The organism is Nocardioides sp. Z30_9, assembly GCF_058215735.1.
In genome coordinates, this window is the sequence record NZ_JBZAJF010000001.1 from 612,109 (window position 1) to 668,563 (window position 56,455).

The following is a 56,455-nucleotide window of genomic DNA, read 5'->3' on the forward strand; positions in this document are numbered from 1 at the left end:
CGACTCACTGGTGGCCACCGGCGTGCTCTGCTTCACCGTCGCACTCACCTCGGCGCTCGCGTGGTTCCTCCTGGACCGCTCGACCGACTACCTGCCCTGGCTGAAGTGGGCGGTGCTCGTCCTCGGCTCGCTCTCCGCGCTGGCGCTCGCCGGGCTCGGCCAGCTGAGCCGTCCGGCGGCCCTGGTCGCGGCGGTCGTCGCCCTGGTGGCCACGCTCGCCGGCCCTGCGGCGTACGCCGTGACCACCGCGGCCACCCCGCACACCGGCTCCATCCCCAGTGCGGGACCCGCCTCGCAGGGGGGTCCCGGCGAAGGGCCCGGTGGAGGACCCGGCAGAGGACCCGGTGGGCGCGCCCCCGGCGGCATGCCCGGCGCGATGCCAGGCCAGCTACCGGGCGGCCAGGCACCGGGCGGCCAGGCACCGGGCGGCCAGGCACCGGGCGGCTCCATGGGCCGACCGCCCAGCAGCTCCATGGGCCAGCCACCCAGTCAGGGCGGCGGCATGGGTGGGCTGCTGCACGGAAGCACCTCCAGCGCCGCGGTGACCGAGCTGCTGCGCACCGACGCGGAGGCCTACACCTGGGCCGCGGCGGCAGTGGGGGCCAACCACGCCTCGGGCTACCAGCTGGCCAGCCAGGAGCCGGTGATGGCGATCGGCGGCTTCAACGGCAGTGACCCGAGCCCGACGCTGGAGCAGTTCCAGCGCTACGTCGCCGACGGCCGGATCCACTGGTTCATCGCCAACGGGGGTGGGCCCCGTGGTGGGCCCGGTGGTGGGCCCGGTGGTGGGCCCGGGGGTGAGGGCAACGAGATCACCGAGTGGGTGGAGGCCAACTTCACCGCCACCACCGTCGACGGAACCACGCTCTACGACGTGTCCGGAGGGATCCAGTGAGTGCCCTGATGCAGCCCATGACCCCGCTCGAGCGCCCACAAGAGTGCCCGGATGAGTGCCCGACGGCGACAGTCCTGGACGTGGTGATCCCGGTCCACGACGAGGAGCTCCAGCTCGAGGACTCGGTCGAGCGCGTGCTCGAGCACCTGCGGACGATGCCGTGGAGCTTCCGGATCACCATCGCCGACAACGCGAGCACCGACCACACCCCGGTGATCGCGCGCCGGCTGAGCCACACCCACCCCGAGGTGAGCGTGGTGCGCCTGACGCAGAAGGGGCGCGGGCGTGCCCTGAAGGCGGTGTGGGCCGCCTCGGCCAGCGAGGTTCTCGTCTACATGGACGTCGACCTCTCCACCGACCTCGCGGCGCTGCTGCCCCTGGTGGCGCCGCTGGTCAGTGGGCACTCCGACCTGTCGATCGGCTCGCGGCTCGACCGTGCGGCCCGGGTACGGCGGGGCGCCAAGCGGGAGTTCATCTCGCGCAGCTACAACCAGATCCTGCGCCGGGTGCTGCGGGCCCGGTTCAGCGACGCCCAGTGCGGGTTCAAGGCGATCCGCCGTGACGCCGCCCGTGAGCTGCTCCCGCTGGTGGAGGACAACTCCTGGTTCTTCGACACCGAGCTGCTCGTCGTCGCGGAGCGGGCCGGGCTGCGGATCCACGAGGTCCCCGTCGACTGGACCGACGACCCGGACAGCAGCGTGGACCTCGTACGCACCGCGGCCGAGGACCTCGCGGGCGTCGCCCGCCTGGGCCGCTCCCTGGTCCTGGGCAGGCTGCCGCTGCGTGACATCGGGGAACGGCTCGGGCGGACCAGCGCCGAGGCCGGCCGCGGCCGGCTCGGCATGCAGCTGGGGATCTTCTTGATGATCGGTGTGTGCTCGACGCTCGCCTACGCGCTGCTCTACCTCGGGCTGCGCCCGGTGGTGTCGCCGTGGACTGCGAACTTCACCGCCCTGCTGCTCACCGCTGTCGCCAACACGGCGGCGAACCGCCGGTTCACCTTCGGCGTGCGCGGCCCGCGCGACGTCGTACGCCACCACGTGCAGGGTCTGCTCATCTTCGGCGCCGGCCTGCTGGCCACCTCCGGCGCGCTGAGCGTGATGGCAGCCCTGGGTGCGCGCAGCGCCGGGCTCGAGGTCGTAGTGCTCACCGCGACCAACCTCGCCGTGACCGTGCTGCGGTTCGTGGCGATGCGGGTGTGGGTGTTCGCGCAGCGCCCGCGCCGGAGCGGGGCGCGGGCGGACCTCACTGCGCGCGGAACGGCGCCAGGATCCCCGGCAGTGACGCCGACAGGGTCACCAGCAGCTCCTCGCGAGTGATCCCCCGGGAGTCGCGGACCCACTCCAGGACGACGTCCTCGGTGAACGCGGCCCAGCCGTGCACCAGCAGGCGTACGCCGGGAGTGTCGGTGAGCCCGAGGGCCGCTGCCTCCTGCGCGACCGGGCCCTCGAAGAGCCGGTCGGTGAGCGCGGCGCGCGCGGTCTCGTAGATCTCCCGCAGGCCCTCGTGGCCGCCCGCCGCGCCGCGCAGCAGCGAGAGGTAGCCCTGGTAGTTCTCGGTGACGTAGTCGACGTAGCGCTCCAGGGAACCGGCGAGCTGCTCCAGCGGGGTGCCCTCCCCCGTGGGCGCCGTGACCGCGAACAGCTCGTCGGCGGCCCGCTGCACCACGGCGGTGTGGAACTCCTGCTTGTTGCCGAAGTAGTGGTAGAGCAGGCCGCGGGAGATCCCCGCCTCCACGGCCAGCGCCTCGATGGAGAGGTCCTCCAGCGACCGCGTGGCGAACAGCTGGACACCGAGGTCGAGCAGTTGCTCGCGGCGACCGTCCTTGCTCATCCGGGTGCGAGGGGAGGACATGTGTCTCATCTTACTGAACATCCTTCAATACCTCTATTGACGGACGTTCAACTTTTTGTAGAGTCCATGCATGACCCAGACAGACACGACCCCCGCCCCCCAGGGCCTCCCGGGCGCCCCGCTCCCCGGGCACGTGCGCACCCTCGTCGTGGGCGCCGGGTTCGCCGGGCTCGGTGCCGCGATCAAGCTCGACGAGGCCGGCCTGCGGGACTACGTCGTGCTCGACCGCGGCGAGTCCGTCGGCGGCACCTGGCGCGACAACACCTACCCCGGCGCGGCCTGTGACGTCCCGAGCCAGCTATACTCGTTCAGCTTCGCCCCCAACCGCGACTGGACGCGCTCGTTCTCCTTCCAGCCCGAGATCCACGCCTACCTGCAGCGCACGGCCGAGCAGGCCGGCGTACTGGACCGGTTCCACTTCGGCGTGACCGTGCAGGACCTCAGCTGGCGCGAGGAGGAGCAGCACTGGCTGGTCACCACCGACCACGGCGCCCTCACCGCCGAGGTCGTGATCACCGGCTCCGGCGGCCTCTCCGAGCCCAAGCTGCCGGAGATCTCCGGGATCGACTCCTTCGAGGGCGAGATCTTCCACTCCGCGCGGTGGAACCACGACTACGACCTCACCGGCAAGCGGGTGGCCGTGATCGGCACCGGCGCCTCCGCGATCCAGATCGTGCCCGAGGTGGCCAAGCAGGTCGCCCACCTCGACGTCTACCAGCGCACCGCCCCGTGGGTGATCCCGCGGCTGGACCGGAGGTACACCCGCGCCGAGCGGCTCGCGTTCCGCCACCTCCCGCTCTTCCAGCGGATGTACCGCACCGGGGTCTACCTCGGCCGGGAGTCGCTGGTCCCGGGATTCGTGGTCAACTCCAAGCTGGCGACGCCGGCGCTCCTGCTGGCGAAGGGCAACATCGCCCGGGGCATCTCCGACCCCGCGCTGCGCGCCAGGGTCACCCCCGACTTCAAGATCGGCTGCAAGCGGATCCTGATCTCCAACGACTACTACCCCGCGCTGAACTCGAAGCACGTGGACCTCGTCACCGACGGGATCGCGGAGATCACCGCGACCGGCATCGTCACCGCCGACGGCACCCGTCGCGAGGTCGACGCCATCATCGTGGCGACCGGGTTCCACACCACCGAGCAGCCGATCTCCGAGCACATCGAGGGTCGCGGGGGCCGAACCCTCGCCACCGCCTGGCGCGAGGAGGGCATGGCGGCGTACAAGGGCACCACGATCGCGGGCTTCCCCAACCTGTTCCAGATCGTCGGACCCAACACCGGCCTGGGCCACTCCTCGATGGTGTTCATCATCGAGAGCCAGATCGCCTACATCGTCTCCGCGCTGGGGAAGATGAGCGAGCGGGACCTCGTCACCGTGGAGCCGCGGCCCGAGGCGCAGCAGCGGTGGAACGAGGACCTGCAGAAGCGGATGCAGAGCACGGTGTGGAGCACCGGCGGGTGCGCGAGCTGGTACCTCGACCGGCACGGGCGCAACACCACGCTGTGGCCGCGCACCACCTACAAGTTCCGTGAGCTGCTCAGCGACTTCGACGTCGAGCAGTACGCCGTGACCACCCCCCAGGACCGCCCCACCACGAAGGAGAACGTCGCATGAAGACCCTCGAGAACAAGGTCGTCGTCATCACCGGGGCCGGATCCGGGATCGGGCGCGAGCTGGCCCTGCGGGCGGCTCGCGGTGGCGCGCTGCTGGCCATCTCCGACTGGAATGAGGTGGGCCTGGCCGAGACCGTCGAGCTGGTCAAGGACGCCGGCGTACGCGAGCTGCGCTGCGACCGCGTCGACGTCTCCGACCGTGCCGCCGTGGCCGAGTGGGCCACCGCCGTGGCCGGCCAGTTCGGGCGGGTCAACATGGTGGTCAACAACGCCGGGGTGAGCCTGACCGGCGACTTCGAGGAGATCTCCTACGACGACTTCGACTGGATCGTGGGCGTCAACCTGATGGGCGTGGTGCACGGGACCAAGGAGTTCCTGCCCCACCTGATCGCCTCGGGCGACGGCCACGTGGTCAACGTCTCCAGCCTGTTCGGGCTGGTGAGCATGCCCAGCCAGACCGCCTACAACGCCACGAAGTACGCCGTCCGCGGCTTCACCGAGGCGCTACGCGAGGAGATGCTGGTCAACAAGCACCCCGTCGCCGTCACCTGCATCCACCCCGGCGGGATCAAGACCGGGATCACCCGCAACGGCCGCAAGACCGCGAGCCAGGACTCCACCGGCCTGGACACCTACTTCGAGAAGAAGCTCGCCCGCACCACCGCGACCAAGGCCGCCGAGGTCATCCTCGACGGCGCCCTGTCCGGCAAGGCGCGCGTGCTCGTCGGCGCCGACGCCCACGCGCTGCACCACTTCGCCAAGCTCACCGGGTCGCGCTACCAGGACATCGTCGCGCGGGTGTGGACCAGGGTGGGGCCGAGGAAGAATCCCGGCACGCGCTGAGGCGCGCCGCGGGGCGGCCCCGGGCCCACGTATCCTCGCGGGCATGCTGCGACCCCTCCGCGTCGAGTGCCGCAAGTGGCCCGACGCCCCGCACTGGGAGTACGACGGGCTCCGGCTCGGCGTCGACGGTCACGGCACCTGGGTCGGGATCACCCAGGGCACCCTACTGTCCAGCCCCACCCGGGCGTTCCAGGCGGCAGCCGACCACGTGACCCTGGTCCCTCACGACGGCTGGTGGCTGGGCACCTTCTACGCCGACGACCCCCGGCGGCCGTTCGACACCTACGTCGACATCGCCACGCCCGCGGTGTGGCACGGCGACGAGCTGGTGCGCGCGGTCGACCTCGACCTCGACGTGATCAAGGGGACGACGGGCCGGGTCTGGGTCGACGACGAGGACGAGTTCGCCGAGCACCGCGTCTCGCTCGGCTATCCCGATGAGCTGGTCACCGAAGCCGTTGCCAGCAGCCAGGCGATCCTGCGGGCGGTGACGGACCGCGTCGCCCCCTTCGACGGGACGCACCTGGCCTGGGTCGAGCGCCTTCGCGCCCGCTGAACGGCGCCACCTGTCTAGTCCTGCCTAGTTCTTTTCGTCCTATTTGTAGGTAATGGCCAATTCCCGCGTGTGCACGGGTCCGGCCCGCCTACGCTGGTCTTCTCGCGACCGTTCTCGGATGAAGGCCCCCCTCCATGAAGCACCTCTGGGCGCTCCCCAGCACCCTGACCCTCGCCCTCGCGCTCGTCGTCACCGGCGTCGCGTCCTGGGCCGGCGAGACCTCGGTCCCCGGTCTCGGCGAGACGACCACGACCAGGTCCGCGGCACTGAGCAGCGCGACCGCCACCCCCTCGGCGCACAGCCTGTTCTGGCAGCTCGCCGCCCCGCAGCCGGTGGTCGCCGGCGTCCACCTGAGGAGCCGCGGGCAGGTGCCGGGGACCGACGGGCCGCTGGGCACCCGGAGCGACCGGCAGTTCTTCGAGATCAGCAGCACCGGCGGGAACGACGTACCGGACGCGGCCCTGCGGGCCTACCGGAACGCGGAGCAGGCGATGGCCCTGGCCGACCCGGGCTGCGGGATCTCCTGGACGTTGCTCGCCGCGATCGGCCGGGTGGAGTCCAACCACGGCCGCTTCGCCGGCGCCCAGATGGGCTCGGACGGCGTCTCCCGCCCCGAGATCCGTGGCCCGCGCCTGGACGGCGCCGGCCCCTTCGCCGCGATCGCGGACACCGACGGAGGCACCCTGGACCGCGACCCGCTGTGGGACCGAGCCGTCGGCCCGATGCAGTTCCTGCCCGAGACCTGGAGCTCGGTGGCGCGCGACGGCGACCGCGACGGCCGGTTGAACCCCGACGACATCGACGATGCGGCGCTCGGCTCAGCCGTCTACCTGTGCGGGGTCGGCGGCAGCATCGCCGATCCGGCCGGGGCCGCCCGGGCCGCGTTCCGCTACAACCCGTCGAGCTACTACGTGGACCTGGTGCTGGCGATGCAGGCCGGCTACCAGACCGGTGTCTTCGCCACGCCCACCCCGCCGCCTCCGCCCGCCAAGGTGCGCAAGCCCGCCAAGCCGCAGACCCCTGGGAAGCCGCGCCCGATGAGGCCTCGTGGGTCAGGTGGGCCGGGTGGGTCCAGCCTGGTGCCGCCGGGCAGCGTTCCTGCCCCGGCCCCGCTCCCCAAGCCCGCTCCGGCACCGGCGACTCCCCCGCCGCCCGCCCCGGGTACGACGACCCCGAAGCCGGCCCCCAAGCCGACGCCGAAGCCGACACCGGCGGCTCCGAAGCGCGGCGAGCTCAGGGGCACCTGGAACGCCTGCCCCGCCGGGTTCTGCGTGTCCGGCACTGCGCTCGACCTCGGTCCGGCGGACCGGCTGGACACCCCCGCGGCCGCCGACTTCGACGGGGACGGTGCCGTGGAGACCAACCGGGTGGAGTTCACCGGCCTGATCGGCAAGCGGGTGACCCTCTCCGTGGAGTACTCCGGCGGCGGGACCGTGGTCCTGCTGATCAACGGCAAGGGCCTGCGCAACGCGGACGGCAGCTTCGCCCGCCCGAGCGCCCTGGCCAGCGACGGACCCAGCTCGCAGCGGAGCTCCGCGCCCAGTGAAGTGCCCGGTGAACAGCCCAGTGAGCTCGCCAGTGAGGAGCCCGGCTCGCAGCCCTCCGGGAGTGCGTCCGGGCAGCCTGGTGGCCGAAACAGCGCCGGCCCCTCCGGCACGCCGGAGCCCTCTGCGCACTGAGCGTCCCCGGGCGTGGAACGATGTGTCCGTGCCGATCGAGTTCGTCGACTCCCCCGAGCCGACCCTGGGCGTCGAGTGGGAGTTCGCCCTCGTCGACAAGAACACCCGTGACCTGGTCAACGCCGCCTCCGAGCTGTTCGACCTCGTCTCGGAGCGGCACGGGCCGCAGCCGCGGATCCACAAGGAGCTGCTGCGCAACACCGTCGAGCTGACCACCGGCATCTGCCGCACCGTCGGCGAGGCGGTCGACGAGCTCTCCTCGATGATCGACCTGGTCCGCCCGCTCGCCGAGGAGCTCGGGGTCGAGCTCTACTGCGCGGGCACGCACCCGTTCGCCGAGTGGTCCCACCAGCTGCTCACGCCGGGGCACCGCTACGAGGAGCTGATCGCCCGCACCCAGTGGTGGGGCCGGCAGATGCTCATCTGGGGAGTGCATGTCCATGTCGGCGTACGCCGTGAGCACGCGATGCCGATCGTCTCCGCCCTGCTGAAGTGGTATCCCCACCTCCAGGCGCTCTCCGCCTCCTCGCCCATCTGGGCCGGCACCGACACGGGCTACGCCAGCAACCGGGCGATGATGTTCCAGCAGCTGCCGACCGCTGGGCTGCCGTTCCAGTTCGAGGCGTGGTCCGACTTCGAGCACTACGCCCAGGACCTGATCACCACCGGGGTGATCGAGGAGATCAACGAGATCCGCTGGGACGTGCGCCCGGCGCCGCACCTGGGGACCGTGGAGATGCGGATCTGCGACGGCGTCTCCACCCTGGACGAGATGCGCGGCCTGGTGGCGCTGACCCACTGCCTGGTCGTGGACCTCTCCGACCGCCTCGACCGCGGCGAGACGCTCCCGACGATGCCGCCGTGGCACGTGCAGGAGAACAAGTGGCGCGCGGCCCGCTACGGCCTCGACGCCTGGATCATCCTCGACGAGCACTCCAACGAACGCCTGCTCCAGGACGACCTCGCCGAGCTCCTCGAGCACCTCGCCCCCGTGGCCGAGCGCCTCGGCTGCTCCGCGGAGCTCGACCTCGTCGCCGAGATCCCGAGGCGCGGCGCGTCGTACCAACGCCAGCGCGAAGTCGCCCTCCGCACCCACGGCGACCTCGTCGCCGTCGTCGACTCCGTCGTCCGCGAGCTCTGACCGGGCACAAACGTCACGCCGTACGACGCCCACCGGGCACAAACGTCACGCCGTACGACGCCGACCGGGCAGTCAGGCACCCTTTGCTGCGGCCACAACTGCCCGCTCGGGGTGCCACCGCGGAACGTTTCTGCCCGCTCGGCGCGCTGGAGGGGAACGTTTCTGCCCGCTCGGGGTGCCACCGCGGAACGTTCCTGCCCGCTCGGCGTGCTGGAGGGAAAGGGGTCAGACGCTCATCGGGGGGATCATGTCGGTGGCGGTGAGGGGGTCGACGCCGGTGACGGCGAGGAGGTCGGCGATCAGGGAGCGGACCTGGGCCAGGACCACCTCGGCGGAGAGGACGTGGGAGCGCTGGGCGTCGGTGGTGGCTCGGGCCAGCTCGATCAGGCGCCCGCGTACGGCGGTGGCCGCCCGGCCTGCTGCCAGCTCGTCGGCTACGGCGTCGGTGCACGCGGCCAGCTCGTCGAGCAGCGTGGCGTACGCCGGCGGGATCGCCTGGCGCTGGTAGGAGGCCACCGCCACGCGCCGGACCAGCACCCGGGTGTTGCGCAGCGCGAAGTCCAGCGGCTCCACGAGCTCGGCCATGGCCTGCACCCGCCCACGATGGCGGCGCCGGAACGGTGAGGAGCGCACCACCGAGAGCCCCTCGTTGGCCGCGGCGCGGAGCTCGACGACGAGGTCCTCGGTGGCGCGGGCGTCCCGCAGCACCTGCAGGGCGCGCTCCACGTCGCCGTCGAGGATGCTCCGGGCGGCGGCGCGCAACAGCAGCGAGACCCGCCGGACCACGACCGCCGCCTGCTCACGCGGTCGTCTCAACGGCGCCCGGGGCACCACCGCGGCGGCGACCAGGGCGACCCCGCCGCCGATGAGGGCGTCCGTCCACCGGATGAAGGCGCCGCCCGCCGACGGCACCAGGGTGCTCACCACGATGGCCTGGACGGCCGCCTGGTTCACGAACAAGACTCCCTGCCCGAGCAGCAGGGCCATGGTCATCGCCAGGGCGACGATCAGCGCCATCTGCCACCCTCCCGAGCCGAGGAAGTGCGTCAGCGCGTCACCGACGAACACCCCGATCGCCACCCCCACGGTCACCTCGGCCACCCGCCGGAGCCGCTGGCCGTAGGAGGTGCCGAGGCTGATCACCGCGGCGATCGGGGCGAAGAACGGCGTCGGGTGCCCCAACACATCGCTGGCCAGGGTCCAGGCCACTCCCGCCGCGATGGCGCACTGCGCGATCTGGAAGGACTTGGCGCTGACCCGTTCCCACCGCGCGCGCAGGGAGGTTCGGCTGCGGCTCACCGCCAGCTCGAGGCGCGGGACGACGACCGGCCTGCGCGCGATCTCCTCTCCGGCGCTACTTCCGGAGCGTGGATCCACGGCCGTGCAGGAGGGTGAGGACCTGGGCCAGCTGGTTGTCGGCCTTGTCGGTGCGGGCGAAGCTGGTCAGCGTGAGGAGCGGCTTGAACCGCTGCCTGGCGATCGACTTGGCATAGGTGAACTCCCGGAGCCCGTCGTGCCCGTGGATCCGGCCGAAGCCCGAGTCGCCCACCCCGCCGAACGGCAGCGAGGGGATGGCCGCGTAGGTGATCATGCCGTTCACCGCGGTCATGCCCGACCGGATCCTCCGGGCGAGCTCCATCCCCCGCGCCTTGGAGAACACCGTCGAGCCCAGCCCGTAGCGGGTCCCGTTGGCCCTCTCGACCGCCTCGTCCATGTCCCTGACCCGAGTGACCGTGACCGTGGGCCCGAACGTCTCCTCCTGCACGGCCAGCGCGTCCTCGGGGACGTCGACCAGCACGGTCGGCTGCACGAAGCGCTCCCCGACGGTGCCGGGACCGCCCAGCAGCGCCCGGCCGCCCCGGTCCAGCGCGTCCTGGATGTGCGACGCGATGATGCGGCCCTGGCCCGGCATGGTCATCGGCCCGATCTTCGCCTCGGGCGCGTCCTCGGCCTTCAGGTCACGGGCCAGGTCCAGCAGCAGGGAGAGGAACTCGTCGTAGACCCGGTCGTGGACGTAGACGCGCTCCACCCCGATGCAGGTCTGGCCGGCGTTGCTGGCCGCCCCCCACAGGGTGGCCTCGGCTGCGGCGTCGAGGTCGGCGTCCTCGTCGACCAGTACGGCGTCCTTGCCGCCCGCCTCGATCACCACCGGGGTGAGCGTCTCGGCGCACGTGGCCATCACGACCTTGCCGGTCTCGGTGGACCCGGTGAACGCCACCTTGTCCACCCCGGAGCGGCACAGGGCGGCTCCGGTCTCGCCGAGGCCGGTCACGACCTGGAAGACCGAGTGCTCGGGGACGACCTCACCGAAGGCGGCGGCGAGCCAGTAGCCCACGCCGGGAGTGAGCTCGCTCGGCTTGAACACCACGGCGTTGCCCGCCGCCAGCGCGTAGGCGATGGAGCCCATCGGCGTGAACACCGGGTAGTTCCACGGGCCGATCACCCCGACCACGCCCAGTGGCAGGTACTCGACCGTGGCCGCCTGGTTGGTCATCAGCAGTCCCGAGGGCACCTTGTGCCGGCCGAGCACCTTGCGCGCGTTCTTCGCCGCCCACGCCACGTGGTCCAGCGCCAGGGCGACCTCGAGGGTGGCGTCGCTGTGCGGCTTCCCGGTCTCCTGGTGCACCACGTCGGCCAGCTGGGCGATGCGCCGCGTCATCACCCCGGCCCACGCGGTGAGCCGCTCGGCACGCTCGTCGAAGGTGAGCGATGACCACCACTCGGCGCCGTCGCGGGCTCGTCGTACGACGGCCCCGACGTCCTCGGGCGTGTGGATCGGCCAGGTGCCGACCACGTCGCCGGTGATCGGGCTCAGCGAGTCGAAGGTGTCCCGGGACGCGGGGGTCTCGGAGCCGGTCGGAACCTCTACGTCAGCGGTCATCGTGCGCTCCTGATCAGGTCGGCGGCCTTCTCGGCCACCATCACGGTGGGTGCGTTGGTGTTGCCTCGTGGCACGGCCGGCATCACCGAGGCGTCCACGACGCGCAACCCCTCCACGCCGCGGACCCGCAGCTCGGGGTCGACCACGGCGTCCTCGCCGCTGCCCATCGAGCAGGTCGCGACGGGGTGGTAGAGCGTCTGGGTGTACTGACGGATGTGCTCGACGAGCTCGTCGTCGCTCGGGTTCTCCGAGAGCTCCCACGGTGACGCGAGGTACGCCGCCACCGGACCCTGCCCGCAGATCTCCCACACCCGCTTCATCCCGGCCAGCATCGCGTCGAGGTCGGCGCCGTCGTCGTAGTAGGCGGCATCGATCTCGGGGTGCCACGCCGGGTCCGCGGACCGGAGCCGCAACGAGCCCCGGCTGCGCACCGAGACGAGCGTGGGCGCGGCGGTGAACATCCGGCGGGTCGGCTCGCGCAGGCCGTTGTCGTAGAACCCGGCCGGGGCCACGTGGTACTGCATGTCGGGGGCCGGCAGGTCCTCGCGCGTCCTGATGAACCCGCCGCCCTCGCCCACGTTGGAGGTCAGTGGACCGGTGCCGCGGACCTTCCAGCGCAACAGGTTGGGCACGGTGGAGAACTCCACGAGATCGGTGGTGTCGCGGGTGTACCAGATCATCGGGACCGCGGGGTGGTCCTGGAGCCGCTGGCCGACCCCGGCCAGGTCCGCGACCACGTCGACGCCGTGCTCACGCAGGTGCGCCGCCGGGCCGATGCCGGAGAGCATCAGCAGCTGCGGGCTGTTCACCGCGCCCCCGCACAGGAGCACCTCCCGCTCGGCCCTCGCGGTGATCTCCCTGCCGGCGATCCGGTAGGTCACCCCGGTGGCGCGCTCCCCCTCCACCTCGATGCGGGTGACGAACGCACCCGTCTCCACGTCGAGGTTCTCCCGCTTGCGGGCCGGCTTCAGGTAGGCCTCGTCGACCGACCAGCGCCGACCGTTGCGGCAGGTGACCTGGTAGAGCCCGGCGCCCTCCTGCTCGGCGCCGTTGAAGTCGTCGTTGCGCTTGAGGCCCGCGCTGACCGCGCTCTCCACCCACGAGGTGGTCAGCTCGTGGGTGTAGCGGCGGTCCTCGACGTGCAGGGGCCCGTCCTGGCCGTGGTACTCCCCGCCGAGCCGGGTGTTGCCCTCGGCCTTCTTGAAGTACGGGAGGACGTCGTCGTACCCCCAGCCGGTGGCGCCGTACTCGTCACGCCAGGCGTCGTAGTCGGCGGCGTTGCCCCGGATGTAGATCATCGCGTTCATCGAGGAACATCCCCCGAGCGCCTTCATCCGCGGCCAGTAGGCCCGCCGGTTGTGCAGCTGCTTCTGCTCGGTGGTGTCGTAGTTCCAGTCCCACTTGGTCTTGAACAGCTGCGGGAAGGCGGCCGGGACGGAGACCTCGTCCCCGACTGCCTCGGGTCCTGCCTCCAGCAGCAGCACGGTGACGCCGGGATCCTCGCTCAGTCGTGCCGCCAGCACCGCGCCGGCGCTGCCGGCTCCCACGATGACGTAGTCATGCGCACCGGATGCACTGCTGGGTCGCGACATGAGGGACCTCCACCTCGTCGACATCACTGTCGCCGAACCTATACCCGCAAAGCCGAGGCTCACCCGGGTCGAGCGCGCCGATCGCTCCCGGGACGCTGGCCGAGAAGCAGGGTGGCCAATCGCGGGCAAAGCAGCGAGGATCGGCTGGTCCCGGGACCGGGCCACAGAGAGGTGGACACGTGGTTTCTCCGATCGATCCGACGTCAGCGGCATTCCTGTTCGCGGAGAACCGGCAGATGCCGATGCACGTGGGCGGCCTCCAGCTCTTCGAGAAGCCGGCGGACGCCCCGCGCGACTACGTTCGCAAGCTCTACGAGCAGATGTCGGAGACCAGCGAGATCGCCCCGCTGTTCCGCAAGCGCCCCACGCGCGGCATCGGCACCGCGGGCCAGTGGGTGTGGACCCAGGACGAGCAGTTCGACCTCGAGTACCACTTCCGGCACAGTGCGCTGCCCAAGCCCGGACGGGTGCGCGAGCTGCTCGAGCTCTGCTCCCGGCTGCACGGCACCCGGCTGGCCCGCGAGCGGCCGCTGTGGGAGGCACACCTGATCGAGGGCCTGCGCGACGGCCGCGTGGCGCTCTACACCAAGCTCCACCACTCCCTGGTCGACGGCATCGCCGCCATGCGCCTGATGGGCAGCGTGATGAGCACGGACCCGGACGAGCGCGGGATGCCTCCGATGTGGGCCGACCGCCCCAGCTCGCGCTCGGCGAAGGTCCGCGACGAGGCCGAGAACAGCCTGGCCCAGGTCCCGCTCGAGGCGATGCGTACGGCGCTCGGCATCACCGCCGACGCCGCCGGGATGCCCGCCGCACTGATCAAGACGCTCAAGCACGGGCTGCGCAACGAGACCTCCGCGCTCTCGCTGCACGCGCCCCGCACGATGTTCAACACCACGATCACCGGCTCCCGGCGGTTCGCAGCCCAGGGCTGGCCGATCGAGCGGCTGCGCGCCGTCGGATCAGCCAGCGGGACCACGCTCAACGACGTCGTGCTGGCGATGTGCTCCGGCGCAATCCGGTCCTACCTCATCGAGCACGAGGCGCTGCCCGACCTGCCCCTGGTCTCGATGGTGCCGGTGGCCCTGGACGCCAAGCGTGCCGGCAAGGGCGAGGGCGAGGGCGGCAACGCCGTCGGCGCGGTGATGGTCCAACTCGGCACCGACCTCGACGACCCCGCGAACCGGCTGTCCTCGATCCACAAGTCGATGCAGACCGGCAAGCAGGCCCTGGGCTCGATGAGCCAGCTCCAGATCATGGCGATGAGCGCGCTGGGGATGGCCCCGTCGATCATCACCCCGATGCTGCGGATGCACGGGATAGTCCGACCGCCGTTCAACCTGATCATCAGCAACGTGCCCGGACCGAAGAAGACGATGTACCTCAACGGCGCCAAGATGACCGGCACCTACCCGCTGTCCATCCCGATCAACGGGATGGCGCTGAACATCACCTGCAACAGCTACGCCGACGACATGGACTTCGGGCTCACCGGCTGCCGGCGCAGCGTGCCGCACCTGCAGCGGCTGCTCACCCACCTCGACGACGAGCTGGGCGCGCTCGAGAAGGCCGCCGGGGTCAGCTGAGCAGGGGCTGGCCGCGAATCAGGCGGCGGAGGCCACCACGTCGCCGGGCAGGGTCGGGACCTGGACCACCTCGAGCGCGAGCTCCTGGCGCTCGATGTGCTCGCTGACCTCGCGGAGCACGCCGGACAGCGGCATGTCGAGGGCCTCGCACAGCGCGGCGAGCAGCTCGGAGGAGGCCTCCTTCTGCCCACGTTCGATCTCGGAGATGTAGCCGAGACTCACCCGGGCCGAGGAGGACAGCTCGCGCAGGGTCATCCCCTGACGCATCCGCTCGGCTCGCAGCACTTCACCGAGCGATGCGCGGAACAGCAGCGTTCCCAGACCCATGTGGTGCTCCTTATCGTCTTCTGTGCCTTCACAACGCTACCGAACCCGTCGTTCTTCCCTGCAGGTGCGTCCCGCCGCCCGCGTGTCAGCGTCGCTTCACCGGTCGTCGTCGACCTCGTCGAGACCCTGCTCGATCGCGTAGCGGACCAGCTGGACCCGGTTGTGCAGCTGCAGCTTGCGCAGCGTGTTCTGCACGTGGTTCTGCACGGTGCGGTGGGAGAGGAACAGGCGCTCGGCGATCTGCTTGTAGGACAGCCCCTTGGCCACCAGCCGCAGCACCTCGGTCTCGCGCTCGGTCAGGCGGGGCGTGTCGTCACGGTCGGTCACGGAGGAGTCGGAGAGACGACGGTACTCCCCCAGCACCAGCCCCGCGAGACCCGAGGTGAACACGGTGTCACCGACCGCGACCCGGCGTACGGCGTCGACCAGCTCGGTGCGCGAGGCCGACTTCACCAGGTAGCCGGTCGCGCCTGCCTTGACCGCCTCCAGCACGTCGTGCTGCTCGCCGCTCGCGGAGAGGATCAGGACGCGCACCGCAGGGTTCTGCCGCACCACCTCGGCGGTGACGGCTACCCCGTTCGGCTCGGGGATCTGCAGGTCGAGCACGACCACGTCGGGACGGGCCGCCGGGAACCGGCTGATCGCACCGCGGCCGTCCGCTGCCGTCGCCACCACGTCGAACCCGGCCTCGGTGAGGTCGCGGGCAACGCCCTCACGCCACATGGGGTGGTCGTCGACCACCATCACCCGCAGCTTGTCCTCCACGGCCCGCACCCTAGACGACCGGACCGACACCAGGAGGCCGACCGCGAGGATCAGTGGGGCGCCCGCGGCTCCGGAGGCTGCAGGTAGCGCCCGCGCCGGTGCTCCAGCGCGTGCTCGTCCTCGCCCACGACGACCTCGACCACCCGGGCGACGACCAGGGCGGACCACCCCACGGCCTGCAGCTCCTCCACCTCGACGGTGGCGAAGCTCGGCGCGGTGACCAGTCGCGGACCGTGGTCGGTCTGGTCCCACTCCCCCACGGTGAACTGGCCGCCGGGGGCCGGCATCTGGCCGGCGAACACCTCGGCGAGGTCGCGGTGCTCCCACCGCAGCAGGTGCACCACCCCGCGCCCGGTGCGCTCGAGGACGTCGCGCAGGTCGCTGTCGGGGTCGACCAGGGCGAGCAGCCGGCCGGGCTCACCGCCCGCCACCATCACCGAGGACACCGTCAGGCCGGCCCGCGGGACGCCCTCGTTGCCCCCGCTGGTCCACAGGGTCACCGCCCCGCCGAGGCGGCCGCGGAACCGGCGTACGGCGTCGGAGGGGTCCAGGAACGGGTGCTCGTCGTGGATCGTCATCGGCTCGACCTCGCCCGGACGCCGCGCGGGACCTCGAGCTCCCACTCGGTGCCGGTGCCCGGACCGGAGCGAACGGTGGCGGTGCCGCCCAGGTCCTCGATCCGCCCGACGATGGACTGCCGTACCCCGAGCCGGCCCTCGTCGACCGCCGCCTCCAGCCGGCCCTCGGGGATGCCGGGCCCGTCGTCGCGCACCGAGACCACCCACCGGTCCTCGAGCTCCTCGAGCAGCACCCAGGCCGGGGCGTCCGGGCCGACGTGGTGCCGCACGTTGCTCAGGCAGGACTGCACCGCGGCCAGCACCTCGTGGGCCGTGGCGGCAGGCAGGGTCGCCGGCGTGCCCGGCAGCGCCACCTGCACCTGCGGCGTCTGCAGCCCGGCCAGCAGCTGCGCCAGGTCGAGGTCGCCCGCCGGTGCCAGCAGGTCGCGCGAGTCCTGCTGGACCAGTGCCCGCAGCCTGGCCTCCTGCTCGCCGGCGAGCTGCCCCAGCTCGACCCCGCCGGGGCCCAGCTCGGGCGCCCGCCGCTGGACCAGCGCCAGCGCCTGGAGTGCCCCGTCGTGGACCACCCGGCTCAGCCGCTGTCGCTCGGCCGCTGCTGCTGCCGCCCGCTCGGCACGGTCACGCTGGGCGGCCATCTCCTGCAGCAGCCCGGACAGGAAGCCCACGATCGCGCCGCCGAGGACCAGCAGGAAGATGTTGCCGTAGGCCTTCTGGGTGAGGTCGTCGCGGATGCTGAGGTCGGCCACGACGATCACAGCGGCGGCCACCAGGCCACCGGCATAGCGCCACAGGACCGCCCAGGCCAGCACCACGCCCATCACCCAGAAGCCCGGGAGGGTCGCGTTGAGCCCCTCGCCCTTCACGTACGGCGAGACCGCGATCGCCGCGACCGCCACCGCGAGGTCGGCGACCAGCAGCCACGGGCGGCGGCGCGAGACGCTCCCGTAGGCCCACACGGCGAAGCCGGTCCACGCCGCCAGCGCGCCCATCACCACGAAGCCGGCGACCGGGTGGTCGTAGCCCTCGTGGCGCCACAGGTAGATGCCCAGCGAGTTCAGCAGTACGACGATCCGCAGTACCGCGAGGGCGCGGAACATCGTGTCCTGCACCGGGCCGTGGGGCTCGACGCCCAGGGCCGGCTGCGTGGCGGCGGCCACGGGATCAGGAGGCCTTCGCGTCCGGGCCGGGCTCGGTCCGGGTCCCGTTCTCCTTCTCGGCCTGCTTGTCGGCCTGCTTGCGCTCCTCCTTGGCGACGGCGGCGTACTTGTCGACGTACTCCTGGCCGGAGAGGCGCATGATCTCGTACATGATCTCGTCGGTGATCGAGCGCAGGATGTAGCGGTCGTTCTCCATGCCCTCGTAGCGGCTGAAGTCGAGCGGCTTGCCGAAGTGCACCACCGGGCGGGTGACCCGGCCGAACTTCTTCCCAGGGGGCGCCACGACGTCGGTCCCCACGACGGCGATCGGGATGACGGGCACCCCGGTCTCGAGCGCGAGCCGCGCCACACCGGTCTTGCCGCGGTAGAGCTTGCCGTCGTGCGACCGGGTGCCCTCGGGGTAGATGCCGAAGAGCTCCCCGTCCTCGAGGATCTTCTTCGCCGCCGAGAGCGCACCCTCGGCCGCGTTGCCGCTGGTCCGGTCGATCGGGACCTGCCCGGCCCCGGAGAAGAACAGCTTCTGGAACCAGCCCTTGATGCCGGGAGCGTTGAAGTACTCCGCCTTGGCCACGAACGTGACCTTGCGCGGCACCGTCATCGGCATGAACAGCCAGTCCGCGTAGGAGAGGTGGTTGCTGGCCAGGATCGCCGGGCCCTCCTCGGGGACGTTCTCGGCGCCGGAGACGCGGGGACGGAACACCACCCGCAGGAGCGGACCGATGGCGATCCACTTCAAGAACCAGTAGAACAAGCTGGCCACCTCCCTCTCCGCACCCATCGAACCCTAGGGCACGCGGAGCCATCCCACCGACTGGCTCGGGCAGCGTCTCCCCGCGGCGACCGTCCGGCGACCGGTCCGCAACCCGCGCCGCGACCAGCACGTGGCCGTGATCGCGACGTCCACCGCGACCTCACCGGGCAGCGACCCGGGTCCGGGTCACTAGTGTGGCGGGGCGCCGCGTGACACGATTGCCGTGCCCCCTCCTCCCGTACCCCTCTCGCCCTCAGCCTGGAGTCCCCCCGTGACCGTGCACCCTCTCGCCGAGCCGTTCCACTCGCCCGGCGACGCGTCCTCACCGCGCGGACGCGTCGGGGTGCTGCTCAGCCACGGATTCACCGGCTCGCCGGCGTCGATGAGGGACTGGGCCGAGCACTTGGCCGGTCTCGGGTACGCCGTGTCGGTGCCCCTGCTCCCCGGCCACGGCACCACCTGGCAGGAGGCGAACACCACCACCTGGGCCGACTGGTACGGCGAGGTGGTGAGCGCCTTCGAGAAGCTCGCCATCGACGTGGACCGGGTCTTCGTCTGCGGCCTGTCCATGGGTGGCGGGCTGGCCCTGCGGCTCGCCGCGGACCACCCCGACCGGGTCTCCGGGCTGGTGCTGGTCAACCCCGCGGTGGCGAGCGACCGCAAGGACGTCAAGCTGCTGCCGCTGCTCAAGCACGTGATCCCCTCCCTGCCCGGGATCGCCAACGACATCAAGAAGCCCGGCGTCGAGGAGCACGGCTACGTGCGGACCCCGCTCCGGGCGGCCGCGGCGATGTTCGCGGGATTCACGGCGCTCCGCGCCGACCTGTCCAGGATCACCTGCCCGGTGCTGCTGTTCCGCTCCGCCGAGGACCACGTCGTCGACCCGTCCTCCGCCCGGCTGATCCTGGCCGGGGTGTCCTCGAGCGACACCCGCGAGGAGATCCTCGAGAACAGCTACCACGTCGCCACGCTCGACAACGACGCCGAGCGCATCTTCGAAGGGTCCGCGGCGTTCATCGAGCGGGTCTGCGGCGACTGAGCGGGCTGCACCGATGCCACCACCCACGGAGCCCGAGGAGGAGCCGACAGCCGGCGACCTCCCCGACAAGGCGTCCGCCGAGGACCTGCTGTGGCAGTCCATCGTGGACAACTACGGTGACCGTCCCCAGCTCGACGAGCCGGAGACCGGCGTACCGCCGCCCGCTCGCGACCTCGCCCCTGCCGCGTCCCGCTCCGAGGAGCGCCCCGAGCCCGAGGAGCTGCGACCCCCGGACCCCGAAGACCACTTCGTGCCGCCGGAGCCGCCCCCGCTCCCCAAGCCGCCGCCGGCCCGGCTGCTCGCCTGGCTCGGCCTGTTCGGCGTCCCGGCCTTCGTGCTGCTGGCCCTCGTGGCCCGGATCGACCTTCCCGGGTGGGCCGGCCTGATGCTGATGCTCTGGTTCGTGGGCGGCTTCGTCTTCCTGGTGGTCTCCATGGGACCCGACACCGGCCGCGACCACGACGACGGAGCCAGACTCTGAGCTGACCGCTGACCGGCTCAGCGGCGCCGGGTCCGGCCCCGGGCGACGCGTGAGGGGGCGCGACCGCGCCTGCCCACGCGACTGGGGCGGGTGGCGACGCGGGCGAGGTCTGCTGCGCCGACCACCCCGGCCATCGGGCCTAGCACGGCTCGAACCACGCGGGGCAGGTCCCGGTGGCCGGCCCCGACGATGCTGTCCCCCAGCGCCTGCCTGGCCGGGGCCAGCAGCAGGTCGCCGCCGGCGATGACGCCGCCGCCGACCACGACCAGCGGCGGGTCGAGCGCGGCCACGAGGTTCGCGAGCCCGACTCCGAGCCAGCGCCCCACCTCGGCGTACGCCGCCATCGCCACCGGGTCCCCCTCGTGGGCCGCCGTGGTCAGCGCCGGGCCGGAGAGACTCGAACCGTGGTCGGCCGCGGCGCGGGCCAGCGCCCGTCCAGAGCAGTACTGCTCCCAGCACCCCCGGCGCCCGCACTCGCACGGCCGGCCGTCCGGGACCACCTGCATGTGGCCGTACTCCCCCGCCATGCCGTTCACGCCCCGCACCAGCCGTCCGTTGACGACCAGGGACCCGCCGATGCCGGTGCCCAACGTCACCATCACCGCGTCGGGTGACTCCTGGGCCGCCCCGAAGCGGGCCTCGGCCCAGAGCGCGGCCGACGCGTCGTTGTCGACCAGCACCCGACCGAGGGCACGGTGGCCCAGGCGCTTGCCGAGGCGCTCGGCCAGGGGCTCGTCGCGCCAGGGCAGGTGCGGCGCGAACCGCACCCGCTCGCCGTCGCGGGCCACGAAGCCGGCGGCCGCGACCCCGACCGTGAGCCGCCCGTGCTGGGCGATCAGCCGCTGCACCACCTCGACGAGGGCGTCCTCGACCTCCTGCACGGTGGCGTTGTCGATACCGGAACCGGGTCCGGGCGTGGAGGTCGCCTCGGTGTCCAGCACCCGCCCGAAGGTGTCCACGACTGCGGCCAGCACCTTGGTGCCGCCGATGTCGACCCCGATCGAGAGGCTCATCGGGTCCACCCCGGCCCGGCCTGCAGCATCACCACGTCGCGCGAGGTGTGCAGCACCTCCCACCCCTCGAGGCGCAGCGCGTAGGCCAGCCTGCTCTTCGTCGGGAGCAGCGCCACCTCCACCTCGCTCTCGCGCAGGGTGCGGTCCCAGCCGCGGTCCAGCTCGGCCAGGTCGAGCTGTCGTTGCAGGTGCTTGTCCGTGTACGCGTCGGAGTAGCCGTCGATCACCGGGTTCAGCTCGGGGTGGCGCCACATCAGGTAGCCGCCCATCACGTCGGCGGTCTGCACCGAGGTGCCGGCCGGGAGCCGGTCCAGTGCCGGGTTGAGCCATCCGGGCACCGAGGCCGGCCGGTCCGCGGTCACCGGCACCAGCGCGGTGATCAGGGCGACCGCACCCAGGGCGAGCGCGGCCACGACCGTGCGCTCGCGTCCCGGGGCCGGCCGGGACTGCCCGATCACCGACTGCAGCGCCGCGGCGACGAAGGGCACGGCCATCATCGCGGCGAGGGGGACCGTGCGCACCGCGTAGGCGCTCCACCCGGCGGCCAGGACGAGCAGGAACACCGAGACCGCGTCGGGCCGGCGCTCCTGGCGCCCGAGCAGCCAGATCACCAGGGTCAGGCAGATCATCGCCGCGACGACCGCCGCCTGGCGCATGTGGAAGTCGGTCGCCGCCCACTCCGCGTGGAACTTCGCGCGCCCTCCGACCAGGAGGACCGCGGAGTAGAGCCGGGGGCCGGCCGGGGTGAGGGCGGCCACGACCAGGCTCAGGGCGGGTACAGCGAGCAGCCGCACCAGCACCGGCCGCAGCTCACGGAGTCGGGGCCGCTGGTCGACCACGATGCCGAGCACCGCGACCACCCCGATCAGGGCGCCGACCGGCCACATGCCGTGCAGCATCGCCCAGACCCAGGTCACCGGCACCAGCCACCAGCGCGGCCGCAGGTCCTGGGCGGTCCGCAGCCAGGCGTGGGTGACCAGCAGGACCAGCAGGTAGCTGACCACCTGGGGACGCGGCGTGAGGTTGTTGCTCGTGGCCAGCACGACCAGCAGGGTCACGACCGTGGCGGGCAGCGGGTCGGCGTACCGCCTGGCGACGAGGAAGACCGCCACCACGGTGGCGATCACGACGACGCCGCTGAGCCAGGCGACCCCGGCCAGGCCGAATGCCGACTCGGTCAGCGCCATCAGCACCTGGCTCGCCCACTGGGTCGGCACCCAGTCGCGCTGGCCGAAGCTGGACACGTGCCCCGGGCTCCACGGCGACCAGTTGGTGAGGAACTCGTGGCCGTAGCGCAGGTGGAAGAACGTGTCCGGGTTGGAGATCGGCGCCGTGACGATCCGGACCGTGGCCAGCAGCAGCCCAGCGAGGAGGGCGTAGGGCATCCAGGTGATCAGCCGCGTCACCGGGGAGCTGCCGGCGGCGGAGGGCTCGGGAGCCACCTCCGGCGGCGTGACCGACGTGGTCACCGACGTCGCGCCAGGTCCGCCACACCGACCATCCCGCCGGCGTTGCCGAGCTCGGCGGCGCGCACCTCGAGCAGCGGCCGGTACCGGGCAGCGGTGACGTGCTCCAGGAAGCTGGCGCGGATCGGCTCCAGCAGGAGCTCGCCGGCCTCGCTGACCCCGCCCCCGATCACCACGACGTTGGGGTCGAGGACGGCGGTGAGGGTCGCCACCCCCTGCCCGATCCAGTCGCCGAGCTCGGCCAGGCGCTCCAGCGCGAACCGGTCGCCCTCGCGGGCGGCCTCGGTGACCATCGGGCCGGTGATCTTCGCCGGATCGCCCCCGGAGCGGGCGAGGATGCCGCCGGCCTGCTCCGGCATCTCCGCGGCGTGCTCACGGGTCATCCGGACCAGCGCTCTCCCGGATCCGTAGGACTCCAGGCAGCCGAGGTTGCCGCAGCCGCACAGGACGCCTCCCGGGACCATCTGGATGTGGCCGACCTCGCCACCGATCCCGAACCCGCCGCGCAGGAGCTCGCCGTCGATCACCACGCCCCCACCGACGCCGGTGCCGATGGTCAGCATCAGCAGGTCCTCGACGTCCTCGCCGGCGCCGAAGTTGAACTCGCCCCAGGCGGCGGCGTTGGCGTCGTTCTCCACGACGACAGGCAGCCCGAGGCGCTCCTGCAACCGCGCCTGGAGCGGCTCGTCGCGCCAGGCGAGGTTGGGGGCGAAGATCACGGTGGAACGACGGCTGTCCACGAAGCCGGCGGCGCACACGCCGACGGCCTCGACCTCCTCGGAACCGACCAGGGAGGCGACCAGCTCGCCGATGGTCTCCACGATCTTCCCCGGGTCCGTGGCGGGCGAGACCCGCACGTCGCGGGCGATCAGCTTCCCGTCCTCGTCCACGAGGCCTGCGGCGATCTTCGTGCCGCCCACGTCGACGCCGACGGCGACGCTCACCGGTCCTCGTCCCAGTCCGCGTCGGAGTCGAGGTCGATCTTCTCGACCGGGGCGGAGGACTGACGGGTGTCGGTGTGCGTGGCGAGGAGCCCGGCCGCAGCGTGCACCAGCGAGCTCGCGGCCGCGGACAGGTGCGTGCGCACCTCGGGGCTGGTACGCCGGACCGCGTGGATCACCTGGCACACGGGGCAGTAGCGGCAGTCCTCGCCGCCGGTGGCCACGTGCTCGTTCACGTCCTCCACCGCCCGGGCGAACGCGCCTGCGAGGCCGGTGGCGTTGTCCACGTGCTCGGCGCCCTGGTCGCGGGCCCAGTCGGAGAGCACCCCGAACAGCTTCGCCGCCTCGTCGGCGACGCTGCCCACGGCCTCGTCGCCGCCCGGCTGGTGGTCACCGGGCTGGTGGCCGGAGTCGGAATCTCCGCCGTCGGGGCGGCCGGCGTTCCTGTCCTCGTCTGCGTCGCTCACGACTGCTCCTCCTGCTCGAACCGGAACCGTACCTGCAGCGACCCCTGCTCCACGCGAGCCGCGGACACGGTGTGCCGCCGCAGCGCCGCCGGGAGCGTCAGCAGCCGGCGGTAGGAGCCCACGGTCACCACGAGCTCGTCGCCGTGCCGGGCGAGGTCGACGTCCTCCTTCTGCGCGAATGGGAGGGCGATGCGCAGCACGGCGCCGCCGGGCGAGCGGGTGATCGTCATCGGTCCCTCCCCCTTCGGCACCGCGAGCGGGTCCGCGCCGGCGTACGCCGCCTCCGCGAGGCTCGCGAGCGCATCGGTGCCCACCGGCTCCCCCGGGCGGTAGTCGGAGGTCCAGATCGGGAGGTCGGCGAACGACTGCCGCACCTCCGCGAGCACCTTGCGTTGGGCCTCGACCCAGCCCTGCCGCCAGGGGTCGCCCTCGTCGTCGGGGAACACCCGGTTGGCGATCACGCCGTCCACCCGGTAGCCGTAGAGCGACAGCGTGGTCAGCGAGCGCCGCGCCTCGGCGACCACGACGGACTCGGGCGTCAGCACCAGCCGGATGCTGGAGCCGTCCTCGCCCAGGATCTGCTGCACCTGCTCGAGGTCGCGATGCAGCCGCTCGACCGCCTCGAAGACGGAGTCCTCGGGCATCGGGACCCCCGCGGCCCGGGTGAGCACCGGCCGCAGGGCCCGGACGACGCGGCGCTGCACCCCGAAGAGCCGGTTCATGTACCAGCCGAGCGCCTCGGGCAGCGCGAGCAGGCGCAGCGTCTCCGCGGTGGGTGCGCAGTCCACGATGATCACGTCCCAGGCGTCGCTGATCGCGTGGTTGCGCAGCTCCAGCAGGGCGAGGACCTCCTCGGCGCCGGGGATGACGGTGAGCTCCTCGGCGGTGATGGAGTCGACCCCGGCGGCGTCGAGCACCGAGACCAGGTAGCCCTGGATCTCCCCCCACGACCGCTCGAAGCGCCGCTGCACGTCCACCTGCTGGACCCACAGCCGCGGCTCGATCTCGACGGGCTCCGAGCCGGCCACCTCGACCCCGAACGCGTCGCCGAGGGAGTGGGCCGCGTCCGTGGACAGGATCAGCGTGCGCTGCCCTCCCCGGGCGGCGAGGGTCGCGGTTCCGGCGGCACTGGTCGTCTTCCCGACGCCCCCCTTGCCGGTGAACAAGACGATGCGGACGCTCACCTCAGGCCAGCGACTCGACTCGCCTCTTCAAGCCCTTCAGCGCGGTGTCGATGATGACCTTCTCGGCCTTGCGGCGCAGCAGGCCGATCATCGGGATGCTGAGCTCGACGGCGAGCCGGTAGGTGACCTCGGTGCCCGGGCCGCTGGAGCGGAGCTCGTAGGCACCCTCCATCGCCTTGAGCATCTTGCCCTCGACCAGGTTCCAGCGCACCGAGGTGTCGCCCTGCCAGTCGTATCCCAGGGTGTAGGAGTCCTTGATCGGTGCGGCCTCGAGGTCGAAGTGCACCTTGCGGGCACGACCGTCGGCGCCCTGCTCCACGACCTCGGCCTTCTTCATCCCCTGGGCCCATTCCGGGTACGCCGGGAAGTCCGCGATGACCTCCATCACCTGCGCCTGGGGCGCGTCGATGACGATGCTGGAGGTGGTCTGCTCGGCCATGGTTCCGGTCCTGACGTCGACAGCTGCTGAAGGCGCATCTCGCACGCGTCGGGCCCCGATCCAGGCCCGGCTGCACAAGGTTAACGGACCCTCTCGGTCCGGGGCCGCCACTCCTGCGGCTCGGGAACGCTCCGGGCGCGAGTAACGTGCTCCTGCGATGCAGCACCCCGGAAGACCGGTGCTGCGCTGAAGAGAGGTGCAACTTGCGCGAGTACTCCACTGCCTTGCAGGTCGAGGTCCCGTCGACCGGCAACCTGACCGACGACGTCGTCACCAACGGCACCGAGCACGGCGACGCGATCGTCTTCTCCCGGCGTCACGAGGGCGGCTGGAGTGACGTCACCGCAGCGGAGTTCCTCAGCGACGTGCGCTCGGTGGCCAAGGGACTGGTCGCGGCCGGGATCGAGCCCGGCGACCGGGTGGCACTGATCTCCCGGACCCGCTACGAGTGGACCCTGATCGACTACGCGATCTGGTTCGCAGGTGCCGCCACCGTGCCGGTCTACGAGACCTCAAGCGCCTCCCAGGTGGAGTGGATCCTCAGCGACTCCGGCGCCCGGGCCGTGCTCACCGAGACCCAGGAGCACAGCTCGCGGGTCCAGTCGGTGCGCGGTGAGCTGCCCGAGCTCCACCACATGTGGTCGATCGACGGGAACGGTCTCGGTGTGCTGCGCACGCTGGGCGAGGACGTGTCCGACGAGGAGCTGGAGGGGCGGCGTACCGGCAGCGGGCCCGACGACCTGGCGACCCTGCTCTACACCTCCGGGACCACCGGCCGCCCGAAGGGCTGCATCCTCACCCACGGCAACTTCATGTTCGAGCTGGGCGTGGCCGTCGACGAGCTCGACCAGCTGTTCACCCCCGGCGAGGGCGACGAGCCCCCCTCGACCCTGCTGTTCCTGCCGCTGGCGCACGTGTTCGCGCGGATCATCCAGATCGGCTGCGTCAAGGCGCGCGTGCGGATGGGGCACTCCTCGGACATCAAGAACCTGCTCGACGACTTCGCCGCGTTCCGGCCCACGTTCATCCTCGGGGTGCCGCGGGTCTTCGAGAAGGTGTTCAACACCGCCTCCCAGCGTGCCGTGGCCGACGGGCGCGGCAAGATCTTCGGCCGCGCCGCCGACGTCGCCATCGCCTGGTCGCGCGGCCTGGAGTCCGGCAAGACCCCGCTGGCCGTGCGCGCCCAGCACAAGGTCTTCGACCGTCTCGTCTACGGCAAGCTGCGCACCGCCCTGGGCGGGAAGTGCACCTACGCCGTCTCCGGCGGCGCCCCCCTCGGGGAGCGACTGGGTCACTTCTACCGCGGCATCGGGGTCAACGTCCTCGAGGGCTACGGACTGACCGAGACCACCGCCGCCGTGACCGTCAACCTCCCGGAGGCGCAGAAGGTCGGCACCGTGGGCCGCCCCCTGCAGGGGACCAGCGTGCGGGTCGCGGACGACGGCGAGCTGCTGTTCCGCGGTGGCCAGGTGTTCGCCGGCTACTGGCACAACGAGGAGGCCACCGCCGAGGCCAAGAACGCCAACGGCTGGTTCCACACCGGCGACGTCGGCGAGATCGACGACGAGGGATTCGTCCGGATCACCGGCCGCAAGAAGGAGATCCTGGTCACGGCCGGCGGCAAGAACGTGGCGCCGGCGGTGCTGGAGGACCGGCTCCGGGCCCACTACCTCGTGGACCAGTGCATCGTGGTCGGCGACGGGCAGCCTTTCATCGCGGCCCTGGTCACGATCGACCCCGAGGTGCTGCCCGGCTGGGCCGAGCAGCACGGCAAGCCTGCGGACATCGCCCGCCTCATCGACGACCCCGAGCTGCGTGCCGAGATCGAGGAGGCCGTCGAGGAGGCGAACAAGGCCGTGTCCAAGGCCGAGTCGATCCGCCGGTTCGCGATCGTGCCGAGCCTGTGGACCGAGGAGGGCGGACACCTCACCCCGAGCATGAAGCTCAAGCGCGCCATGGTGATGCGCGAGCACAGCGAGGACGTGGACGCGCTCTACGGCGGCTGACCCTGACCCCGCTGGGGGGACATTTCGGGCGACTGGTCCTACTGAGTATCGGATTTCGCGTACAAAACGGACTCCGGTGCGGCAACCTGTCCCTGTCGTGGACGCATGTCGGCCACGACACCAACGGGAGCCGCCGTGGACCGGCAACGCTCCTGCCCCCCACGGACTAGTTAGGTCAACCGTTCATGGATCGCAGAAAAGTACTCCTCGTCGTCGCGGCCGTGATCGCAGCCTTGGGTACGTTGCTCGTCTTCCTCTACGTCCGCACCGCTGACAACCGGGCCGACCAGCGCTACGCCGCCGTCCAGGTCCTGCGCGTGGTCAAGCAGATCCCCGTGGGCGAGACGATCGAGGCTGCCCAGGCCGCCGGCAAGATCGAGACCGGGACCGTCTCCCAGCAGGACCTGCTCCCCGGTGCGCTCACCGGCACCGAGCCCGTCGCGGGCCAGGTCGCCGTCACCAACATCTACCCCGGCGAGCAGCTGATCAGCACCAAGTTCGGCGCCGCCGGCGCTGCCTCGAGCCTGACGATCCCCAAGGGCAAGATCGCGGTCTCGATCAACCTCTCCGACCCCGCGCGCGTCGCGGGCTTCGTGAACCCCGGCGACAAGGTCGCCATCTTCATGAACGGCACCGCAGGCGCCGGCACCTTCACCAGGCTCCTGCTCCCCAACGTGCAGGTCATCGGCGCGGGTACGACGACCGTCGTACCCACCACCACCACGGACGCCGCGGGCGCCCAGGTCGTCGACCAGCTGCCCAAGACCCTGCTCACCCTCGCGGTCAGCCAGGCGGAGGCGGAGCGGGTGCTCTACGGCAGCGGCAACGGCGAGCTGTCCTTCGGCCTGATGAACAAGGACTCCCAGGTCGCTCCCTCCGGCGGCGTCACCGGGTCGAACCTGTTCCAGTGACCCCGACCCGCTGACTCCCCCCGCCCCCGCTGAAAGGAAGGACCCCGATGCCGATCCTCGTCGAGGCTGACAGCACCACCGCCGGTGTCCTGGTCAACGCCCTGCCCGCCGGGTCCCCGGTCGTCTCGCGCCCCGACGACGTGGAGGGGCTGCTGACGGGACGCGGCCACTCGGCCGTCGTCATCGGCCCCACGATGGACATGGCCACCGCGACGCTGCTCGCCGACCGCACCCGGATCGGCTACCCCGCCACGAGCGTGGTGCTGATCCGCCACGACCTGCATCCCGAGATCTACGCCCAGGCCATGCAGGTGGGCATCATCGCCGTCGTCGCCGCCAACGACCAGCCGGCGCTGAACACCGCCCTGAGCCGTGCCCGCACCACCTGGGAGGCCATCCACGGCCCCACCAACCCGGGCGAGCGCGACGGCCGCGTCTTCACGGTCTTCTCCCCCAAGGGCGGGGTCGGCAAGACCACGATGTCGGTCAACCTCAGCGTGGCCCTCGCCCGGACCCGCGCGGAGGTGTGCGTGGTCGACCTCGACCTCGCCTTCGGCGACGTCGCCATCACGATGCAGGTCATCCCCGAGCGCACGATCACCGACGCCGCGGAGTCCGAGGCCGACCTCGACTACTCGCTCCTGCAGCAGCTGCTGACCCGACACGAGAGCGGCATCTCGATCCTCGCGGCCCCCACCCACCCCGAGGGCCGTGACCTGGTCACCGCCACTCTGGCGCGAAGCGTGATCCAGACCCTGCGCCGCCACTTCGACTACGTCGTCATCGACACCCCGCCCGGCTTCGACGACCAGGTCCTGGGTGCCTTCGACGAGACCGACGAGCTCGTGGTGATGGCGACCCTCGACGTACCGACGATCAAGAACACCAAGGTCGCGATGGAGACCCTCGACCTCCTCCACCTGATCCCGAACAACCGGCACCTCGTGCTGAACCGGGCCGACGAGGAGGTCGGCCTCTCCCAGGCGAACGTCGAGGAGATCCTCTCGATGCCGGTGGAGGTCTCCCTGCCCAGTACGCCGGCCGTGGCCAGTGCGACCAACCACGGGCGGCCGATCGTCCTCTCGAACCCCGGTCACCCGGTCTCCAAGGCCCTCGACGCCTTCGCGCAGAAGCTCGCCGGCAACACCGCGGCCGCGATGGCGGCCACCGCGCCCGCCAAGCGCAGCTTCTTCGGCCGGCAGCGCAAGCAGCAGGTGGCGCCGTGAGCAGCCTCAGCGACCGGCTCGCCGCCCTCAACCGGGCGACCCAGGTCCCCGGCGACGGGGCCGACCCGGCCGGTGCCACCCCGTCCGCCCCGGTCCCCAAGCGCCGCGCGGACGTGCCCATCGACGCTCCCCCGGCCACCGGGGTCGCCCAGGCGACGCCGCACATCCCCACGGTGACCCCGGGCACGCAGCCGGACAGCAGCGTCAGCGAGGCGGAGGCCGGCGGCTACCACAGCCCCAGCTCGAACGGCGCCAAGCCGGGCACCTCGACGAAGACGAGCTCGGTCGCGAAGACCGCCCGGGCGGAGGCGGTCAAGGACCGGTTCGAGGACCTCAAGGAGAACGTCCACAGCGAGCTCCTCCAGCAGCTCGGCCCCCAGCTCTACGACGCCAACCTCGACGCCGCCGAGCTCGAGTCCAAGGTCCGGGCCGTGCTCGGCGACGTCCTGGCCGGGAATAACCGCCCGCTGACCCGCGCGGACCGGGAGCGGATCACCCAGGACATCTCCGACGACATCCTCGGCTACGGGCCGCTGGAGCCCTACCTGCGCGACATCGACGTCGCCGAAGTGATGGTCAACGGGCCCTTCGACATCTACCTCGAGCGCCGGGGCAAGCTGGTCAAGGTCGACGGCAAGTTCAAGGACGAGGCCCACCTGCGGCGCACGATCGACAAGATCGTCTCGCGCATCGGCCGGCGCGTCGACGAGTCCTCCCCGATGGTCGACGCGCGGCTCCCCGACGGCAGCCGGGTCAACGCCGTCGTACCCCCGCTGGCGATCGACGGCAGCACCCTGACCATCCGTAAGTTCGCAGCGGACCCGCTGACGGTCAACGACCTGATCAGGTTCGGCTCGCTCAGCGACCGCACCGCCGACTTCCTCGACGCCTGCGTGCGCGGCCGGCTCAACGTCGTCGTCTCCGGGGGCACCGGCGCCGGCAAGACGACCACCCTGAACGTGCTCTCGTCCTTCATCCCGAGCGACGAGCGGATCGTCACCATCGAGGACGCGGCCGAGCTCCAGCTCAAGCAGGACCACGTCGTGCGCCTGGAGTCGCGTCCCGCGAACATCGAGGGCAAGGGCGCGGTCACGATCCGCGACCTGGTCCGCAACTCCCTGCGTATGCGGCCCGACCGGATCGTGGTCGGTGAGGTGCGCGACAGCTCCGCCCTCGACATGCTCCAGGCGATGAACACCGGCCACGACGGCTCCATCTGCACCGTCCACTCCAACGGGCCGCGCGACACCTGCTCCCGGCTGGAGACGCTGGTGCTGATGGCCGGCATGGACCTCCCCATCCGCGCGATCCGCGAGCAGGTGGCCTCCGCGGTCGACCTGATCGTGCACCAGGCCCGGCTCAAGGACGGCACCCGCCGGATCACCCACGTCACCGAGGTGGAGCGGATGGAGGGTGACGTGATCACCCTCCAGGACATCTTCCTGTTCGACAACTCCGCAGGCTTCGACTCCGAGGGACGCTCGCTGGGGACGTTGAGGGCCACCGGCCTGCGCCCCAAGTTCCTCGAGAAGATGCTGCACAACAACGTGACCGTGGACCCCCGCATCTTCGCCACCTCGGACTACCACCGATGAGCGACCTGCTGGTGCGCCTGCGCGGTGCCCGGAGCCATCTGGTCTCGGCAGTCCTGTTCGCACTGCTGTTCCTGCCGCTCGCGGCGACGGTTCCCGCCCACGCGGCGCTCCCCCTCGCTGACCCCGCTGGCGAGAAGGCGGCGATCGACCACGCGCTGCCGTCGAAGGGCAACCTGCGCCTCCTCGTCTCGGTGCCCGGCAGCGATGCGGTCGACCTCGGCTCCGTCACCGTCAGCATCGACGGCACCGAGGTGAAGGGCACCGCCAACGCCGCCTCGCAGAGCAGCGCGGTCTCCCGGACCTCGGTCCTGGCGATCGACACCAGCGCGAGCATGAAGGGACAGCGCATCGCCGAGGCCAAGAAGGCCGCGCTGGCCTACCTGGCCACGGTGCCTGCCAACGTGCGGGTGGGCGTGCTGAGCTTCGACTCCACGGTCAAGCTCGTGGTGCCGCCCAGCCTCGACCGCGACGCAGCCCGGGCCGCGATCCTCGGACTGAAGCTCACCTTGCAGACGGCGCTGTACGACGGCGTGCTCGGCGCCCTGAAGGCCGCCGGACCCCAGTCCCAGACCTCCGGGCAGCGCAAGATCCTCCTCCTCTCGGACGGCAAGGACACCACCCGCACCCGGCTGGACGACGTGGTCGCGGCGGTGAAGAAGTCCGGCGCGGTCGTCGACGTCGTGTCGCTGCAGGCCGGCGACGACGCCAACCGCCCGCTGAACGCGATCGCCACCGCCAGCAAGGGCACCATGCTGACGACCGCCGACCCGGCGGCGCTGACCGCGGCCTTCGCCAAGGAGGCCGCCGACCTCGCCCGCCAGGTGGTCGTGACCGCCGAGATCCCCGCAGGCATGGACAAGACGAGCGCGAACGTGGAGGTCGCCGTCCCCACCGGTACCTCGACGTACACCGCTGCGGCGTACGTCCCGGTGCAGCGCGAGGCCGACATCGAGGCCGCCAAGGCCGTGGCGGCCATACCGCAGGTGGTCGAGGCCGGCCCCTTCGACCTCTCCCCCACGGTGATGTACGGCGCGGTAGCGGCCATCGGGCTCGGCCTGCTCGGGCTGGTCGCCGCCATGGCCACCGGGTCCCGCAAGCCCTCCAACGACCTCACCCTCAACGAGCAGATCCGGGCGTACGGCGTGATGGCCGTCCCGGGCCAGTCCGGGCCACGCCGCGACGCGGAGCCGGCGAACCCGTTCGCCGGCCAGGCCAAGCAGGCCGCCGAGCGTGCCCTGGCGAACAACCAGAACCTCGAGGCGCGGATCGCGCACAGCCTCGAGGGCGCGGGCGTCGCCCTGCGTCCCGCGGAGTGGCTGCTGCTGCACGCGGCGATCGCCATCGGCGGCGGGCTCCTCGGGCTCCTGCTCGGCGCCGGCAACGTCGTCCTGGGCTTCGTGTGCATCGTGGTCGCGATCGTCGGCCCCTGGTTCTATCTGAAGCACAAGCGGTCCAAGCGGTTCAAGGCGTTCGGCCTCGGGCTGGCGGACACGCTCCAGCTGATGTCCGGGAGCCTGTCGGCCGGCCTCTCGCTCGGCCAGTCGATCGACACCATCGTGCGTGAGGGCTCCGAGCCCATCGCGGGTGAGTTCCGGCGCGTGGTGATCGAGAGCCGGCTCGGGGTGACCCTCGAGGACGCGATGGACGGCATGGCCGACCGGATGGAGAGCCGCGACTTCAAGTGGGTCGTGATGGCCATCAGGATCCAGCGCGAGGTCGGCGGCAACCTGGCCGAGCTGCTGCTGACGGTGGCCGCCACCCTGCGGGAGCGCGAGTACATGCGCCGCCACGTCCGGGCTCTCTCCGCGGAGGGCCGCCTGTCCGCCTACATCCTCGGCGGCCTGCCTCCCGGGTTCCTGCTCTACCTCACGCTGTCGAAGCCGGACTACGTGAAGCCGCTGTACACCACCCCCATGGGCTGGATCCTGTGCATCCTGATGGGTGTCCTGCTCAGCGTGGGCGTGTTCTGGATGTCCAAGGTCGCAAAGGTGGACGTGTGATGGGGATGGTGCTGCTCGTCGGCTGCGTGATGATCTTCGGGGCCGTCTTCCTCGCCCTCGCCTCGGTGGGGGGAACCACCAAGGAGGGCGCCGGGGTCGGTCGCTCCATCGCGGTGCTGGAGGCCCTCACCTCCGCGCCCGACGAGATGAAGGGCGACCTCGAGCCCTCGTTCGCCGACCGGGTGCTGTTCCCGTTGCTCGCGCGCAGCCAGCGCATGGGTCGCCGGCTCACCCCGGAGGACGCCAGCGAGCGGATCCGCGAGAAGCTCGAGCTGGCCGGCAACCCGTTCGGCTGGACCGTGGAGCGGGTGATGGCCGGAAAGGTCGTCGGGTTCGCCTTCGCCCTGGTGGCCTCGCTGGTGCTCTCCCTGATCCTCGGCCTCGGCTTCCTGCCCACGCTGGGCTTCGTCCTGCTCGCCTCGCTGGCCGGCTACATGGCACCGAACATGTACCTGCACCAGCAGACCTACGACCGTTCGGAGAAGCTCCAGCGGGCGCTCCCGGACGCCATCGACCTGCTGACGATCTCCGTGGAGTCGGGCCTGGGCTTCGACGCCGCCTGCGCCCAGGTCGCCCGGAACACCGACGGCCCGCTCGCCGACGAGTTCGCCCGGATGCTGCAGGAGATGCAGATCGGCCTCGGCCGCTCCGACGCGCTGCGGTCGCTGGCCGACCGCACCAACCTGCCCGACCTGCGCGCGTTCGTCAGCGCCATGGTGCAGGCCGACGCCTTCGGCATCCCGGTGGGCCAGGTCCTGCGGGTCCAGTCCTCCGAGATCCGGGTCAAGCGCCGTCAGTGGGCCGAGGAGGCCGCGCAGAAGGTGCCGGTCAAGATCCTGGTCCCGCTGATCTTCTGCATCCTCCCCTGCCTGTTCATCGCAGTCCTGGGACCCGCCGCGATGGCGATCATGGACAGCTTCCAGGGCAAGCTCTGAGCGTGACTGACGTAGGCCGGGTGGCACTCGCCGCCCGAGTGTTCACCATCGCGGCCCTGACCCCCCTGGCCGCGCTGGCCGGCGGCGAGTACGTCAAGGGCGCGCTGCTGGTCCTGCTCGCGGCCGCCCTGGCGATCGTGCTGTCCCTGACCCACCGGTTCTCCGAGCTCACGGTGGCGGTCATCGAGGGCATGGCCGTGGCGACCCTGGCCGTCCTGGTCTACCCCGACCACGCCAACATCACCCCCTACCTGGTCATCCCCGCGCTGATCGGCGCCCTCGATCGTGGCCTGCGCGGACTGCTCAGCGTCGTCGCGGCCGAGTTCGGGCTGCTCGCGGTCCTCTGGGCCGGAGTCATCCGGCAGTGGGACCGAGAGCTCGCCTCCAGCGGGTTCACCTGGCTGGCCACCGCCGTCGGCATCGGGCTGATGGGCTCCGCGCTGCGTCGTGCGGCGACCAGCCCCGACGCCGACGCCTCCTACCGCAGCGCGGTCGGGCTGATCCGGCGCCTGGAGGCGCTCTCGGGCAAGCTCAGCGGCGGGCTGGACTCGGTCGACATCGCCGAGCAGATCATGGTGGAGGCGGACCTGGTGGTGCCGGTGCGCTGCGCCGGGGTGTTCGTGCGCTCACAGAACAAGTCGATGTCCCCGCTGCGCTACTCCGTCGGCACCCAGCCCGGTTCGATGCCCTGGGCCGAGCCGTTGGCCGCCCAGGCCCGCCACGAGGAGGAGGTGGTGATCCGCGACCGGCACGTGGCCATCCCCCTGGTGGCCGGCGAGGAGACCGTCGCGGTCCTCGTGCTCGAGACGCTCCAGCCGATCGACTCCCACGCGGCGCTCGGGCTGCGCAACCGGCTGACGCGGCACGCCGTACAGCTCCAGGCTGCGCTGCTGTTCGGCCGCGTGCGGGACAACGCGATGAGCCAGGAGCGCCAGCGGATCGCCCGGGAGGTCCACGACGGGGTGGCCCAGGACGTCGCCTCGCTGGGCTACCTCGTGGACAACCTGGCCCAGTCCTCAGCCGACCCGGTCCAGCAGCAGCAGATCGCCCAGCTGCGCCAGGAGGTGACCCGGGTGGTCACCGAGCTGCGGCACTCCATCTTCGACCTGCGCCACGAGATCGCCGCGGGCGCCGGCCTCGGCGAGAGCCTCTCGGCGTACGCCAACCAGGTGAGCGCGAGCTCCCCGATGACGGTGCACGTCACGCTGGACGAGAAGGGCCCACGGCTCTCCAGCGACGTCGAGCACGAGCTGTTGCGCATCGCCCAGGAGGCGATGGCCAACGCGCGCAAGCACTCGGGAGCCGCGAACCTGTGGCTGCGGTGCACCGTGCGGTCCCCGTTCGCCGAGATCGAGGTGCGCGACGACGGCATCTCACCCCACGCCCCCAGGCCGGACTCGCAGGGCCTGATGATCATGCGCGAGCGCTCCCGGATGATCGGCGCGGAGCTGCACGTGCGCGAACCCGATCCCGAGAGCCCCGGAACACGCGTCCTGGTCCGTGTGGGGTCCCCGAACCGCTAGCCTGCACGCGGAGGCCGGACGACCACCGGGTGCCTGATGACGACCGTGCTGCTGATCGACGACCACGAGCTGATCCGCCAGGGGCTGGCGGGTGCGTTCACGCAGGCCGAGGGCTTCGCTGTCGCAGGCCAGGCAGGCTCCGTCGCCGACGGCCTCGCGCTCGCGCAGCAGGTGGCCCCGGACGTGGTGGTGACCGACGTCCGGCTCCCCGACGGCTCCGGTCTCGACGTGGTCCGGACGCTGCGCAAGGAGAGCCGCCAGATCGGACTGGTCGTGCTCACCATGTACGCCGGCGACGAGCAGCTGTTCGCGGCGATGGACGCCGGAGCGTCCGCGTTCGTGGGCAAGGACGCCCCGACCTCGACGGTGATCAGTGCCGCACGCCAGGCGATCGTCTCCCCTCTCACCTTCTCCTGCACCGGCCTCGGCGAGGCGATGATCAGGCGGATGAGCTCGGGGGCCCCCCGGCTCTCCGACCGGGAGCGCCAGGTCCTCGAGCTGCTCGCCGACGGCCTCGGCGTCACCGCGATCGCCGGACGGCTCTTCCTCAGCGAGTCCACGGCCAAGAGCCACATCGGCCGGATCTACGAGAAGCTCGGCGCCGCCAACCGCGCCCAGGCCCTGGTCACGGCGATGCGCCTCGGGCTGATCAGCGCCGCCACACCCCCCGGCTGAGCCCTTTTCAAGGGCTCCGCGGTCGTCAAACCGGCCGCGGTGTCAAGCGGTTCCGGGCGGCATGACCCAAAGGGACTAGTCCGCTAGTGCCAAGTGGGCCAGAAGGTTCAAACCGGACGACCAATGTCATGATCTGTCCGTTTTTGCCATACTTTCTGTACGCCGGGCCATGTGGGTCGGCCCGACCGAAAATCCACCTAGTTCCAGAGGGGAACACACTCATGCTCGAGTTCATCCGCACCATCACCGGCCGCCGCAACGAGGACGGCGCCTCCGCCGTCGAGTACGGCCTGCTGGTCGCCGGCATCGCCGCGCTCGTCGTGGTCATCGTCTTCGCCTTCGGCGGCGTCATCAAGGGCGCCTTCGAGAGCACCTGCAAGACCGTCAAGGGAAGCGGCAGCGGCTCCGCGCAGGCCTGCTGACCCTGCCCCAGGAACAGGCGCCGGGCCCGGTGGAGGGCAGCTGACTCCACCGGGCGCCGCGCCCGAGACCGGGAGACGAGCCGTGCGGCATTCGGGAGGGAGCCGCACGACCCGCCTCCCCCAGCTTGTCGAAGAAGTCTGCGCCACGAGCGCAGCCGTGCAGATGGTTCCGCTGCGGGCCGGCATCACGCCCGCGCACCGGGGGGTGGTGGAACCAGCAGCACCCGAGCGCCCGGTCCGCCACTGGTGTGGCGGGCCGGGCGCCCCCGGGGTCCCCCGCTCAGAGAGAAGAAACCCATGCTCGACCTCATTCGAAGCATCCAGTCCCGGCGCCGCGGCCAGGACGGCGCCTCCGCCGTCGAGTACGGCCTGCTGGTCGCCGGCATCGCCGCGCTCGTCGTGGTCATCGTCTTCGCCTTCGGCGGCGTGATCAAGACGGCCTTCCAGGGCACCTGCAAGAGCTTCAAGAACAGCGGCACCACTTCCGGTACCGCCTGCTGATCCGCCTCGGGCACGGATCCAACCACCTGAACCTCCTGCGCTGAACCAGTGCAGGCACGCCGCGGCTCCCCGGCGGGCGTGTCTGAGCAGCACGTCCGCGGCACCGGGGGTGGTAGTCGCGAGCGGGAAGCCTGGCCCGTCACCCCCGGGTGACGGGCCGGGTCATCCCGTCCTCTGCCGCTCCAGTGCCCGGGCCAGTCCCAGGCGCTGCAGGGTGGTCGGGTGGCTGCCGAACCAGAACTGGCTCAACTTCGGTGGGTCGTCGTCACTCAGGGAACGACGGGCCAGCCGCAGCTGCATCTGCTCGAACCCGGCCTCGTCGCCTGTCGCCTCCAGGGCGGCACGATCCGCACGCGCCTCCATCGCCCTGCTGATCGTGTTCTCGACCGGGCTCACCAGCAGCGACCCGACCGCGACCAGCGCCAGCAGCAGCGCGGCCACCTCCGGCTGGCCGGCGCCCTCGACGCCGGCCCGTGCGAGGAGGCGCCGACGGCCGAGCAGCAGGCCGAGAAGTCCGCTGGCCGCGACCACGCCGGTGGCGCCCAGGCTCGTGCCGAGGAGCACGTCGTGGTTGCGGGCGTGGCCGAGCTCGTGGGCCACGACCGAGAGCGCCTCGCGCCGGGGGACATCGTCGACCAGGTTGTCGTAGAGCACGACGCGCTTGGTGTTCCCCAGACCCGAGACATAGGCGTTCAGGGTCGTCGTACGCCGGGACGCGTCTGCCACGAGCACGTCGGAGACCGGCACCTTCTCCTTGCGCGCCAGCGCCATCACCTCGGAGCGCAGCTTGCTGTCGGGCAGCGAGGTGAAGTTGTTGAACAACGGCTCCACCACCACCGGGTACACCCAGGAGCCGAACACCGTGAGCACCGCACCGGCCAGGGCGGTCCAGGCGGGCCAGTGCCGCGGTGAGCGTCTCGCGGTGCCGACGACGAGCAGCACCACCACGGCGGCGAGCACCCAGTCGACCAGGAGCGAGGTGCCCTGGTCGCGGAGCCAGCCCGCCAGCGACTGGCGGGTGAGACCCTCCTCGAGCGCGTTGCGCCGGATGGCGACCGAGAACGGCGACACGGCCACCTCGCCCAACAGCACCAGGACGAAGGTGGCCAGCGCGACGCGCAGCCACCACGGTCGCGGCAGGCGCCGCGTCAGCCGCGCGCCCAGGGGGGTCAGCCCCAGGACCAGGGCCAGCACGAGCTGCACCGCCAGCGCTGCCCAGCTGAGGTGACGCTGCGCGGTGGCGTAGGCCTCGGCCCGACGCAGGTGCGCCGAGGAGAACACCTCGCTCCCCCGCACCTCGACCAGCTCGCCACCCGGGAGCCACGACCACGGGACGAACAGCACGCCCAGCACGACCAGGACCAGCACTGATCCACCGATGAGGCCCAGGCACAGCCGCACGCTGGGTCGCTGTCCGGGGGGCACGTCGCTCAGCCTGCCACCCCGGCAAGGCGGACCAGGTCACGGCGCCAGCGCATCACGAACTCTCGCTGCGTGGTGCCGACCCGGGTGCGGAACGCCTCCTGCGTCGAGGCGCCGGAGCCGACCGCCTCGTAGAAGGCGAGCAGGCGGTCCGCGCCGTACTCGCGCGCCAGGAAGCGGCAGGCCAGCCAGGCCTCCTCGTAGGTGGCGCCGAGTCCCGCCGCCGTGGGGTCGAGGTCCTCGGTGCTGGGCAGGTCACGAGGCGCCCCCTCCTTGCGGACCTTGGCCAGGATCTGGCCGGCGGCCACGTCCACAGGCACGCCCACGCCCTCGAGCGCGACGTAGTCGGCGAAGCCCTCCAGGAGCCAGGTGGGCATCGAGGTGAACGTGGCGTCGGTCGCGACGTGGGTGGCCTCGTGGGTCATCACCACCTGTGCGCCCCGGTCCTGCAGCTTCTCGAAGACGCCCGGGTTCACGAAGACCCGCACCGGCGCTCCGGGACGCAGCGAGCCGTCGGCCGTGGTGGTCACAGCGGCGATGTTGTCGTACTTGCCGGACTCCGCCGACAGCGCCCGGTCCAGCTGGGCCCTGCTGCGGGGAACCTCCACGAGCAGCGGACCACGCCACTGCGGGAGCACCTTCCGCACCTGGCGCAGCGCGGTGGTGACCAGGGCGGGATAGCGCCCCGCCGAGTCACCGGCCACGGCCAGCAACGACTGCGGCGTGCGTACGACGCTCAGCCGCTCCACCAGCCACAGCGGACTCCGGTCGTTCTCCCCGCCCATCGACGCGATCGCGGCGCCGTCCGGGCGCGGGACGAACACCACGCTGGTCTCGTGGTTGGCGGTCGACTCGTCGAGGCCGTCGTAGCGATAGGCGAGCTGGACGGTGCCGCGCCAGGAACCCTCGCCGAAGCGCGCCTGCTCCTTCCCGTCGAGCGGTGCCGCTTCCTCGACGTAGCGCATCGACAGCTCACCGATCCGGAGGTCGACCGAGTTCTGGAGGATCCCCTCCAGGAGCTCCCGGGCGCCGGGCGCGGCCACGGCCCCGACGGCTGCCCGGTCCTGCTCGCGCACGGCTGCGACGAGCGCGTCCAGAGCAGCCTGGGCGGTCCCGGGATCGCGGGCCTCGGCCCCGGGGGGCGCCTTGGGCGGCGCCACGTCGACCTCGCGGTCGCACCCGGCCAGCAGCCCGGCGAGCAGGGCCACGAGCAGCCCCGCAACAAGCAGGAAGCCGCCCGCCCCGAACGGGCGAGCGGCTCTGCGGGCGGGTCGGTCAGCCAGGGCGGACCGCGCCGACGTAGGGCATGTCGTGCAGGCCGGAGATCTTGACCCCGGAACCGGGGTTCAGCGCGTTCACGATCTGGCCGTCGCCGATGTAGATGCCGACGTGGCTGATCGGGCTGTAGTAGAAGACGAGATCACCTGGCTGCAGCTCGCTCTCGGAGACACGGGTCCCCGAATTGTACTGCGCCGAGGAGCTGTGCGGCAGGCTCACGCCCGCCTGCGCCCAGGCCATCATGGTCAGGCCGGAGCAGTCGAAGGACGACGGCCCGGCAGCGCCGTAGACGTAGGAGTTGCCGATCTTCGACTTCGCGTAGGCCAGCACCGGGCCGCCGAGACGCTTGAGCCGCTCGGCCGCGGCCTTGACCCGGGCAGCCTCGGCCTGCGCCTCCAGCCGCTTCAGGTGCGCGTTGGCGTTCGCCACCCGCGCGTCCTCGCTCCGCTTGCGCTCCAGCAGCGCCTTCTCGCGGCCCGCCTGGGCGTCGACCTGGCCGCGCACGGCCACCCGGCGCTCGTGGAGCTGCGCAAGCTTGATGTTCGAGTCGGCCAGGGCCTGTGCGCTGGCTCCCGCCTCCTCGGTGGTCAAGGTGACGTTGGACAGCAGCACGTCGGCGCTGCGCGAGAGGTCCTTGGCCGGGATCGAGGCGCCGGCGGCGCTCACCGAATCGCTGGAGACCGTGCTGGCCACCTGGGCGCGCAGGCTGTCCAGCACCTGGCGATGGTGGCGGATGTCGGCACGGACCCGCGCGAGCGTCGTGCGCTTCTTCACCAGGGTCGACCTGGCGGCGTCGTGCCGCTTCTCGGCGGCCTCGGCGCGGTCCGAGAGTCGGTCGACCCTCGCCTGCACGGCTTCGATGCCGTTCGGAGCGGCTGCGGCAGGCGCTGGCGCGACGACGCCGAGTCCGAGGGTGGTCAGTGCCGTGGTCGTGACCGCCGCGGCAATTCGGGCATGGGTTTTTTTCCGGCCGTCGAGCAAGATCGGTCGGTCTCCTCTTTGTCTGTACGCCTACCAGGTCAGCTGACGGATTCGGGCCCAAAGACGCCCTACCAGCCTCCGCGACACCTCAGTGACGCGTTGGCCGGATTCACCCCAAGTAACGTGGGTCCCCGGCTCCGGCACAGACACTCGGGAGTGACTGATTCAGACTCGGCGCGGCCCCCGAGCTCACCTGGTCGGTGTGCTGGTCCGAGGGCCCTAGGTTCAACACACTAAGCACGAAACCGCACGGTGGCCAACTCGGCGAGGGGCGCAAGGGGCTGTGTTCATGTTCACGCGGACTCCACCTCGGGGCCCGACATCGGTGTCACCATGCGCAGCGGCGGCACCAGTCCTGACTGGGCGAGAACGCCCAGAGCCTCCTGCTCCTCGCTGTCGAAGCTGAGCTCGGGAGGCGGCCCGAGCAGGACCGTCACCACGCAGTCGTGGCAGGACAGGCCACGCACCAGGCAGGTGTCGCAGTCGATGTGAACGCTCATCTGTGGGCTCCTCGGGGGTGGTGCTGGGGAAGTGATACCCGGACTCCACCACCTGCCACCGACAGTGTTGCTTTCGCCACGTCCACGGCCCTGCCTGGCGGCTTTTGTCGGTGCGGCTGCCTAGCGTCGTCCACGTGAGCAAGTGGTCCGCACAGATGAGCTTCGACGAGCTGGGGCGCCCCCTGCGTGATGTCACCTTCTGCGTGGTGGACCTCGAGACCACCGGCGCCTCGGTGCGAGGCGGGGCGATGATCACCGAGATCGGCGCGGTCAAGGTGCGCAGCGGCGAGGTCCTCGGCGAGTTCCAGACGCTGGTCAACCCGCACACGCAGATCCCGCCCTTCATCGCCGTGCTCACCGGCATCACCAACTCGATGGTGGCTTCCTCCCCTCCGATCGAGTCGGCGTTGCCCGCCTTCCTCGAGTTCGCCCAGGGCAGCGTCCTCGTGGCCCACAACGCGCCCTTCGACATCGGCTTCCTCAAGCACTTCGCCGCCGCTCAGGGGCACCCCTGGCCGGGGTTCGAGGTCCTCGACACGGCGCGGCTCGCCCGCCGCGTGATCACCCGTGACGACGCCCCCAACTGCAAGCTGAGCTCGCTCGCGGTGGCGTTCGGGTCCACGACCACCCCCAACCACCGGGCCCTCTCCGACGCCCGGGCGACCGTCGACGTGCTGCACGGCCTGATGGAGCGCCTCGGCGGGCTGGGCGTGCACACGCTCGAGGAGCTCTCCACCTACACCTCGCGGGTCAGTCCCGCCGTACGCCGCAAGCGCCACCTCGCCGAGCACCTGCCGCACTCCCCCGGCGTCTACCTGTTCCGCGACGAGCAGGAGCGGGTGCTCTACGTGGGCACCTCACGAGACCTCCGCACCCGGGTGCGCTCCTACTTCACCGCCTCGGAGAGCCGCTCGCGGATGGGCGAGATGGTCAACCTGTCGGCGTCGGTGACCGGTATCGAGTGCGCCACCCCGCTCGAGGCCCGTGTGCGCGAGCTGCGCCTGATCGCCGCCCACAAGCCCCGCTACAACCGCCGCAGCCGGCACCCGGAGAAGGTGCACTGGCTCAAGCTGACCGTGGAGCCGTGGCCCCGGCTCTCGCTGGTCCGCAAGATCGCCGAGGACGGCGCCGACTACCTCGGTCCGTTCAGCTCGCGCCGGGTCGCGGAGAAGTGCCTGTCCGCGCTGCACGAGGCCTTCCCGATCCGGCAGTGCAGCGACCGCCTGCCGATCACCCCGACGCGCTCCGCCTGCGTGCTGGCGGAGATGGGCCGGTGCCTGTCCCCGTGCGACGGCAGCATCTCGATGGACCACTACGCCGACCTCGTCACCCGGGTGCGCGAGAACCTGCTGCACCGCGCCGACGACGTGGTGGACTCGCTCACGGCGCGGATGAACCGCCTCGCCGAGGACGAGAGGTTCGAGGAGGCCGGAGTCCATCGCGACCGGCTCTCCGCGTTCCTCAGGGCGGCCGCACGCACCCAGCGCCTGGGTTCCCTGTCCTCGTGCGCCGAGCTCGTCGCCGCCCGCCGCGAGGACGACCACCGGTGGGCGGTGCACGTCGTGCGCCACGGCAGGCTGGCCGCTGCCGGGGTGATCCCCGCCGATGCCCATGCCGGCGAGTGGGTCACGCAGCTGCGCGGGTCCGCCGAGACCGTGCTCGGCGGCCCCGGGCCGACCCCCTCGGCGAGCGCGGAGGAGTCCGAGCAGATCCTGCGCTGGCTCGAGCAGCCCGGCGTACGCCTGGTGCACGTCGAGGGCGAGTGGACCTGCCCGGTCCGCGGCGCCACCCGTCACCTGGCCCTGCACGACGCCGTGGAGACCTCACGTGCCTCGCTGGAGCCCTTCGACGAGCGCCGCAGCCTCGCCACGGTCCACCAGCCCTGAACCGTGAGCCCCGACGGGATACCTTGGCCCCATGATCACCGCCATCGTCTTCGTGAAGGCCGACGTCGCCCGCATCCCCGAGGTCGCGGAGGCCATCGCGGCACTGGCCGGGGTCAGTGAGGTCTACAGCGTCACCGGCCAGATCGACCTGATCACGCTCGTGCGCGTCACCGACCACGAGGACGTCGCCCGTGTGGTGGCCGACCAGATCAACAAGGTCCCCGGCGTGATGGAGACCGAGACCCACATCGCGTTCCGCAGCTACTCGCGCCACGACCTGGAGTCTGCGTTCTCCCTCGGGCTCGACTGATATCTAGGGCCCGCACGCGCCTGGGCGCCGGTCAGCTGGTCGCTGCGACCCAGCGGTCGAGGGTGGCCTGAGCCGAACCGGAGTCGATCGCCTCGCGGGCGCGCTCGATGCCCGCCAGGAGCCGTTCCTCCAGCGATCCGTCCTGCGCCGCGTGCACCGCGAGCGCGGCGCCGGCGTTGAGCAGGACGGCGTCCCGGACGGGGCCGGTATCTCCCGCCAGCACGCTGCGGACCACGCCGGCGTTGTACACCGCGTCCTGGCCGCGCAGCCCCTCGGCGGTGCCACGGGGGATCCCGAGCTCGGCGGGGTCCAGCGTGTGCTCGACCACCTCGCCCCCCTCGACGGCCCACACGCTCGAGGTGGTGGTCGTGGTGAGCTCGTCCAGCCCGTCGTCGCCCCGGAAGACCCAGGCGTCCACGCCGCGACGGGCGAACACGCCCGCCATCACCGGGGCCATCGCCCGGTCGGCGCACCCGATGGCCTGTGCCTCGGGCTTCGCGGGATTCGCGATCGGGCCCAGGAAGTTGAAGGTGGTGCCGATGCCGAGCTGGCTGCGAGCCGTCGCGGCATGCCGCAGTGCCGGGTGGAAGGCCGCTGCGAAGCAGAAGGTGATGCCGGCGTCGGCACCGACGCGGGCGACCTCGTCGGCCGTGAGGTCGAGGCGGATGCCGAGCTGCTCGAGCACGTCCGCGCTGCCCGCCTTGCTCGAGGCGGAGCGGTTGCCGTGCTTGACGACCGGCGCTCCTGCTCCCGCTGCCACGATCGCCGACATCGTGGAGATGTTCACCGAGAACGAGCGGTCTCCCCCGGTGCCGACCACGTCCAGGACGCGTCCGGGCACGAACAGGGGCGTCGCGTGCACGTACATGGCGTCCACGAGTCCCTGCAGCTCATCGACGGTCTCGCCCTTGGCGCGCAGCGCCACGGCGAACCCCGCGATCTGTACCGGCGTCGCCTGGCCGGAGAGGATCTCCCCCATCGCCCACGCCGTCTGCTCGGAGCTCAGGTCGGCGCCCCCGACCAGTGACCCGAGCACCTCGGGCCACGTGATCGCGCCCATCAGCGGGTGACCGTCACGCCTGCGCCGCGACCCGCGAGCGCAGCAGCCGGGTCACGGCCTCGGCGAGCTCGATGGGGTCGAGCGGGTGGGCGACGGCGCCCTCGGCGCGCGACCAGGTCGCGAGCCAGTTGTCCTGCACCCGGCCGGTGAGCACCAGGACCGGAGGACATTCGTAGATCTCCTCCTTGAGCTGGCGGGCGATGCCGAGCCCGCCTGCGGGGACCGCCTCGCCGTCCAGGATCACCAGGTCGATCCCGCCGGCATCCATCTGCTGGATGACGACCGGCTCGGTGGCCACCTCGACGTACTCCAGCTGAGGAAGGTCGGGGTGGGGACGCCTGCCGAGGGCCAGGATCACCTGCTGGCGAGTGTCGCGGTCGTCGCTGTAGACGAGCACCTTCAAGGGCGCGGGCTGGCTGGTCACGCGGACGATGCTACCGGTTGGACTCGGCGGCGGAGGAGGTGGATTGGAGCCGCTCCAGGCGGTCCAGCCGCCGGTCCTCCCGCTTCCCCTCCTGGATGGACGAACGCACCCACTGGGCGAAGAGCACACCGAACAGGATCAGTGCGATCAGGTCGCCCGAGGCCCACAGGATGCCGCCGGCCAGGTGCTGGTCGTCGCGGGGGTCCGGGAGCCACGACAGCGTCTCGCCCAGCTTGGGGTACCAGTCCCCCCCGATCAGCTGGGTCTGGCCCATGATCGTGACGCCGAGGAAGGCGTGGAAGGGAAGCGACAGCATCAGCGTCAGCATCCGGAACGGGTAGGCCACGCGCCCGGGGACGGGGTCGACGCCCAGGATGGGCGTGAAGAACAGCGCCCCGGTCGCCACCAGGTGCAGGTGCATGAACTCGTGCAGCAGGTCGGAGTTCAGCGTCGCGGTGTACCAGCCGGTGAAGTACAGCGCCCACGGGCTGAGCACGTAGAGCGCGAACGCGATCGGCGCGAAGGTGAGCACCCGGGCGAAGCGCGAGTGCAGCAGGCTCAGGAGCAGACGACGCGGCCGCGGGGGCAGGGTCCGCAGCGCGAGGGTCACGGGTGCGCCCAGTGCGCAGAACACCGGCACCAGCATCGACAGGATCATGTGCTGGACCATGTGCACGCTCAGCAGCGTGGTGTCGTACGCCGCGATCCCGGAGCTGGCGGCGAACAGGAACGACCCCATCCCGCCGCCGACGAAGGCCAGGGTGCGTCCGATCGGCCACCGGTCACCGCGCTGGTGCAGGCGGTACACGCCGAGCAGGTACAGACCAGTGGCCCAGACGACGAGCACGAACAGGATCGGCGGCAGTCCCCACTGGGTGAAGACGGCCGAGAAGGAAAAGGGCGGCACCCCCACAGGTTAGGCGGTGCCTGCGCACGCAGCAGAACCAAGATCGCAGCGAAACACCGGGGGTAGGGGTGCTGTCTCGGAACCGTCGGGCAATAATGACGACGTGGCGAACGCAACGGCTATCCCAGCATCCCGGCTCCATGCTCACGACGACCGTCCGAGCATGGTTGCCGTAGGCACCATCGTGTGGCTCGCGAGCGAGCTCATGTTCTTCGCGGCGCTGTTCGCGGCCTACTTCACGATCAGGTCGGTGAGTCCTGAGCTGTGGGCCCAGAACACGGTGGAGCTCGCCGTGCCGTTCTCCACGGTGAACACCCTGATCCTGGTGCTGTCCTCGGTGACCTGCCAGCTCGGCGTGTTCAAGGCCGAGGACGGCATCGTGGGCCGCACCGGCAAGCTCCTCCAGGTCAAGCTCTGGGGCCTGCGCGAGTGGTTCGCCCTGACCTACATCATGGGCGCGATCTTCATCGCCGGGCAGGCCTTCGAGTACGCCGAGCTGGTCCACAAGGGCCTCACCATCCAGGACTCGGCGTACGGCACCGTGTTCTACCTCGCAACGGGCTTCCACGGCATCCACGTCCTCGGCGGACTGATCGCGTTCCTGTTCGTGCTCGGCCGCACCCTCATCGCACGCAAGTTCACCCACGAGCAGGCTGTCACCGCGATCGTCGTGTCCTACTACTGGCACTTCGTCGATGTGGTGTGGATCGCCCTGTTCGCGACCGTCTACCTGATCAAGTAGCACTGACCACAAAGGACCCACAGGTGCCACTCTTCAAGAAACCCAGCAACGGGTTGCTTCACCGGATCGCCGGCCGACTCTCCGTCGGTCGCCGCTCCCGGCTCGCCGCCCCCCTGGTGCTGGTGCTCGGCCTGCTGCTCACCGGCGGCATGTACGCCGCGCTCTCCCCCGCGACGGCCCAGACGAAGGCCGCCGACGAGGAGATGGTGGCCAAGGGCCGCGCTCTCTTCCTGGTCGGTTGTGCTTCTTGTCACGGCAAGAACGCCGAGGGCGTTCCCACGGTCAAGGGCAACCAGTACGGCCCCACCCTCGTGGGCGTGGGCGCGGCCGCGGTCGACTTCCAGGTCGGCACCGGCCGGATGCCGATGTCCCAGCCCGGCACCCAGGCCCTGCGCAAGCCCCCGGTCTACGACGAGGACGAGATCGAGGCGCTCTCCGCCTACGTCGCCTCCCTCGCCCCGGGTCCCGACGTGCCGAACAAGGCCGACTACGACCCGAACGACGCCAGCAACGAGGACATCGTGCGCGGCGGCGAGTTCTTCCGCACCAACTGCACGGCGTGCCACAACTTCGCCGGCAAGGGCGGCGCGCTCGCCCGCGGCCGGTTCGCCCCGGACATCCAGGGCGTCGACCCCAAGTACATCTACGAGGCGATGCTCACCGGCCCCCAGCAGATGCCGGTGTTCTCCGACGAGCTGATGACCCCCGATGACAAGCGTCAGGTCATCGCCTACCTGAAGAAGAGCGAGGAGACGCCCAGCTACGGCGGCTTCGGCCTCGGCAACCTCGGCCCCGTCTCCGAGGGCCTCTTCGGCTGGCTGGTCGGCATCGGCACCCTCGTGGGCGCGGCAGTGTGGATCGCTGCCAACTCCACCCGTTCGAGGAAGAAGAACCAGGCATGAGCGAGAACCAGGAGCTCTCCACGGTCGAGGGCGATCCGATCCCCGATCCAGGGATGCACGAGCACCAGCCGCGCCCCACCGACGTCGATCCGGCGGCGGAGAAGCGCGCCGAGCGGCAGATCGTCACCCTGTTCTTCCTCTCGGCCGTGTTCACGGTGCTGTTCTTCGTGTCGTTCTTCGTCTTCAAGATCGGCGACGACCCCGACCACGCCCTCGGCTTCGGGCTCTCCACGCCTGCCCTGGGCACGACCCTCGGCCTGGCTCTGCTGTGCATCGGCATCGGTGTCATCCAGTGGGCCCGCAAGCTGATGAGCGACCAGGAGATGATCGAGATGCGCCACCCCGGCGCATCCTCCCCCGAAGACCGCGAGCAGGCCCTCGAGGCGCTCTCGGTCGGCGCGGAGGAGTCCGGCATCGGGCGCCGCCCGCTGGTGCGCAACTCCCTGTTCGGCGCACTCGGCATCCTGCTCCTCGCCCCGATCGTGGCGCTGCGCGACCTCGGCCCCCTTCCCGGCGACAAGCTCTTCCACACCGTGTGGAAGAAGGGCATGCGCGTCGTCCAGGACGTCGACGGCACCCCGATCCGGCCCCAGGACATGGAGGTCGGCCAGCTGGTGAACGGCGAGCCTGCGCTGTTCTTCGAAGAGAACGCCGAGGGCGAGCACGTCATCGAGGGCGTCGAGCTGATGCAGGAGAAGGCCAAGGCCGCCGTCATCGTCGTCCGGATGCCCCCTGACGACATCAAGGTGGCCAAGGGCCGTGAGAACTGGGGCATCGACGGGATCTTGTGCTACTCCAAGATCTGCACCCACGTCGGTTGCCCCATCTCCTTGTGGGAGCAGCAGACCCATCACCTGCTCTGCCCGTGCCACCAGTCCACCTTCGACCTCGCGGACAACGGCAGGGTGGTCTTCGGCCCGGCCGCTCGTGCAGTGCCCCAGCTACCGTTGGACCTGGACGACGAGGGTTACTTGATCGCTCGCAGCGATTTCACCGAGCCGGTTGGCCCGAGCTTCTGGGAACGTAGGTGATCTGACAATGACCACTATTGCCAACACGAATGGCACGAAGCCGGCGACGGCCACAAAACCCTCCAAGGCCGGCAAGGCCGCCGAGTGGGCCGACGATCGGCTCGGACTCGCCGGGCTCGCCAAGAAGAACCTCCGCAAGGTCTTCCCGGACCACTGGTCGTTCATGCTGGGCGAGATCGCCCTGTGGAGCTTCGTCGTCCTGCTGCTCACGGGTGTGTTCCTGACCCTGTGGTTCCGCCCGAGCATGGTCGAGGTCATCTACGACGGCTCCTACGACCAGCTGCGCGGCCTGCACATGTCGGAGGCCTATGCCTCGACGCTGAACATCTCCTTCGACGTGCGTGGCGGCCTGCTGATGCGGCAGATCCACCACTGGGCGGCCACGATCTTCATCGCCTCGATGATGATCCACCTGCTGCGCGTCTACTTCACCGGCGCGTTCCGCAAGCCCCGCGAGCTCAACTGGGTGATCGGCTGCCTGCTGCTGCTGCTCGGCACCCTGGAGGGCTTCACCGGCTACTCGCTTCCCGACGACCTGCTCTCCGGCACCGGCATCCGGGCCGCGGACGGCTTCATGAAGTCGATGCCCGTCGTCGGCACCTACATGTCGTTCTTCCTCTTCGGCGGGGAGTTCCCGGGCGACTCGATCATCCCCAGGCTCTACACGGTGCACGTGCTGCTGCTCCCGGGCCTGCTCCTGGCGCTGATCGCGGCGCACATGCTGCTGCTCGTCTACCACAAGCACACCCAGTGGCCCGGGCCCGGCCGCACGGAGCACAACGTCGTGGGCTTCCCGATGCTCCCGGTCTACATGGCCAAGGCGGGCGGCTTCTTCTTCGTCGTCTTCGGCGTGCTCACCCTGATGGGTGCGTTCATGACCGTGAACCCGGTCTGGCAGCTGGGGCCGTACAACCCGGCTGAGGTGACCGCAGGCTCGCAACCGGACTGGTACATGGGGTGGCCCGACGGCGCCCTGCGGATCATGCCGGGCATCGAGAGCGTGTTCTGGGGCCACACCTGGTCGTGGAACGTGTTCCTGCCGATCATCGTGCTGCCCGGCCTGATGTTCACGATCCTGCTGGTCCTGCCGTTCATCGAGGGCTGGATCACCGGTGACAAGCGGGAGCACCACCTGCTCCAGCGCCCCCGCAACGCCCCGACCCGGACCGCGGTCATGGTCGCGCTGATGACCTTCTACGGTCTGATGTGGGCTGCCGGCGGCAACGACATCATCGCGCTGACGCTGGACCTGAGCATCAACCAGATCACCTACTTCATGCGTGGTGCGGTCTTCATCGGGCCGGTGGTCGCGTTCCTGATCACCCGCCGTTGGTGCATCTCGCTGCAGCGTCACGACAACGAGATGCTGCTGCACGGCTACGAGAGCGGCGTGATCATGCGCGACGCCCAGGGCGGCTACAGCGAGAAGCACCTGCCGCTGCCCGTGGAGCGTGCCTACACGCTCACGGCTCGGGACCGCGACGAGGTGTACGTGCCGGAACGGGAGGCCGACGAGAACGGCATCCCCTCCCCCACGGCCCGCAAGGACAAGATCCGGGCAGCGCTGTCGCGGTACTGGTACGGCAGCAACGTGCAGAAGCCCACCAGGGCCGAGCTCGAGGAGGCGCACCACCACGTCGAGATCGAGCACCAGCACGAGGCAGGTCTCGACCAGGCGGCCGACGGCCACCAGTTCGACGGCCGGCACGACGTGAGCGGCGACGAGCTCAGCTCCAAGCACTGACGCAGCACCACAAGGCCGAGGGGCCCGGGGATCTCCCCGGGCCCCTCGGCCTTTCTCGTGCCTGCTCATGGGCCTGGCGCGCCTCGCACGTCCTCTGCTCCGCCCGTCCGAGCCGATCGCGGCAGGCCCGGGCGCTGGGTCTACTGACGGGGAGTTGGCGCCCCAAGGCGTGCCTGGTTCAGCTCAGCCGCGCGTACCGCCCTGTCCTCGTCAATCTGCAAGCGCTCGGTCTCGTCCAGACCGGCCCGCGGGCGCCGCACAGGGCCTTACTGTCCCTGCCCGCCCTGGTTGGTGAAGACACCCGAGGTGGTGGGCTGCCAGGGGTTGAGCCCCTTCTCGACGGCCTGCGCCTTGAGATAGGCCTCCGTCGAGCCGTAGCCGTTGATCTCGGCGCGCCGCTTGGCCGCCTGTGCCCGCGCGACCTTGACCTCGGCGTCGGCACGGGCGACATCGGCCCGGGCCCGCGCGATCGCCTGCTCGGAGACTGCGAGCAGCTTCTGCGACTCGTTGATCGACGCGATCAGCTCCTTGTCGATCGGAGACGGCTTCTTGACCAGCACCGTGAAGCCCTCGAAGTAGTGGCCGCGTGCCTGGCGATCGACCAGGGTCTCCATCTGGTCGGAGACCTGGCTCTCGATCTCGGCCTTGATCGCGGGGTCGTTCCAGACCTTGCGCCACGGGTAGCGCTGGACGATCCGGTCGAGCTGGGCGTCCAACGGGTCCGCGACCAGCTTGCGCAGCGCCAGGTCCCAGCCGCTGGTCATCGCACCGTCCTCGGTCAGCGAGGCGCCGTAGCGCTGCCCGTGCTCGTTGTACCAGTTCTTCAGCGTCTTGCAGTCGGTCACCATGGAGAACCGGACGACGATCGGTACCTGCATCTCCACGTTGTCGCTGGAGACCGACCGCATCGCCGCAGAGTCCGAGCCCCGCTGCCCGGTGGCGTCCCAGTCACGTTCCGACAGCGGGTAGTAGGCGTACTTGTCCCCCGGCGAGTTGAAGTTCTCGTGGGTGCCCGCCGGGATGCATCTCTTGATCTTGCTGTCCTCGATCGGACCGCCGCCGATCTGGAGCGCGGTGATGTTGGAGCCGGTGTTCACCGAGGACGCCGCCACCAGCGCCACCAGTCCCGCAACGGCCAGGAGCACCACCGCGGCCACCACCGGCAGCCCCATTGCGCTCATCCGCGGTCGCGACGTGGGCGCCGACTCGCCCTTACGTGCCATCTCAGCTGTCCTTGTCGTCGTCGGGGCGCTGCCGCAGGCTGCGTTGGTGCGTACGGATCTCGTCGATGACCAGGGGCGCGAGGACCGAGTCGACGTCTCGCCGGTCGACGGCAGCGTCCAGCAACCGATCGATCAGGTCCCGAGCAGCCTCCAGCTCACGGAGCTCCTCGGCATGGTCGACCTCGTGAGTGGTCGGGCGTCGCGCGGAGGCCCACAGGGCCAGGCAGAAGGGCACCAGCAGGACCAGGAAGAGGATCAGCAGGACTCGCACAGGCTGACCCTAGCGGCGACCAGGAGGACGCCGGGGTGGTTTGGTGAGCTGAGGGCGGAGCCTGAGCGGTACTCGTCGAACCCGCTCCAGTTCGACGGCCGGCACGACGTGAGCGGCGACGAGCTCAGTTCCAAGCACTGACGCCACAGTAGAGCGACGGGCCCGGGACATCCCCGGGCCCTCGCTCTTTCCGGGCGATCTACCGGTACACGCGCGGGCCCAACGTCGGTAGGGGGCCGGGCGAGCCGGATGAGGCGGCGTCATCGGTGTACCCGGTGAAGCGGGCCGGATGGGCCTTCGAAGTGGACATGGCGACGCGCACCCATTTCGGGCGCCCGAGGCAGCGGCGCGGCACCGACACCCTCACGAAGCTCCTGGCATAGCTGATCGCCCAGCTTCTTCCTCGACACCTGACGGCATCACCGCGTGGCGTCTCCATGGTCAGCGTTCCGTAGGGTTGGGTCGCCGTGGTCTCCAGGCGAATCTCACGGATGCGCTGCTTGCTCGTGACGATGCGGAAGTAGTGCAGGGCGAACTCGTTGGCCGAGGCGGGCGGTGTCAGGTCCGCGTGGTCGATGGCCAGCGTCACCCGGCGCTTCCCGTGCACGACCGAGGTCCGCAGGATGTCTCCGTCGGAGCGATCCGGCCGTGGCGTCGTGGTCTGGTCCTCGTGGAACTCAACGACGTCCGAGGCCGCGTCGGATCCGCGGTGGGTGCCGGCCACGGCCACCGTGGGGGCCATTACGACCAGGATGGTGGCGAGCACGAGCCCGCCCGAGCGTGCTGTGGCTGTGGCTGTGGTGTGCATGGTGCCTCCCGGTGGAGCCACTCACACTCTAGCCCCGGGTGCTGCGATCAGCTGAGGGCGGAGCCTGAGCGGTACTCGTCGAAGCCCACGTTCCAGTCCCCGTAGCCGTTGGTCAGGTCCGTGCCGCGGTCGGTGCCGACGTACTCGATCACGTCGCCGATCTTGGAGTTGCTGTAGAGCCACTGCGCGTTGGCGGTGCTCATCCCGGTGCACCCGTGACTCACGTTGGAGCGGCCCTGCTGGCCCACCGACCAGGGAGCCGCGTGCACGAACTCACCCGAGTAGGTGACGCGCATGGCGTACTCGACGTTGTCGAGGTCGTAGCCGTCCGCGCTGGCGGGATCGATCCCGATCGTCTCGGAGTTCATCCGCTTCTGGCGGAACTTCTCCACGATCACCTTGGTGCCCGAGCGAGTGGTGAACTTCGGCTGCTCCCCCGTGGTGATCGGGATGGTGCGGATCTTCTTGCCGTTGCGGAAGACCCGCATCTGGTGGGTGTTCATGTCGACCTTGCTGACCATGGCGTCGCCCACGTGGAACTTGACCGCGCGGTCCTTCTGTCCATAGATGCCGTTGCCCGCCGGGACGCCGCCAATGTCGGCGGTCACGGCCACGTCGGTGCCGGGTCGCCAGTAGGTCCGGGGCCGCCAGTGAACCTCGGAGTCGCTGATCCAGTGGAACGCGCCGGCCTGGGCGGGCTGGCTGACCACCTTGAGGTGGCGCTCGATCGAGGCCTGGTCGGTGACGGGCACGTCGAAGCGGATGATGACCGGCATCCCGACCCCGACCGTCTGGCCCTGCGTGGGCACGAAGCTGGGGAAGGTCTGCTCGTCCAGGCTGAGCTTGCGGGTCGCGAACTGTGCCTGGTAGGTGTTCTGGCGGCCCTCGGCGTCGAGGGCGGTGCTGGAGATCCGGTAGCTCGACGCCGGCTGGAGCGTCGCCTGGGAGACCCAGCGGGTCTTGTCGGCGGACAGTCGCCCCTGGACCGAGGCTCCCCCGGGTCCGGTGACCGCGACCTGCTCCAGGGTGCCGCCCTGCACGCGCAGTCGTACCTTGCGCTCGAGGCCGACCCCGGTGGCACCCGGGCGGATGCTGCTCGAGATCGTGGCCGCGGAACGCTCGTCGACCTGCTGCTTCCCGGCCGGCGCCGCGTCCGGCTCATCGTCGTCGGAGACTCCTGAGCAGGCCGACAGCGACACGAGGGCCACGGTGACAGCGATCAGGGACATGCGCACACGAACCGGCCGACCGGACATCTGGAACCCCACGAGACGGAAAGCGAAACAGCGACGACTCAGGCTAACAACGCAAGGCGCCAGAATCGTCGCGCCGTCTCGTATTTCTTTGTCACGACCCCGCAACGACTAGTGGGCGTGCTCTCCGCGGTAGTACTCGAAGACGAGACCGCACAGCGCAATGATGCCGAGCGCCGCCCCGATGATGAACAGCCACCAGCCCAGTGCAATGCCGAGGACCATCACGGCCGCGCACAGCGCGCACCACAGCGGCCACCAGCTGTACGGCGGGAAGAACCCGAGCTCGCCGGCCCCCTCGGCGATCTCCCCGTCCTTGCGGTCCTCGGGACGAGGACCCATCTTGCGGGCGTGGAAGCCGAGGTAGAAGGCGATCAGCGCCACCAGCAGGAAGGTCATCGCCAGTGCGGTGGTGCCGGTGTAGTCGCCGCTGATGTACCAGTAGGCGGGAGTGACCAGGAAGAAGAAGATGGAACAGATCACGAAGATCAGGGTCTCGTTCTTCATCGGGCGTCGCCTTCCTTGCCGACCTGTCCCGGGCGGCCTTCCATGTCCGGTGCGTCGGAGACCTTGCCGTCCTCACCGAGACCCTCGTTGTCGGAGTACTCCAGCGCGGCGATCTCCGGGTGGTGGAGGTCGAAGGCCGGCGATTCCGAGCGGATCCGGGGCAGGGTGAGGAAGTTGTGCCGGGGCGGCGGGCAGCTGGTCGCCCACTCGAGCGAGCGTCCCCAGCCCCACGGGTCGTCCACGGTCACCTTCGGCGCACGGGTGGTCAGGTAGACGTTGAGCAGGAACGGCAGCGTCGAGAAGGCCAGCAGGAACGCTCCCACGGTCGAGACCTGGTTGAGCAGCGTGAACCCGTCCGAGGCTGCGTAGTCGGCGTAGCGACGCGGCATCCCCTCGACCCCGAGCCAGTGCTGGACCAGGAACGTGGTGTGGAAGCCGATGAACAGCAGCCAGAAGTGGATCTTGCCGAGCCGCTCGTCGAGCATCCTGCCGGTCATCTTCGGCCACCAGAAGTAGAAGCCCGCGAACATCGCGAACACCACGGTGCCGAAGACCACGTAGTGGAAGTGCGCCACCACGAAGTAGGAGTCCGAGACGTGGAAGTCCAGCGGGGGCGAGGCCAGGATGACGCCGGTCAGGCCACCGAAGAGGAAGGTGACCAGGAAGCCGATCGACCACAGCATCGGGGTGTCGAAGGAGATCGATCCGCCCCACATCGTCCCGATCCAGTTGAAGAACTTCACTCCGGTTGGCACCGCGATCAGGAAGGTCATCCCGGAGAAGAACGCGAGGTCGACCGCGCCACTGACGAACATGTGGTGCGCCCACACGGCGACGGAGAGGATGGCGATCGCCAGGGTCGCGCCGACCAGGCCGACGTAGCCGAAGATCGGCTTGCGGCTGAAGACCGGAAGGATCTCGGTCACGATGCCGAAGAACGGCAGCGCGATGATGTACACCTCTGGGTGTCCGAAGAACCAGAACAGGTGTTGCCACAGGATCGGCCCGCCGTGACTTGGGTCGAACACGTGGGCGCCGAGCTGGCGATCTGCCTCCAGCGCCAGGAGTGCCGCACCGAGGATCGGGAACGCGATCAGGGCGAGCAGGCTGGTGATCAGCGTGTTCCAGGTGAACAGCGGCATCCGGAACATCGTCATGCCGGGCGCGCGCATGCAGATGACCGTGGTGACGAAGTTGACCGAGCCCAGGATGGTGCCCAGACCCATCAGGTACAGGCCCATGATCCAGAGGTCCCCGCCGGCTCCGGGCGACCGGATCGCGTTCGACAGCGGCGTGTAGCCGGTCCAGCCGAAGCTCGCGGCGCCGCCAGGAGTCAGGAAGCCCGAGATCGTGATCACGGAGCCGAACAGGTAGAACCAGTAGCTCAGCATGTTCAGGCGCGGGAACGCCACGTCGGGAGCACCGATCTGCAGCGGCATCAGCACGTTGGCGAAGCCGAAGAACAGCGGCGTCGCGAACATCAGCAGCATGATCGTGCCGTGCATCGTGAACATCTGGTTGTACAGCTCTTCGTTCACGACCTGCTGGCCCGGGAAGGCGAGCTCGGACCTGATCACCAGGGCCATCAGGCCGCCGATCAGGAACCAGATGAAGGACGTGGTCAGGTAGAGCTTGCCGATCAGCTTGTGGTCGGTGGTCGTCAGGACCCGCACCACCTGCTGCCCCATGCTGGGGTTCGGGGCGTCGACAATCGCGCTGGTGGGCGCGTCAGAGACGGCAGTCACTACTCTCCTCCTACGCTGTCGCCGGTCTTCAGACCCGCGGTTTCCTGGGCGTCAACGCCCCCCAGGGCTGGGCCGGTCGAGCCGCGCTCGGCGAGCTCCTCGAGATGTGCGTCGTACTCCGCCTGTTCGACGACCTTGACGTCGAAGAGCATCCGCGAGTGGTAGACGCCGCAGAGCTCGGCGCACCGTCCCACGAAGGTCCCCGTGCGGGTCGGCGTCACGGTGAACTCGTTGTGCAGTCCGGGGACCACGTCCAGCTTGAACAGGAAGGCCGGGACCCAGAACGAGTGGATCACGTCGGGTGAGGCCAGGTTGAGCGTCACGGTCTTGTCCTTGACCAGCCACAGCGTGGGGCGGTCCGCGGTGGTGCCGACCTCGTGGACGACCTCCTTGCCCGCGACCGGCTCGTACTTCT

At 70.7% G+C, this 56,455-nt stretch carries 55 protein-coding genes and 1 riboswitch (2 of these 56 running past the window's edge); of the genes, 26 read left to right on the top strand and 29 right to left on the bottom strand.

Features of this window, described 5'->3' with window-relative positions:
* Both AC4BGB_RS03080 and AC4BGB_RS03085 read left to right on the top strand, forming a co-directional pair.
* A protein-coding gene (locus AC4BGB_RS03080) for a mannosyltransferase YkcB-related protein (protein WP_490544615.1) crosses the window boundary here: on the top strand, positions 1-895 show its end. The gene continues 1,247 nt to the left of window position 1, outside the view; the window shows 895 of its 2,142 coding nt (coding positions 1,248-2,142); its start codon lies off the left edge, out of view; its stop codon occupies positions 893-895.
* 80 nt (positions 896-975) lie between these two features.
* Positions 976-2,214, top strand: coding sequence for a bifunctional glycosyltransferase family 2/GtrA family protein (locus AC4BGB_RS03085; protein ID WP_490544616.1), 1,239 nt, complete (start codon positions 976-978; stop codon positions 2,212-2,214).
* Here AC4BGB_RS03085 and AC4BGB_RS03090 read toward each other — a convergent pair.
* Positions 2,141-2,749, bottom strand: a complete 609-nt coding sequence (locus AC4BGB_RS03090) for a TetR/AcrR family transcriptional regulator (protein ID WP_490544618.1) — start codon at positions 2,747-2,749, stop codon at positions 2,141-2,143. The two genes, AC4BGB_RS03085 and AC4BGB_RS03090, sit on opposite strands and share 74 nt — an antisense overlap.
* 70 nt (positions 2,750-2,819) lie before the next feature.
* Between AC4BGB_RS03090 and AC4BGB_RS03095 the strand changes: the two genes are divergently transcribed.
* From AC4BGB_RS03095 to AC4BGB_RS03115, 5 genes are all read left to right on the top strand, one after another.
* Positions 2,820-4,367, top strand: a complete 1,548-nt coding sequence (locus AC4BGB_RS03095; protein WP_490544619.1) for a flavin-containing monooxygenase — start codon at positions 2,820-2,822, stop codon at positions 4,365-4,367.
* Positions 4,364-5,209: an SDR family NAD(P)-dependent oxidoreductase gene (locus AC4BGB_RS03100; RefSeq protein ID WP_490544621.1), complete on the top strand. Its 846-nt coding sequence runs from the start codon at positions 4,364-4,366 to the stop codon at positions 5,207-5,209. Before AC4BGB_RS03095 ends, AC4BGB_RS03100 begins: the two co-directional genes overlap by 4 nt.
* Positions 5,210-5,252: 43 nt before the next feature.
* Positions 5,253-5,765, top strand: coding sequence for a DUF402 domain-containing protein (locus AC4BGB_RS03105; RefSeq protein ID WP_490544623.1), 513 nt, complete (start codon positions 5,253-5,255; stop codon positions 5,763-5,765).
* 134 nt (positions 5,766-5,899) lie between these two features.
* Positions 5,900-7,444, top strand: a complete 1,545-nt coding sequence (locus tag AC4BGB_RS03110; RefSeq protein WP_490544624.1) for a lytic transglycosylase domain-containing protein — start codon at positions 5,900-5,902, stop codon at positions 7,442-7,444.
* Between the two features lie 28 nt (positions 7,445-7,472).
* Positions 7,473-8,585 carry a glutamate--cysteine ligase gene (locus AC4BGB_RS03115; protein WP_490544626.1) on the top strand — a complete coding sequence of 371 codons (1,113 nt, stop codon included), beginning with the start codon at positions 7,473-7,475 and terminating at the stop codon, positions 8,583-8,585.
* A gap of 225 nt (positions 8,586-8,810) precedes the next feature.
* Here AC4BGB_RS03115 and AC4BGB_RS03120 read toward each other — a convergent pair whose 3' ends face one another.
* From AC4BGB_RS03120 to AC4BGB_RS03130, 3 genes are read right to left on the bottom strand one after another with little or no spacing between them, the layout of a single operon-like run.
* The gene (locus tag AC4BGB_RS03120) at positions 8,811-9,962 is read right to left on the bottom strand and encodes an FUSC family protein (protein ID WP_490544628.1); all 1,152 of its coding nucleotides are present in this window, start codon (positions 9,960-9,962) and stop codon (positions 8,811-8,813) included.
* Entirely contained in the window at positions 9,940-11,466 is a 1,527-nt protein-coding gene (locus tag AC4BGB_RS03125) for an aldehyde dehydrogenase family protein (protein WP_490544629.1), read from the bottom strand. The genes AC4BGB_RS03120 and AC4BGB_RS03125 overlap by 23 nt, the downstream gene beginning before the upstream one ends.
* A complete protein-coding gene (locus AC4BGB_RS03130) occupies positions 11,463-13,058 on the bottom strand; it encodes a GMC family oxidoreductase (protein WP_490544631.1) in 1,596 nt (531 codons plus the stop codon). The genes AC4BGB_RS03125 and AC4BGB_RS03130 overlap by 4 nt, the downstream gene beginning before the upstream one ends.
* A gap of 179 nt (positions 13,059-13,237) precedes the next feature.
* Between AC4BGB_RS03130 and AC4BGB_RS03135 the strand changes: the two genes are divergently transcribed.
* Complete coding sequence (locus AC4BGB_RS03135; RefSeq protein WP_490544632.1) at positions 13,238-14,644, top strand: WS/DGAT/MGAT family O-acyltransferase; 1,407 nt, start codon at positions 13,238-13,240, stop codon at positions 14,642-14,644.
* Positions 14,645-14,662: 18 nt separating this feature from the next.
* On the opposite strand, the gene AC4BGB_RS03140 is transcribed toward AC4BGB_RS03135, so the two are convergent.
* The 5 genes from AC4BGB_RS03140 to AC4BGB_RS03160 all read right to left on the bottom strand — a co-directional run bounded on the left by AC4BGB_RS03140 (position 14,663) and on the right by AC4BGB_RS03160 (position 18,222).
* Entirely contained in the window at positions 14,663-14,965 is a 303-nt protein-coding gene (locus AC4BGB_RS03140; RefSeq protein ID WP_490546775.1) for a helix-turn-helix domain-containing protein, read from the bottom strand.
* 102 nt (positions 14,966-15,067) lie between these two features.
* Positions 15,068-15,715: a response regulator transcription factor gene (locus AC4BGB_RS03145; RefSeq protein ID WP_490546776.1), complete on the bottom strand. Its 648-nt coding sequence runs from the start codon at positions 15,713-15,715 to the stop codon at positions 15,068-15,070.
* A gap of 71 nt (positions 15,716-15,786) precedes the next feature.
* The gene (locus AC4BGB_RS03150) at positions 15,787-16,314 is read right to left on the bottom strand and encodes a flavin reductase family protein (RefSeq protein ID WP_490544634.1); all 528 of its coding nucleotides are present in this window, start codon (positions 16,312-16,314) and stop codon (positions 15,787-15,789) included.
* Complete coding sequence (macS, locus tag AC4BGB_RS03155; protein ID WP_490544636.1) at positions 16,311-17,471, bottom strand: MacS family sensor histidine kinase; 1,161 nt, start codon at positions 17,469-17,471, stop codon at positions 16,311-16,313. Before macS ends, AC4BGB_RS03150 begins: the two co-directional genes overlap by 4 nt.
* A gap of 4 nt (positions 17,472-17,475) precedes the next feature.
* Complete coding sequence (locus AC4BGB_RS03160; RefSeq protein WP_490546777.1) at positions 17,476-18,222, bottom strand: lysophospholipid acyltransferase family protein; 747 nt, start codon at positions 18,220-18,222, stop codon at positions 17,476-17,478.
* 271 nt (positions 18,223-18,493) lie between these two features.
* On the opposite strand from AC4BGB_RS03160, the gene AC4BGB_RS03165 reads away from it, so the two are divergent.
* Both AC4BGB_RS03165 and AC4BGB_RS03170 read left to right on the top strand, forming a co-directional pair.
* Positions 18,494-19,261 carry an alpha/beta hydrolase gene (locus AC4BGB_RS03165; RefSeq protein WP_490544637.1) on the top strand — a complete coding sequence of 256 codons (768 nt, stop codon included), beginning with the start codon at positions 18,494-18,496 and terminating at the stop codon, positions 19,259-19,261.
* A gap of 13 nt (positions 19,262-19,274) precedes the next feature.
* On the top strand, positions 19,275-19,742 hold the full coding sequence (locus AC4BGB_RS03170; RefSeq protein ID WP_490544638.1) for a hypothetical protein: 468 nt from the start codon (positions 19,275-19,277) through the stop codon (positions 19,740-19,742).
* A 17-nt stretch (positions 19,743-19,759) separates the two neighbouring features.
* Here the strand turns inward: AC4BGB_RS03170 and AC4BGB_RS03175 are convergent, their stop codons facing one another.
* Genes AC4BGB_RS03175 through AC4BGB_RS03200 form a run of 6 tightly spaced genes read right to left on the bottom strand, consistent with a single transcriptional unit; the run spans position 19,760 to position 25,252 of the window.
* A complete protein-coding gene (locus AC4BGB_RS03175; RefSeq protein ID WP_490544640.1) occupies positions 19,760-20,755 on the bottom strand; it encodes an ROK family protein in 996 nt (331 codons plus the stop codon).
* Positions 20,752-22,224 (bottom strand): hypothetical protein, encoded by a 1,473-nt coding sequence (locus tag AC4BGB_RS03180; protein WP_490544642.1) that lies wholly within the window; start codon positions 22,222-22,224, stop codon positions 20,752-20,754. Before AC4BGB_RS03180 ends, AC4BGB_RS03175 begins: the two co-directional genes overlap by 4 nt.
* Entirely contained in the window at positions 22,221-23,165 is a 945-nt protein-coding gene (locus AC4BGB_RS03185; protein WP_490544644.1) for an ROK family glucokinase, read from the bottom strand. The genes AC4BGB_RS03180 and AC4BGB_RS03185 overlap by 4 nt, the downstream gene beginning before the upstream one ends.
* The gene (locus tag AC4BGB_RS03190) at positions 23,162-23,629 is read right to left on the bottom strand and encodes a hypothetical protein (protein ID WP_490544646.1); all 468 of its coding nucleotides are present in this window, start codon (positions 23,627-23,629) and stop codon (positions 23,162-23,164) included. Before AC4BGB_RS03190 ends, AC4BGB_RS03185 begins: the two co-directional genes overlap by 4 nt.
* Positions 23,626-24,813 carry an ArsA family ATPase gene (locus AC4BGB_RS03195; RefSeq protein ID WP_490544647.1) on the bottom strand — a complete coding sequence of 396 codons (1,188 nt, stop codon included), beginning with the start codon at positions 24,811-24,813 and terminating at the stop codon, positions 23,626-23,628. Before AC4BGB_RS03195 ends, AC4BGB_RS03190 begins: the two co-directional genes overlap by 4 nt.
* A gap of 1 nt (position 24,814) precedes the next feature.
* A complete protein-coding gene (locus tag AC4BGB_RS03200) occupies positions 24,815-25,252 on the bottom strand; it encodes an SRPBCC family protein (RefSeq protein WP_490544648.1) in 438 nt (145 codons plus the stop codon).
* A gap of 203 nt (positions 25,253-25,455) precedes the next feature.
* Here AC4BGB_RS03200 and AC4BGB_RS03205 point away from each other — a divergent pair, with 203 nt between their 5' ends.
* The 10 genes from AC4BGB_RS03205 (at position 25,456) to AC4BGB_RS03250 (ending at position 37,046) form a co-directional block, all read left to right on the top strand.
* On the top strand, positions 25,456-27,258 hold the full coding sequence (locus AC4BGB_RS03205; RefSeq protein WP_490544649.1) for an AMP-dependent synthetase/ligase: 1,803 nt from the start codon (positions 25,456-25,458) through the stop codon (positions 27,256-27,258).
* Between the two features lie 185 nt (positions 27,259-27,443).
* Positions 27,444-28,169 (top strand): Flp pilus assembly protein CpaB, encoded by a 726-nt coding sequence (gene cpaB / locus AC4BGB_RS03210; protein WP_490544651.1) that lies wholly within the window; start codon positions 27,444-27,446, stop codon positions 28,167-28,169.
* A gap of 47 nt (positions 28,170-28,216) precedes the next feature.
* Positions 28,217-29,395, top strand: a complete 1,179-nt coding sequence (locus tag AC4BGB_RS03215; protein ID WP_490544653.1) for a CpaE/TadZ family protein — start codon at positions 28,217-28,219, stop codon at positions 29,393-29,395.
* Positions 29,392-30,990 carry a TadA family conjugal transfer-associated ATPase gene (locus AC4BGB_RS03220; RefSeq protein WP_490544655.1) on the top strand — a complete coding sequence of 533 codons (1,599 nt, stop codon included), beginning with the start codon at positions 29,392-29,394 and terminating at the stop codon, positions 30,988-30,990. Before AC4BGB_RS03215 ends, AC4BGB_RS03220 begins: the two co-directional genes overlap by 4 nt.
* Positions 30,987-32,990, top strand: coding sequence for a type II secretion system F family protein (locus tag AC4BGB_RS03225; protein WP_490544657.1), 2,004 nt, complete (start codon positions 30,987-30,989; stop codon positions 32,988-32,990). The genes AC4BGB_RS03220 and AC4BGB_RS03225 overlap by 4 nt, the downstream gene beginning before the upstream one ends.
* Complete coding sequence (locus AC4BGB_RS03230) at positions 32,990-33,925, top strand: type II secretion system F family protein (RefSeq protein WP_490544659.1); 936 nt, start codon at positions 32,990-32,992, stop codon at positions 33,923-33,925. Before AC4BGB_RS03225 ends, AC4BGB_RS03230 begins: the two co-directional genes overlap by 1 nt.
* Before the next feature lie 2 nt (positions 33,926-33,927).
* The gene (locus tag AC4BGB_RS03235) at positions 33,928-35,448 is read left to right on the top strand and encodes a sensor histidine kinase (RefSeq protein WP_490544661.1); all 1,521 of its coding nucleotides are present in this window, start codon (positions 33,928-33,930) and stop codon (positions 35,446-35,448) included.
* 36 nt (positions 35,449-35,484) lie between these two features.
* A complete protein-coding gene (locus AC4BGB_RS03240) occupies positions 35,485-36,123 on the top strand; it encodes a response regulator (protein ID WP_490544663.1) in 639 nt (212 codons plus the stop codon).
* A 221-nt stretch (positions 36,124-36,344) separates the two neighbouring features.
* Positions 36,345-36,545 carry a Flp family type IVb pilin gene (locus tag AC4BGB_RS03245; protein ID WP_490544665.1) on the top strand — a complete coding sequence of 67 codons (201 nt, stop codon included), beginning with the start codon at positions 36,345-36,347 and terminating at the stop codon, positions 36,543-36,545.
* A gap of 297 nt (positions 36,546-36,842) precedes the next feature.
* Positions 36,843-37,046, top strand: coding sequence for a Flp family type IVb pilin (locus tag AC4BGB_RS03250; protein ID WP_490544666.1), 204 nt, complete (start codon positions 36,843-36,845; stop codon positions 37,044-37,046).
* Positions 37,047-37,208: 162 nt separating this feature from the next.
* On the opposite strand, the gene AC4BGB_RS03255 is transcribed toward AC4BGB_RS03250, so the two are convergent.
* The 4 genes from AC4BGB_RS03255 to AC4BGB_RS03270 form a co-directional block, all read right to left on the bottom strand.
* The gene (locus AC4BGB_RS03255; RefSeq protein WP_490544667.1) at positions 37,209-38,471 is read right to left on the bottom strand and encodes a M48 family metallopeptidase; all 1,263 of its coding nucleotides are present in this window, start codon (positions 38,469-38,471) and stop codon (positions 37,209-37,211) included.
* Between the two features lie 5 nt (positions 38,472-38,476).
* A complete protein-coding gene (locus tag AC4BGB_RS03260; protein WP_490544669.1) occupies positions 38,477-39,676 on the bottom strand; it encodes a gluzincin family metallopeptidase in 1,200 nt (399 codons plus the stop codon).
* A gap of 67 nt (positions 39,677-39,743) precedes the next feature.
* On the bottom strand, positions 39,744-40,727 hold the full coding sequence (locus AC4BGB_RS03265) for a C40 family peptidase (protein ID WP_490544671.1): 984 nt from the start codon (positions 40,725-40,727) through the stop codon (positions 39,744-39,746).
* 12 nt (positions 40,728-40,739) lie between these two features.
* Positions 40,740-40,893, bottom strand: a riboswitch (cyclic di-AMP (ydaO/yuaA leader).
* A gap of 127 nt (positions 40,894-41,020) precedes the next feature.
* Positions 41,021-41,227: a hypothetical protein gene (locus AC4BGB_RS03270; RefSeq protein WP_490544673.1), complete on the bottom strand. Its 207-nt coding sequence runs from the start codon at positions 41,225-41,227 to the stop codon at positions 41,021-41,023.
* A gap of 134 nt (positions 41,228-41,361) precedes the next feature.
* On the opposite strand from AC4BGB_RS03270, the gene AC4BGB_RS03275 reads away from it, so the two are divergent.
* Entirely contained in the window at positions 41,362-43,113 is a 1,752-nt protein-coding gene (locus tag AC4BGB_RS03275; RefSeq protein WP_490544675.1) for a DEDD exonuclease domain-containing protein, read from the top strand.
* Positions 43,114-43,144: 31 nt separating this feature from the next.
* Positions 43,145-43,423: an Lrp/AsnC family transcriptional regulator gene (locus tag AC4BGB_RS03280; protein WP_490544677.1), complete on the top strand. Its 279-nt coding sequence runs from the start codon at positions 43,145-43,147 to the stop codon at positions 43,421-43,423.
* A gap of 31 nt (positions 43,424-43,454) precedes the next feature.
* Here AC4BGB_RS03280 and trpD read toward each other — a convergent pair whose 3' ends face one another.
* The 3 genes from trpD to AC4BGB_RS03295 are packed head-to-tail and all read right to left on the bottom strand — an operon-like array spanning position 43,455 to position 45,814.
* Complete coding sequence (gene trpD, locus AC4BGB_RS03285; RefSeq protein ID WP_490544679.1) at positions 43,455-44,483, bottom strand: anthranilate phosphoribosyltransferase; 1,029 nt, start codon at positions 44,481-44,483, stop codon at positions 43,455-43,457.
* Positions 44,484-44,496: 13 nt separating this feature from the next.
* Positions 44,497-44,916, bottom strand: coding sequence for an Rv3143 family two-component system response regulator (locus tag AC4BGB_RS03290; protein WP_490546778.1), 420 nt, complete (start codon positions 44,914-44,916; stop codon positions 44,497-44,499).
* A gap of 1 nt (position 44,917) precedes the next feature.
* Complete coding sequence (locus AC4BGB_RS03295; protein WP_490544680.1) at positions 44,918-45,814, bottom strand: cytochrome c oxidase assembly protein; 897 nt, start codon at positions 45,812-45,814, stop codon at positions 44,918-44,920.
* A 103-nt stretch (positions 45,815-45,917) separates the two neighbouring features.
* Between AC4BGB_RS03295 and ctaE the strand changes: the two genes are divergently transcribed.
* From ctaE to qcrB, 4 genes are read left to right on the top strand one after another with little or no spacing between them, the layout of a single operon-like run.
* Positions 45,918-46,556 (top strand): aa3-type cytochrome oxidase subunit III, encoded by a 639-nt coding sequence (ctaE, locus tag AC4BGB_RS03300; RefSeq protein ID WP_490544682.1) that lies wholly within the window; start codon positions 45,918-45,920, stop codon positions 46,554-46,556.
* A gap of 23 nt (positions 46,557-46,579) precedes the next feature.
* Positions 46,580-47,458, top strand: coding sequence for a cytochrome bc1 complex diheme cytochrome c subunit (qcrC, locus tag AC4BGB_RS03305; protein ID WP_490544684.1), 879 nt, complete (start codon positions 46,580-46,582; stop codon positions 47,456-47,458).
* Positions 47,455-48,489, top strand: a complete 1,035-nt coding sequence (qcrA, locus tag AC4BGB_RS03310) for a cytochrome bc1 complex Rieske iron-sulfur subunit (RefSeq protein ID WP_490544687.1) — start codon at positions 47,455-47,457, stop codon at positions 48,487-48,489. Before qcrC ends, qcrA begins: the two co-directional genes overlap by 4 nt.
* A 7-nt stretch (positions 48,490-48,496) precedes the next feature.
* The gene (gene qcrB, locus AC4BGB_RS03315) at positions 48,497-50,233 is read left to right on the top strand and encodes a cytochrome bc1 complex cytochrome b subunit (protein ID WP_490544689.1); all 1,737 of its coding nucleotides are present in this window, start codon (positions 48,497-48,499) and stop codon (positions 50,231-50,233) included.
* A gap of 266 nt (positions 50,234-50,499) precedes the next feature.
* Here the strand turns inward: qcrB and AC4BGB_RS03320 are convergent, their stop codons facing one another.
* From AC4BGB_RS03320 to ctaC, 7 genes are all read right to left on the bottom strand, one after another.
* A complete protein-coding gene (locus AC4BGB_RS03320; RefSeq protein ID WP_490544691.1) occupies positions 50,500-51,456 on the bottom strand; it encodes an SPFH domain-containing protein in 957 nt (318 codons plus the stop codon).
* 1 nt (position 51,457) lies between these two features.
* Positions 51,458-51,727, bottom strand: a complete 270-nt coding sequence (locus tag AC4BGB_RS03325) for a hypothetical protein (RefSeq protein ID WP_490544693.1) — start codon at positions 51,725-51,727, stop codon at positions 51,458-51,460.
* A 199-nt stretch (positions 51,728-51,926) separates the two neighbouring features.
* The gene (locus AC4BGB_RS03330) at positions 51,927-52,535 is read right to left on the bottom strand and encodes a hypothetical protein (protein WP_490544695.1); all 609 of its coding nucleotides are present in this window, start codon (positions 52,533-52,535) and stop codon (positions 51,927-51,929) included.
* Between the two features lie 47 nt (positions 52,536-52,582).
* Entirely contained in the window at positions 52,583-53,764 is a 1,182-nt protein-coding gene (locus tag AC4BGB_RS03335) for a L,D-transpeptidase (protein WP_490544696.1), read from the bottom strand.
* A 135-nt stretch (positions 53,765-53,899) separates the two neighbouring features.
* Positions 53,900-54,295 (bottom strand): cytochrome c oxidase subunit 4, encoded by a 396-nt coding sequence (locus AC4BGB_RS03340; protein WP_490544698.1) that lies wholly within the window; start codon positions 54,293-54,295, stop codon positions 53,900-53,902.
* A complete protein-coding gene (gene ctaD, locus AC4BGB_RS03345; protein ID WP_490546779.1) occupies positions 54,292-55,983 on the bottom strand; it encodes an aa3-type cytochrome oxidase subunit I in 1,692 nt (563 codons plus the stop codon). Before ctaD ends, AC4BGB_RS03340 begins: the two co-directional genes overlap by 4 nt.
* Positions 55,984-56,039: 56 nt before the next feature.
* Positions 56,040-56,455 carry the end of an aa3-type cytochrome oxidase subunit II gene (gene ctaC / locus AC4BGB_RS03350; RefSeq protein WP_490544700.1) on the bottom strand. 472 nt of this gene lie beyond the right edge of the window, so 416 of the gene's 888 nt are visible here — the last part of the coding sequence; the start codon falls outside the window, past its right edge; the stop codon is at positions 56,040-56,042.

Excerpts from the sequence above, each read along its gene's own strand:
- AC4BGB_RS03110 (WP_490544624.1), top strand. The coding sequence starts at position 5,900 with ATGAAGCACCTCTGGGCGCTCCCCAGCACCCTGACCCTCGCCCTCGCG.
- AC4BGB_RS03150 (WP_490544634.1), bottom strand. The coding sequence starts at position 16,314 with ATGACGATCCACGACGAGCACCCGTTCCTGGACCCCTCCGACGCCGTA.
- cpaB (WP_490544651.1), top strand. The coding sequence starts at position 27,444 with ATGGATCGCAGAAAAGTACTCCTCGTCGTCGCGGCCGTGATCGCAGCC.
- qcrA (WP_490544687.1), top strand. The coding sequence starts at position 47,455 with ATGAGCGAGAACCAGGAGCTCTCCACGGTCGAGGGCGATCCGATCCCC.
- AC4BGB_RS03335 (WP_490544696.1), bottom strand. The coding sequence starts at position 53,764 with ATGTCCCTGATCGCTGTCACCGTGGCCCTCGTGTCGCTGTCGGCCTGC.
- AC4BGB_RS03145 (WP_490546776.1), bottom strand. The coding sequence starts at position 15,715 with ATGGTGGTCGACGACCACCCCATGTGGCGTGAGGGCGTTGCCCGCGAC.
- AC4BGB_RS03215 (WP_490544653.1), top strand. The coding sequence starts at position 28,217 with ATGCCGATCCTCGTCGAGGCTGACAGCACCACCGCCGGTGTCCTGGTC.
- AC4BGB_RS03230 (WP_490544659.1), top strand. The coding sequence starts at position 32,990 with ATGGGGATGGTGCTGCTCGTCGGCTGCGTGATGATCTTCGGGGCCGTC.
- AC4BGB_RS03225 (WP_490544657.1), top strand. The coding sequence starts at position 30,987 with ATGAGCGACCTGCTGGTGCGCCTGCGCGGTGCCCGGAGCCATCTGGTC.
- qcrB (WP_490544689.1), top strand. The coding sequence starts at position 48,497 with ATGACCACTATTGCCAACACGAATGGCACGAAGCCGGCGACGGCCACA.
- ctaD (WP_490546779.1), bottom strand. The coding sequence starts at position 55,983 with ATGGGGCAGCAGGTGGTGCGGGTCCTGACGACCACCGACCACAAGCTG.
- AC4BGB_RS03130 (WP_490544631.1), bottom strand. The coding sequence starts at position 13,058 with ATGTCGCGACCCAGCAGTGCATCCGGTGCGCATGACTACGTCATCGTG.
- AC4BGB_RS03175 (WP_490544640.1), bottom strand. The coding sequence starts at position 20,755 with ATGAGCCTCTCGATCGGGGTCGACATCGGCGGCACCAAGGTGCTGGCC.
- AC4BGB_RS03250 (WP_490544666.1), top strand. The coding sequence starts at position 36,843 with ATGCTCGACCTCATTCGAAGCATCCAGTCCCGGCGCCGCGGCCAGGAC.
- AC4BGB_RS03270 (WP_490544673.1), bottom strand. The coding sequence starts at position 41,227 with ATGAGCGTTCACATCGACTGCGACACCTGCCTGGTGCGTGGCCTGTCC.
- AC4BGB_RS03100 (WP_490544621.1), top strand. The coding sequence starts at position 4,364 with ATGAAGACCCTCGAGAACAAGGTCGTCGTCATCACCGGGGCCGGATCC.
- AC4BGB_RS03105 (WP_490544623.1), top strand. The coding sequence starts at position 5,253 with ATGCTGCGACCCCTCCGCGTCGAGTGCCGCAAGTGGCCCGACGCCCCG.
- AC4BGB_RS03245 (WP_490544665.1), top strand. The coding sequence starts at position 36,345 with ATGCTCGAGTTCATCCGCACCATCACCGGCCGCCGCAACGAGGACGGC.
- AC4BGB_RS03320 (WP_490544691.1), bottom strand. The coding sequence starts at position 51,456 with ATGGCACGTAAGGGCGAGTCGGCGCCCACGTCGCGACCGCGGATGAGC.
- AC4BGB_RS03090 (WP_490544618.1), bottom strand. The coding sequence starts at position 2,749 with ATGTCCTCCCCTCGCACCCGGATGAGCAAGGACGGTCGCCGCGAGCAA.
- AC4BGB_RS03340 (WP_490544698.1), bottom strand. The coding sequence starts at position 54,295 with ATGAAGAACGAGACCCTGATCTTCGTGATCTGTTCCATCTTCTTCTTC.
- AC4BGB_RS03280 (WP_490544677.1), top strand. The coding sequence starts at position 43,145 with ATGATCACCGCCATCGTCTTCGTGAAGGCCGACGTCGCCCGCATCCCC.
- AC4BGB_RS03330 (WP_490544695.1), bottom strand. The coding sequence starts at position 52,535 with ATGCACACCACAGCCACAGCCACAGCACGCTCGGGCGGGCTCGTGCTC.
- AC4BGB_RS03095 (WP_490544619.1), top strand. The coding sequence starts at position 2,820 with ATGACCCAGACAGACACGACCCCCGCCCCCCAGGGCCTCCCGGGCGCC.
- trpD (WP_490544679.1), bottom strand. The coding sequence starts at position 44,483 with ATGGGCGCGATCACGTGGCCCGAGGTGCTCGGGTCACTGGTCGGGGGC.
- AC4BGB_RS03240 (WP_490544663.1), top strand. The coding sequence starts at position 35,485 with ATGACGACCGTGCTGCTGATCGACGACCACGAGCTGATCCGCCAGGGG.
- AC4BGB_RS03170 (WP_490544638.1), top strand. The coding sequence starts at position 19,275 with ATGCCACCACCCACGGAGCCCGAGGAGGAGCCGACAGCCGGCGACCTC.
- AC4BGB_RS03125 (WP_490544629.1), bottom strand. The coding sequence starts at position 11,466 with ATGACCGCTGACGTAGAGGTTCCGACCGGCTCCGAGACCCCCGCGTCC.
- AC4BGB_RS03200 (WP_490544648.1), bottom strand. The coding sequence starts at position 25,252 with ATGGCCGAGCAGACCACCTCCAGCATCGTCATCGACGCGCCCCAGGCG.